The organism is Streptomyces sp. NPDC057302 (genome assembly GCF_042667685.1).
GTDB lineage: Bacteria > Actinomycetota > Actinomycetes > Streptomycetales > Streptomycetaceae > Streptomyces.
Map to the genome: position 1 here is coordinate 1 of NZ_JBHUZJ010000042.1, position 54,844 is coordinate 54,844.

Consider the following 54,844-nt stretch of genomic DNA (forward strand, 5'->3'; position numbering starts at 1 on the left):
CACCCATGAGGTGCGTCCCACCCGGCTCTCAGGAGGTGGTGATCGTCAGGCGACGATCAGATAGATCCCGTACGCCACGGCCGCCGCGCAGAGCGCGAAGCACACGTACGCGCCCGTGCGTGCCGCCACCGGGGGTCCGCCGGCGGTGGCGGAGCCTGTGGTGGCCGCGCCGGACGGTGCCGCCTCGCGCTTGGAGAGGCCGACGATGCCGAGGGTGAACAGGCCCACCAGGGCCACCGTCACGCCGAGGCTGACTCCGAAGACGGAGCCGAGAGCTGCCCAGTCGATGTTCATGCTGACTTTTCCTTACACCGTGGCGGGCCGGGCGGGATCCGCCACGGTGCCGGTCGGGGCCGGGATGGTGGCCTTGACGAGGTCGACGTCGGGGCTCGTCACGGCCGACCCGGTGGGCGGCGGGGTGACGGCGGCGATCGCGGTGGTCACGACGCCCGCCGGCTCGTCCGCGAAGGTGCTGCGGATCTCGTCGTCGGCGACGTTCGTGTGGTCGACGGCGTCGCGCCGGGACAGCACCCAGATGACGCCGGCTCCGCCGATGAGGAGCGCGGCGGTCGCCGCGACGCCCCAGGGGCCCTGCTTGGTGAGGAACTCCGCACCCGCGCCGACCAGACCCGCGGCCGGGAGCGTCAGGCCCCAGGCGACGAACATGCGGGTCGCCGTGGACCAGCGGACCACACCGCCCTTGCGGCCGAGGCCCGCGCCCATCACGGCGCCCGAGCAGACCTGGGTGGTGGAGAGCGAGAAGCCGATGTGCGAGGAGGCGAGGATCGCGGTCGCGGCGCTGGTCTGGGCGGCGAAGCCCTGCTGCGGCGCGAGGTCCGTGAGGCCCTTGCCCATGGTGCGGATGATGCGCCAGCCGCCGAGGTAGGTGCCGAGCGCGATGGCGACACCGGCCGAGACGATGACCCACATCGGGGGGTTGGCACCCGGGTTCAGGACGCCGCCGGTGATCAGGGCGAGCGTGATGATGCCCATGGTCTTCTGCGCGTCGTTCGTGCCGTGCGCCAGCGAGACGAGGCCCGCGGAGGCGATCTGACCGGTGCGGTAGCCCTTGGCGGTCGCCTTGGTGTCGGTATTGCGCCCGATGCGGTACGTCAGGCGCGTCGCCAGCGTCGCGGCGATGCCGGCCACGAGGGGCGCGGCGATCGCGGGGAGCAGGATCTTGGTGACGACGGTGCCGCCGTTGATCGACGACCAGCCCATCGACATGACCGCGGCGCCGATGAGGCCGCCGAAGAGTGCGTGGGAGGAGCTTGAGGGCAGGCCCACCAGCCAGGTCAGGAGATTCCAGAGGATCGCGCCGACGAGGGCCGCGAAGATCACCTCTGTCTTCAGTCCGTCCTCGTTGACGATGCCGCCGGAGATCGTCTTGGCGACCTCCACCGACAGAAACGCGCCGACGAGATTCAGCACGGCGGACATGGCCACCGCCGTCTTGGGCTTGAGAGCGCCGGTCGAGATGGTGGTGGCCATCGCGTTGGCTGTGTCGTGGAAACCGTTCGTGAAGTCGAACACGAGAGCGGTAACGATCACGATCCCGAGGAGAAGCGTGATGTGTTCCATTTACCCAGGCTTCTGTTGGACGTCAGTGGCAAGTGGAACGTAGGCAACCTGGGTGAACGGAAAGTGAACTGGGTCGGGCCTTGCGGTGACCCAATTCGGGGCATCGTCGCTCCGGTTCCTCCGCCGCCCCGGCGAAATCGTCCGGGGCGCCGGTGCGGGGCCCGGTATCCAGGCTTCCAAGGGTCTCCGGCTACCCGCGGGCGAACCTCTTCAACTGGTCCGGCGAGCCGTTGAAGAGATTCTGATCACCCGGCAGCCTGCCGCTGTTGGCGTACTGCCAGATCGTCTGGAACGACCACCCGGCGGGCAGCTTCCCCGGCGTCGACGACCAGCGTGCCAGCCACAGCGCGTGATCCGAACCGAAGGCGCGGCTGCCGCCCGTGCAGTCGTCCCACCACTTGGTGGTCGTGTAGATCACCGGGCGCCGCCCCGTCTGCCGTACGACCTCGTCGCTGAAGGACTTGATCCAGTCGACCATGCCGGTCCTGCCGACTCCGTAGCACTTGTGCGAGCCGTACGGATTGTTCTCGACGTCGAGCGCGGGCGGCAGCGTCCAGCCGTCCGCCCGCCACTTGCCGCCGTGGTCCATGAAGTACGCGGCCTGCTTCCTGCCGGACGACTTGCTCGGCACGGCGAAGTGGTAGGCGCCGCGGATGATGCCCGCGCGGCGGGAGCCGTTGTACTGCTGCTCGAAGTGGGGGTTGCGGTACGTGTGGGACTCGGTGGCCTTGACGTAGACGAAGCGGGCGCCCCTGCTCTTCGCCTTCTGCCAGTCGACGTTCTTCTGGTGCGACGAGACGTCGTGCCCCCGCGGCTGGCCCGCCGCCGAAACCGGAATCTCGGCGAGGGCGGTTCCCGCGAGGGCCAGAGCCGCCACCGAGGCCGCGATGACGCGAGCGTGGCGGTGGCGGAGGCGGTGGCGGTGGCGGGACGGTGTGCGGTCACGGGCCATATTTCCCCCGGATGGCGACGTGTGGGACAAATCACCGAGAGGCTACTGGAAGATCACCGCATGCCGGTCGATCACCACCCGGCCCGTGTCGCAGGGGAAATGCAAGGATCACGGCATGACGGAGCAGCGGGACGAAGACCGGCAGGGCGCGTTGGGGCGGGCGTGGGACGAGCTGGTGGCGGCGGCCCGCAGGACGGTCCTGGACGGCCTGGTGGTCGGCACGTCGGGCAACCTCTCGGTGCGCGTCGGCGGCACGATCCTGGTCACGCCGAGCGGCGTGCCGTACGACCGCCTGGGGCCGAAGGACGCGGTCGGTGTCGACGCGGACGGCAACCGGCTCTTCGGCGAACTCGCCCCGACCAGCGAACTGCCCATGCACCTGGCGGTCTACCGCACCACGGACGCCCGAGCCGTGGTCCACACCCACGCGGTGCACGCCACCGCCGTCTCCACCCTCGTCCCGGAGCTGCCGCCCATCCACTACATGGCGGCCGCGCTCGGCGGCCCTGCCCGGGTCGCCCGCTATGCGCCCTACGGCTCCGACGAGTTGGCGCAGAACATGCTCCGGGCCCTCAGGGAACGCACCGGCTGCCTGCTGCAGAATCACGGGACCATCACCTACGGAGACACTCTGGACCAGGCGTACGACCGCACGGCGCAGCTGGAGTGGATGTCCCGCCTCTGGCTGACGGCCAGCGCGGTCCCGGGGCACGCGCCGACGCTCCTGTCCGCCGGCCAACTGCGGGAGGCGGAGGACAGGCTGCGGGGCTACGGCCAGCGGTGAGCCCGCGCCTGCCCCGTACGGGGGAGGCGTCGCACTGATTCACGACATCAGCCGCGGGTACGCGGACGAGGTGACATCACCCCGCAGGTCCCGCCCACTGGCCGTGGCCACCCACCGGCCCGACACTGGGCAGGTGCGCCCAGCCAAAGCGACGGCAACGGCCGTCACCGCCGTCACCACCGCCCTCCTGGGCGGCGCAGCCGCCGTCGCCGCGGGCCGGTTCGCCAGCAACGCGGCCCTGAAGGCGCCGTCGGGACGCCCGCTGCCGACCGAGCCCCGCCTCACGGTCCACTCCACGGCCGCGGGCCAGATCACCCTGACCCGCGCCCTCGCGAGCCTGCGCCCCGGCACGTACGGCCTCAGCGGCAACGGAAGCCATGCGGTGATCGGGCCCGTCCTGGACGCGGCCCCGCACGCGGCGGACACCGTCGTACGCCGCCTCGAGCGCGTCACGCACGGCTCCCTGGACCCCGGCGACAAGGTCTGGCTCACCCCGCAGGTCCACATCGGCGACCCGCACGCGGCACTGGACATCGACCACGCGGACGTGGACATCCCCGGCGAACTCGGCGGACTGCCCGCCTGGTTCGTGCCGGGCGTCCGCGACACCTGGGTGATCACCGTGCACGGCCTCGGCACGACCCGCGAGCACCCCATGGTCGTCATGGACTTCCTGCACCGCCAGCAGTTCCCGGTGCTCGACCTCGCCTACCGGGGCGACATCGGCGCGCCCCGCTCACCGGACGGCCTCGGTCACCTCGGTGAGACCGAGTGGCGCGACCTGGACGCCGCCATCCGCTACGCCGTGCGCTACGGAGCACGGAACGTGATCCTGCACGGCTGGTCCACCGGCGCCGCCATGGCCCTGCACGCCGCCGCCTGCTCGGCCCTGCGCGACCGGATCACCGGACTCGTCCTGGACTCCCCGGTGCTCAACTGGGAGACCACCCTGCGGGCGCTCGCCGCGGCCCGGCGCACGCCGGGCCCCCTGCTGCCGCTCGCGGTGCGCGCCGCCCAGGGCCGCACGGGCCTGCGCGGCGACCGCATCCTGGAGGCCGCCGACCCCGAGGTGCTCGGCGTCCCCACGCTCCTCTTCCACGGCCCCGACGACGTCATCGCCCCCTGGGCGCTTTCCCGACAACTGGCCGAACGACGCCCGGAGCTCGTCACTCTCCACACCGTTCCGGATGCGCCCCACGGAGCCATGTGGAACGCCGACCCGGCGGGCTACGAAGAAGCGCTGCGGCGCTTCCTCACGCCCCTCATGTAGTGCGCGACAGCCCCTTGACGTAGCGCTCCGGAGCCTTGCGCAGACATTCCGTTTGGGTTTTCGGACCGTCAACAGGAAGACTGCTCCCGTGACGTCCCGTATCCCGCGCGACTCAAGGCTCCGACTCGTCCGCGCTCAGTCCCCCAGGGCCGAGAGGCGAGCGGGGGTGGAGCGCGGCACAGCGCGAGCCCTGACCACCCCCGGCGCAGTGACGCAGCAGCGTGCGCGCCGTCCCGCGCCCCGGCCCCCCGAGGGCACCCCCGCCCCCGGCGAGCTCGCCCGGATGGCGCGGGTACGGCTGGCCGACGCCGTCCGGATCGCCCGCTGGGCCGACGCCTCCCTGCGCCCGGGACGCGGCCGCGCGGGAGCGACCGACATCAAAGGCGTCAAGGCCCAGCAGGCCGACGAAGCCGAGCAGGCCGCCGAAGCCGAGCAGGCCGACCAGGCCGGTGAAGGCAGCAAAGGCACCCTCTCCACCGAGACCGCCGAACGGGCCGCCGCGGACCTCGCGCTGACCCCCGATCAGGTCCGCGCCGACTGGGACACCGCACGCCTGGCCGGCCTCATCGAGGTGCACGGCGACATCGCGCGCCCCGGCTGGCGGCTGCGGGCCTGGGACCGTGACGACGCCGCCGTGCTGCGCGGCTGGGTCGCCCTCTTCGACGCCTGGTCGCTCACGCACGCCGCGTCGCGCGAACTGGCGCCCCTCACCGTGGCCGAGACCGTCGAGGCCATGCCCCAGCTCCTCACCCTGCTGCAGCTCTCCGCGGGCCCCGTGCCCCTGCCGCAGCTCCTGGACCTCCTGGACCAGCGCGTCACGGAACTGCGCACGGAACGCTGCGAGATCCCCTACGGCCCGCAGCCCGAGCCGGTGGACCCGGCCGACACGCCCTCCCTCGCCACCCTCCTGGACTGGGCGCTGCGCGGCCTCGCCGCCGTCGGAGCGCTGACGTACGCCGACGGGCAGGCCACCCTCACGCCGCTCGGCAGCTGGGCGGTCTGGGTCAAGCTGGAGCAGATCTGCGTGGCCGCGCAGAGCCCGGCGGGCAACATCGAGCAGTCCGCCGAGGACATGCTCCGCGGCTGCGCACGCCTGCGCCCGAACGCGGCCCGCTCCGAGTACCGCGCCTGGCTGGCCGCCCGCCCCGTCGGCAGCGCCGTCACCGAGCTTCTGGACGCCGCCCGCGGCGAGGACGCCCTCCTGCGCGGCCTCGCCTTCGAGGCCCTGCGGGTGGTCGGCGCCCCGGCCGAGACCGAGGTGCGGGCCGTGGTGGACGAGGCCTCGCTGCGGCCCTACGCCCTCATCTGGCTCGCCGAGCAGGAGGGTGCCGACCCCGAGGACGTCCACCTGGTCCTGACGCGGGACGAGTCGACGTGGCTGTGGGTCGACACCGCCGCGGCGGTCGCCGACCACGGGGAGACCCATCTCCTCATCCGTCACCTGGAGTCCGCGGTGCAGCCCACGGTGCCCGCGCTCCTCGACGAGGTCCGCCGCATCGGCCACCCCCGCACCGTCCAGGTCCTCGTCGCCCTCGCCGCGGCCCACCCCGACCCGGCGCTGGCCAAGGCCGTGCGCCGGGCGGCGTTCCAGGTGCACACCGGGGGCGTCTGAGCCCTGCCGGGCGCCTCACCGGAAGGTGTTGCACTGCCCCATGTCGCCGGTGCGGTAGCCCTGGTAGAACCACTGCTGGCGCTGCTCGGCCGAGCCGTGCGTCCAGGTCTCCGGGGTGACCCGGCCCTGGAACTTCTCCTGGATGCGGTCGTCGCCGACCGCGGCCGCCGCGTCCAGGCCCTCGCGGATGTCCGCGTCGGTGAGGCTGGTGATCAGCGGCCTGCCCGTCTTCTCGTCGGGGGTGCGGGTCGCGTGCCGCGCCCAGACGCCCGCGTAGCAGTCGGCCTGCAGCTCGACCTTCACGGCGTTGCTGTTCTGCCCCGTACGCCCGTCCTGGGAGCGCTGCAGCGTCCCCATCAGGTTCTGCACGTGGTGCCCGTACTCGTGCGCCACGACGTACGCCTGCGCGAACGGGCCGCCGCTGGAGCCGAACTTGGTCCGCAGCTCGTCGAAGAAGCCCAGGTCCAGATAGACCTTCCGGTCACCGGGGCAGTAGAAGGGGCCCACCGCCGACGACGCGGCGCCGCAGGCCGTGCCCACCCGGTTGCTGTACAGGACGGTCGGCGCGGGGGAGTAGGTCCCCTTCCTGCGCTGGAACTCGGGGCGCCAGTAGTCCTGCACGCTGTTGACCACCGCCACCATCCGGCAGTCGTCCTTGGCGTTCGCGTCCTGTCCCGTACGGCAGCTCTGCTGCACCTGCGCGAGGGACGAGGAGCTCGCGGCGGGCTCCTCGTTGCCCGACGAGAGGCCGAGCTGGTCGGGGCCGACCCCGAAGAACAGCCCCAGAAGCAGCGCGATCAGCCCCGCGATGCCGCCGCCGACCGTCGCCTTGCCGCCGGGGATCCGGCTGTTCCGCACGTCCTGTACCTCGGACGTGTCCAGATCGGCGTCGTCGTCGAACTGCATGGGCGCACCACCCTCTGCCTCGCGTCCGGGGCGGCGTCGCACCGCCCTGTGCCGAGATGTCGGCGCCTTCATCCTGATATGCCCCACCTCGCGCGGCGCCGGACGGGGGTCCGAACGGGGGACCCTGCCCGAACGGCGTGCCGTGTCGTGGCCGCCGCCCGGGGCCGCGCGGTGGCCCCGCCGCTACGCTCTGCGCCTGTTCGTGGGGCAGCGGTACCGGCACAGGTACCGGCAGGGGTGTCGAAGAGGGGGCGTCGTGTCCGCAGTGCCGTTCGAGGTGACCGCGTCCAGGTCGGCGGGGCCCGTGTCCGCCCGCCGCGGCTCACGGATCGCGCTCCCGGTGGTCCTCGGCCTCCTCGCCCTGCCGCTGATCACCGCGGCCCACCACTCGCGACCGGCTCCCTACGGAGACCACGTCACCGTCCACGCGCGCGTGGCCCACTTCGCGGCGGCCCCCGCGCTGCGGACCACGGGCCGCGCGGTCCAGGCGTACGAAACGGCGACGGGCCGTCCCCGCTGGACGTACACCCGCGAGGGAGCCCGTCCGCTCACCGTGCTGCCCGCCCCCGGGCACGCCATCGCGCTCTGGAGCGACGGCCTGGTCACCGACACCGCACGCGCCGACGGCAGCGCCGTCCGCTGGCACCGCGCCATCCCCGGCAGCGCCCCCTGGCTGCGCTCTCCCGCCGCCCGCGGCGCCGCCGGGGTCCTGCAGCCGCTCGACCCCCGCGGCAGCATGCTCGCCGTCATCACCCCGCAGCGCATCGCCGCCTACCGCAGCGCCGACGGCGACCTGCGCTGGGTGCTGCCCGCCCGCCCCGGCTGCGCCTTCGAGCCCGCCCGCTCCGTGCGCCACGGGAGCGCCCTGATGCTCGCCCAGCCCTGCGCGGACGCCGCGACGCCCTGGACCTCGCAGCTGATCGCGGTGGACGGCCTCGGTCGGATCGTGCCCCGGCGAACGCCCCTGGGCAACGAGCTGCCGGGCGCCGCCCCCGACGGCGTACGCACCCGGGCCGAAAACGAGGTTGCACCGCCCCGTTAGAATTGGCCGCATGGCCATTCTCCTCGTGCATTAGACGGCGTGATCGCCTTCAGCCTTTCCGCCGTCCATCCCACCCCCTGCCCAGGAGTCTGTCCGTGATCACCGCTTCCGGCATCGAGCTGCGCGCCGGCGCCCGCATCCTCATCGAGAACGCCACCTTCCGCATCGCCAAGGGCGACCGCATCGGCCTGGTGGGCCGCAACGGAGCGGGCAAGACCACGCTCACCAAGTGCCTCGCGGGCGAGGGCATCCCGGCTGGCGGCACCATCAGCCGCTCCGGCGAGGTCGGCTACCTCCCGCAGGACCCCCGCACCGGCGACCTGGACGTGCTCGCCCGCGACCGCATCCTCTCCGCCCGCGGACTCGACACCCTGATCCGCAAGATGCGCGAGAACGAACAGCGCATCGCCAACGGCTCGGGCGCCACCCGCGACAAGGCGATGAAGCAGTACGAGCGCCAGGAGACGGAGTTCCTCACCAAGGGCGGTTACGCCGCCGAGGCCGAGGCCTCCACCATCGCCGCCGCGCTGAGCCTGCCCGACCGCGTGCTCGGCCAGCCCCTGCACACGCTCTCCGGTGGTCAGCGCCGCCGCGTCGAGCTGGCCCGCATCCTCTTCTCGGACGCCGACACCCTGCTCCTCGACGAGCCGACGAACCACCTCGACGCCGACTCCATCGTCTGGCTCAGGGACTACCTGAAGTCCTACCGCGGCGGCTTCATCGTGATCTCCCACGACGTCGAACTGGTCGAGACGGTCGTCAACAAGGTCTTCTACCTGGACGCCAACCGCGCCCAGATCGACGTCTACAACATGGGCTGGCGGCTCTACCAGCAGCAGCGCGAGTCCGACGAGAAGCGCCGCAAGCGCGAGCGTCAGAACGCCGAGAAGAAGGCCAGCCAGCTCCACTCGCAGGCCGACAAGATGCGCGCCAAGGCCACCAAGACGGTCGCCGCGCAGAACATGGCCAAGCGCGCCGACAAGCTCCTCGCGGGCCTCGACGAGGTGCGCCAGAGCGACAAGGTCGCCAAGCTGCGCTTCCCCGACCCCTCGCCCTGCGGCAAGACGCCGCTGATGGCCGAGGGACTCTCGAAGTCGTACGGCTCCCTGGAGATCTTCACCGACGTCGACCTGGCCATCGACAAGGGTTCACGCGTGGTCATCCTGGGCCTCAACGGCGCGGGCAAGACCACGCTCCTGCGGCTCCTGGGCGGCGCCGAGAAGGCCGACACCGGGCAGATCATCGAGGGCCACGGCCTCAAGCTCGGCTACTACGCGCAGGAGCACGAGACCCTCGACCCGGAGCGCACGGTCCTGGAGAACATGCGCTCGGCCGCCCCCGACCTCGATCTCGTGGCGGTGCGCAAGACGCTCGGTTCGTTCCTCTTCTCGGGCGACGACGTCGACAAGCCCGCGGGCGTCCTGTCCGGTGGCGAGAAGACCCGTCTGGCGCTTGCGACCCTGGTGGTCTCCTCCGCCAACGTGCTGCTCCTCGACGAGCCCACGAACAACCTCGACCCGGCAAGCCGCGAGGAGATCCTCGGCGCCCTGCGCACCTACAAGGGCGCGGTCGTCCTCGTCACGCACGACGAGGGCGCGGTGGACGCGCTCCAGCCGGAGCGGATCATCCTGCTGCCCGACGGCGTCGAGGACCTGTGGGGCCAGGACTACGCGGATCTGGTCGCGCTCGCCTGATCCACCGGGCCCCCGGGCGGTGCGGCACGCCGTGCCGCCGGGGCGTCCACATTGGTTGATCGAATAACTGATCCACAGCGTATGGATCATTCGGCCGATCCGTGATCCTCCATCTGTGTGAGGTCTCCTCGTACCGAAGTGTGGGATACACGGATTTCCCTTGCCGCAATGGCATCGGACCCGGCCCTCTCCCTGCACCGCGCTGACCTGGCATTTCACGCCGCAACCCATTCGGCCGTACGGAATTCGACGCGCGGAATCGTTAATTCCGCTCGTGGTGCCGCCTTCTCCTGCGGGAAACCTCGTCGTACGGACCTTGCCGAATGGGTGGCCAGGAAGCCCGGGAGGGGTGATCATGAGAAGTCCAGAGCGCACTTCCTATGAGGAGGCACGGGTGGCCGAGACTCTGAAGAAGGGCAGCCGGGTAACCGGCGCCGCGCGTGACAAGCTCGCGGCAGACCTGAAGAAGAAGTACGACAGCGGTGCGAGCATCCGGGCGTTGGCTGAGGAGACGGGCCGTTCGTACGGCTTTGTGCACCGCATGCTCAGCGAATCCGGAGTCACGCTGCGGGGACGCGGCGGGGCGACGCGAGGCAAGAAGGCCGCAGCCGGCTGACGGCTGCGGGCGGTTCACCGGCTTCGACGGTGGCCACCCGGTCGATCGTCCCCCAGAGCCCTTAAAGGGACCTGGGGGGTCTCCCTATCGGCCGGGTGGTTACTGTGCAGTCACTTACGGGCGCGTACGAGCGTCCGGACCGACCGCACACCACCATCGGAGGCCCCTATGGTTTCGCCCGGCAGTGAACTCGGCGGATCCGCACCGGTACTCGACAAGGACGGCGTACGCCTGACTGTCGACGAGGCCGTCGCCACGGTGACGCTGGCCAACCCGGCCAAGCGCAACGCCCAATCTCCCGCGCTGTGGAGGGCGTTGGCCGAGGCAGGCCGGATGTTGCCGGGCAGTGTCCGTGTCGTCGTGCTCCGCGGTGAGGGCAAGTCCTTCTCCGCGGGTCTCGACCGCCAGGCGTTCACGCCCGAGGGCTTCGACGGCGAGCCGTCATTCATCGACTTGGCGCGCGGCGACGACGGCGTCCTGGACGCCACGATCGCCGAATACCAGGAAGCGTTCACCTGGTGGCGGCGCAGCGACATCGTGTCCATCGCCGCCGTTCAGGGACATGCCATAGGTGCGGGCTTCCAGCTCGCGCTCGCCTGTGACCTGCGGATCGTCGCCGACGACGTGCAGTTCGCCATGCGCGAGACCAGCCTTGGCCTGGTGCCCGACCTCACCGGCACACACCCCCTCGTGGGGCTCGTCGGCTACGCCCGCGCGCTGGAGATCTGCGCCACCGGGCGGTTCGTCCACGCGCCCGAGGCCGAGCGTGTGGGCCTGGCCAACCTTGTCGTGCCCGCGGACCAGCTCGACGCCTCCGTGAGCGACCTGTCGGCCGCGCTCCTTGCCGCGCCGCGTGACGCGGTCGTCGAGACCAAGGCCCTCCTCCAGGGCGTGGTCGGTCGTACGTACGAAGAGCAGCGCACCGCCGAGCGCGCCGCGCAGGGGCGTCGCCTGCGGGATCTGGCGGGGCTCGGCGACTGAGCCGTCACTCCACCGCCGTGACGAGGACGGCAACCGTTGGGTGGTCCGTCAGCGCGCCGCCGACCGCCGTGCGGACCGCGAGCGCCACGTCCAGGGCGCGGTGTTCGCGGTCCGTCGCCACCTCCACGCGCGCGTGACGGCGCGGCAGGGCGCTGCCCGCCGCCGGTGAAGCGTCGAGGTGGACGGGGCGGCCGAAGCCGCCGAGCGCGCCGGTCAGCCGTCGTACGCCCGGCACACCGAGGGCGGCGCCGGCCGCGCGGGCCTCGTCGCCGTCACCGGGAGCCGCCTGCGCGCCGTCCGGTGCTGTCTTCGCCTCCGGGTGTACGTCCACGGGGGCCTGCCCCGCGTCGAGCAGCGTCGTCACGCTGAGGTCCACCTCCTGGACCACCAGGCCGAGCCGTTCCTCGGCCGCCGCGAACAGCGCCGCCCGGAGCCGGGCCGCGGCCGCGGGAAGCGGCTCGGTGGGCTCGGCGGCGAACTCCGCCGTGATCCGCAGCGGACCCGGCGCCAGCGCGCTCGGCGGTGACGGCACGGCGGACACGTACTCCTCTGAGGTGTCGGCGAGCGCGACCCGCAGACCGCCGAGCCGTACGCCGCTCACGCGCTCCGCCGCATGGCGCAGTACTCCGTCCGCGCACGCCTCGGTCAGCCAGGAGCCGTCGCCGGGGCCTCCCAGGGGCAGGACCCGCCCCAGGCCGAGCTGCCGCCGCACCGCTTCGGTCCATCCGTCACCGGTCATTGCCCCAGCCTGCCGCATCCCTGGCGCGCGAGGACGTAACCGCACTTAGTGTGGGCGAAGGAGTAGATCCCCGTTCGAAAGGGACACACGGCGATGACCGACACCGGCCAGCGGAACCGGCCTCAGGAGCCCCTCGCGAAGGAGCCTCCGGACGAGGCGGCGGGCAAGAGCAGTACGACCAGAAGGGGCGGCGGCGACCCCGCCACCCGGGGGCGCACCACCATCGCCGACGGCGTGGTCGAGAAGATCGCCGGGCTCGCCGCCCGCGACGTCGACGGCGTGCACGCGATGGGCGGCGGGCTCGCCAGGACCTTCGGGGCCGTGCGCGACCGCGTGCCCGGCGGCTCGGGTTCCAAATCGGTCTCACGCGGCGTCAAGGCCGAGGTCGGCGAGGTGCAGACGGCCCTCGACCTGGAGATCGTCGTCGAGTACGGCGTCTCGATCGCGGACGTCACGCGCGACGTGCGGGAGAACGTCATCGGGGCGGTCGAGCGCATGACCGGCCTCGAGGTCGTCGAGGTCAACATCGCGGTGAGCGATGTCAAACTCCCGGACGAGGAAGACGATGAGCCGCAAGGCCGCCTTCAGTAGCGCGGCGGCGGTTCGGGTGCCGGATGTCAGTCGCGTCTTGCCAAGGAGCGCACGATGAGCATGGCCGTGATCGGCATGGTGGCCGGAATGGCGCTCGGTTTCGCCGGGTACTTCGGTGGGTTCGGGGCGTTTTTGCTGGTGGCAGCCCTGGGCGCCATAGGGTTTGTCGCGGGCCGGTTCCTTGAGGGGGACCTGGAGCTCGGCGACTTCTTCCGTACCCGTGGCGACGACCGGCGGCGGTGAGCCGTGGCGGCACAGGTCGCGCCCGCGGAGCGCGGTGCGACCCGGATCGCCGACCGGGTCGTCGCGAAGATCGCGGCACAGGCGGCGCGCGAGGCGCTGACGGCGGTGCCGGCGGACGGTTCGCCGCCGCACGCGACCGTCACCGTGCGCCATGACGTCGCCCGGGTGCGGATCAGCGTCGAGCTGGACTACCCCTCGGACATCGGCGGGCAGTGCGGCGCGGTGCGTCGCCAAGTCGCGCAGCGGGTAAAGGCGTTGGCGGGGATGGAAGTGCCCGAGGTCGCGGTCCAGGTGGAGCGGCTGCACTCGGCACACGTGCACGCCGCTGCGCAGGGGAGGACGCGATGAGCGAGGCTCAGGGGTCTCATGTGGCGGGTGGCGGGGGCGGCACGCAACCGGTGCCCGTCGTCGAACGTGCACAGGGCGAACGCGCCGCGGGCGAACGGGCCGAGGGCGAACTCGACCAGTCGGCGTCCGCCGCGTCCTACGACGCGCCGCCCACGCTGGCCGACGAGAGCAGGGCGAGCCGCTTCTGGTCACCGCGACGCGTGCCCGCCACCGTCGTCGCGCTGCTGCTCCTGGGCGCCGCCGGGCTTGTGCTGTACGACATCGCGGCGGTGCGGGCCGGGCACTCGGCCATGGGATGGCGGCGCGACCTCGCCCGCGAACTCGGCGAGCGCCCGCTGGACGACACGGCGGTCCTCATCGGCGCCGGGGTGGCCGCGGCCGTCGGCATCTGGCTGATCGTGCTCGCCCTGACGCCGGGGCTGCGGGCGGTCCTCGCGATGCGGCGCGGCGACGAGGACGTACGGGCGGGGCTGCACCGCGGCGCCGCCGCGATGGTGCTGCGGGACCGGGCGATGGACGTGTCCGGCGTGCAGTCGGTGCGGGTCCGCATGACGCGCACCAAGGTGGACGTCCACGCGGTCTCGCACTTCCGCGAACTGGACGACGTACGCGGCGACTTGGACGCCACGCTGGCCGACGGCATCAGGGACCTGGGCCTCGGCCGCAGCCCCGGGCTCTCGGTCCGGGTGGCACGGCCGGGCAGGAAGGGCTGAGCTCGCGATGCTGAAGACGGTCAACCGTGTGGTCCTCGGCCTGATCGGCCTGGTGCTCGTGCTGGGCGGCGGTTCGGTCCTCGCCGTCGGGCTCGGGGCGTCACCGCCGTCGTGGTGGGTCCACGACGGGAAGCGTGACGTCCTGCTGAGCGACGCGGACCGGGCGCGGTGGCGGGACGAGGGCTGGTTCTGGCCCACCGTGATCGCCGTACTCGCGGTCTGCCTGCTGCTCGCCCTGTGGTGGCTGGTGGCGCAGTTGCGGCGGCGCAGGCTGGCCGAGGTCCTGGTGGAGACCGGCGACGGGGAGGGCGCGCTGCTGCGGGGGCGGGCCCTGGAGAGCGTGCTGGTGGGGGAGGCGGAGTCGCTGGAGGGCGTGCAGCGGGCCGCGGTCTCCCTGACCGGCCGCCGCAACGCCCCGGAGGCACGGGTGGCCCTGCTCCTGGAGCCCCACGCGACGCCCGGCGAAGCGCTCCAGCGGCTCTGTGCGGAGGCGTTGGCGCACGCGAGGGATTCGGCGGGGCTCGCCAGGCTGCCCGCGGTGGTGCAGCTGCGGGGCGCGAAGCATCGGGCCGAGCGGGTCAGTTGAGGGACGGGCTGGACGTTCCAGCCCGTCCGGCGCGTGCGGGTGTTCTGTACGGGATCAGAACCCGTGCCGCGCCCCGCCGTCCACCGGCAGCATGACCCCCGTCAGATACGAAGCGGCGGGCGAGAGGAAGAAGGCGGCCGTGCGCCCGAACTCGTCCGGAGTGCCGTAGCGACGCAGCGGAATCCGCGACTCGTGCCCCGCCCGGGCGGCCTCGGGATCGGCGGAGAGAGCGTCCAGCTCCCGCACCCGGTCCGTGTCGATGCGGGACGGAAGCAGCCCCACGACCCGGATGCCCCGGGGGCCGAGCTCGTCGGAGAGCGACTTCGCGAAGCCCGCGAGGCCCGGCCGCAGCCCGTTCGAGATGGTCAGCCCCGGAATCGGCTCGTGCACGGAGGCGGAGAGCACGAAGCCGATGACACCGCCCTCACCGAGCTCGGCCGCGGCGCCGCGTGCGAGCCGCACCGCGCCGAGGAAGACGGACTCGAAGGCCGACTCCCACTGCTCGTCCGTGTTGTCGGCGACGAAACCCGGCGCCGGGCCGCCGACGCTGATCAGCACACCGTCGAAGCGCCCGAAGTGCTCACGCGCGGCGGAGATCAGACGGCCGGCGACGGCCGGGTCGGCGTTGTCCGCCGCGAGGCCCCGGGCGTTGCCGCCGAGCTCGGCGGCCGCCTCGGCGACCGTCTTCTCGTCCCGGCCGGTGATCAGTACCTTCGCGCCGTCCGCGACCAGCGCACGCGCGGCGGCGTTGCCCAGGCCCCGGGTGGCGCCGGTGACGACGTAGACGCGGTCCTTCAGTCCAAGATCCATGGCCCTATCCTGCCGCCTCGTGACGGCGGAACGCGAGGGAGGTGCCCCTGGAGGGAGCGGTTCGGCTAGACCGAAGCGGGTGTGGCCTCCGGCGCCGGAGCCTGGGCGGCGGCCGCGCGGCGGTCCTTCACTTCCCTGCGCACCAGGATCACCCAGCCGATGGGGACGCCCGAGCAGAACAGCCACCACTGGACGGCGTACGCCATGTGCGGGCCGATGTCGCCGTGCTCGGGCTCGCCGATCAGCTGGGGGGAGTTGTCGGGGGGCTCCGGCGAGGTCAGCTCCACGTAGCCGCCGAGCACCTCCTTGCCGAGGCTGTGCGCCTGCTGGCCGCTGCTGATCAGCATGATCTGACGGTCCGGCAGCCCCTGGAGGTCCTTGATGCCGCTCTGCGCGGACGTCTCGTCGGCCATCAGGCGGCCGGTGACGGTGAGCTCGCCCTCGGGCGCCGCCGGGACCTTCGGGAACACGGTCTGCGGCCCGTTCGCCGGGATCCAGCCCCGGTTGACGAGCAGGACCTTGCCGTCGTCGAGGACGAACGGGGTCAGGACGTGGAAGCCGATCTCCTCGTCGGAGTTCGTGCGCCGCCGCACGACGACCTCGTCCTTCGTGTCGTACGTCCCCTTGGCGCTCACCCGGCGGTAGCGCTCGGAGTCCGCCACGGAGTGACCTGGTGAGGTCAGCCGCTCGGCCGGGACCGGCTTCGCGTCCAGCGCCTTGGAGATCTCCGCGTTCTGCGCGACGCGGTGCTCATGGCGGTGCAATTGCCAGAAGCCCAGCTCGATCATCGTGGGGATGAGGACGAGGCCGATGAGGGTGAGGATCACCCACTGCCGGGACAACAGGAAGCGGTACACCCCACGACGGTACAACTCGGTCGTGGGGTGCCTGGTGGTGGGGTACTCCGGAACGGGGTGGCGGGCACCCGTGGGGGAGCGGCCGGGTCACACCCTGTCGACGATGCCCACCTGCCCCTCCGCCCGCGAGCAGTGCGCACCGCAGTACCACTGTCCGTCGGCCTCCACGCCCTGGCCGATGATCCGGCAGCGGCAGTGCTCACAGATGGGCGCCATGCGGTGAATGGCGCAGGAGAAGCAGTCGAAGACGTGCACCGCGCCTTGCGCGTGCACCTCGAAGGACATGCCGTAGTCGTTTCCGCAGACCTCGCAACGTGCCATGCGCCACAGGGTGGGACGCGCGGCGCCCGCATGCGAGCAAGCAGGCGGGAACCGGCCCGATAATCACCCGTCTGACGTCGGCGGGCGGCTCAGGCCCCCGTCGCGGGAGCCGCGGGGGCGACGTCCTGGAGGAGCTGGCCGAACGCGGCCTCGTCGATGACGGGGGTGCCGAAGGACCGCGCTTTCACGGTCTTGGAGGTGCCCGAGTCCGGATCGTTCGTGACGAGCAGGCTGGTCAGGCGCGACACGCTCGTCGCGATGTGCAGACCGGCCTCGACCGCGCGGTCCTCCAGGAGATCGCGCTCGACGGAGGTGTCGCCGGAGAACGCGACGCGCATGCCCTGTTGGAGCGCTTTGCCCGTTTCGTAACGACCCGGGTTGGGGTACGGGCAGGCGGGCCGCTTGCGCGAGGGGCGCCAACTCCCCGGGCCGTACGACGAGTACGAGGACGCGGCGGAGCCCGGCCCCGCCGACTGGCGGACGATCCGGGCCGCGCCGTCGGACCACTCGGTGAGCGGACGGCACTCCAGGAGCGGCAGCCGCACCCCGCCGCCGGCCGCGGCCTTGAGGCTGGGGCGGAAGGCCTCGGCGAGCACGCGCGCGTCGTCCAGGGCGTTGTGCGCGTGGCGCTGCTCGACCCCGAAGTGCGCGGCGAGCGACTCCAGCTTGTGGTTGGGCAGCGGTAGGCGCAGCTCCTTGGAGAGGGCGATGGTGCACAGGCGCTGGCGCACGGGGGCGGTGAGCTCCGCGCGTGCGTACTCCCTGGCGATCATCGACCAGTCGAACACGGCGTTGTGCGCGACCAGGACGCGGTCGGCGAGGCGCTCGGCGAACTCGGCGGCGATGTCCTTGAAGAGCGGCGCGTCCGCGAGGAGCTCGCTGGTGAGGCCGTGGATCCACACGGGCCCGGGGTCACGCTGGGGGTTGACCAGGGTGTACCAGTGGTCCTCCACCTCGCCCTGGGCGTCCACGCGGTAGACGGCAGCCGACACTATGCGGTCGTCGCGGGCGAGACCCGTGGTCTCGACGTCGACGACCGCGTACCCCGTTGGGTACGCGGCCGGCCAGGTGGCTGCGGACGCTGCGGTCGTCTGGTCTTCGAGCATGGTCCATGAGGATACGGGCCGCGACTGACAGTCAGGTCCCCGGTCCGGTGCGCGGGTCGGCCGTGTGGCCGATTCCGTCGCCGTGCGGCGTCGTTCCGTCGGTTCCCGCGCCCAGAAGTCCGGACACCAGTGCCCTCACCGACAGGGTGAACAGCGCCTCGGGGTCGACGGGCCTGGCGAGCGCGCGGGCGAGCGCCGGGTCGTGCCCGGCCGTCCGCGCGCCCCACAGTTCCTCCTCGCCCGGCCGCTGCACGGGCGCGCGTTCGCGGTTGCGCTCGACCAGGACGTGCCCGACGACGTGGACCTGGACCGCGCGTACGGCGTCGGCGGCGCGGGCGCCGCGCAGGCCCGCCGCGTGGACTTCGTGGACCAGGACCTGCTGGGCGGGCAGGAACATCCGCTCGGTGAGGCCGCGTTCGTGCACCATCGCGACGAGGTGCGGGTGGTCGCGCAGCTGCCTGCGCAGGGCGCGCGCCACGGAGACGATGCGCCGGTCGGGGGTCCGGCCTGCGGGATGGATCGCGCCGAGGTCGGCGAGGGTGCGCTCGACGAGGGCGTCCAGGAGCGACTCGCGGTTGCCGACGTGCCAGTAGATCGAGGTGACGGCGGTGCCGAGCTCGGCGGCGAGCTTGCGCATCGTCAGCGCCCCCGGGCCGTGCTGCTTCACCAGGGCGGTGGCGGCGGCGAGCACCTGTTCCCGGTCGAGATGACCGCGTTCCCGGTCCGGATGCGTACGCGTCTCTTCACTCTTCACGCCTCCTGTTGTAACTGTGTTACAGAACCGCCCGCAAGACCTCATGCAGTCCTGACGAAGGGTGGTACGACATGGCACGCGTACGTTATGGAGCGCGCACCGAGGCGGAGATCGCAGCGGCGCGCACCGCGAGTTCGAAGCTGCCCGACATCTGGTCCACCGGCGTGGTGGCCGTCTGGGAGAGCGATCCGGACGCGGTGGCGGCCGTCCTGCCGCCCCCGCTCAAGCCCACGGCCCGCCCCCTGGTGCGGGCCAACATCAGCAAGGTCGACCTGCCCGGCTATCCGCTCGGCGCGGGCTCGGTGGCCGTCGCCGCCGAGCACGACGGGGTGCGGGGGTGGTATCCGCTGGTCATGCCGATGACCCATGAGCGGGCTCTGATCGGCGGGCGTGAGGTCTTCGGGGAGCCCAAGAAGCTGGGCGAGGTCGAGGTGGAGCGCGACGGCCTCGTCGTCCGCGCCTGGCTGGCCCGGCACGGCATCGCGTTCGTGGAGGTGCGCGGCGCGGTCGGCGGGGCCCTGCCGCTCCCCGAGCCGGTCCAGAAGACCGACTTCTACTTCAAGTTCCTGCCCGCGGTGGACGGTTCGGGCTTCGACGCGGATCCGGTGCTGGTGCACTGCGTGCGCAACGAGAAGGTCCGCAAGCTGGAGGGCATCACCGGGGACGTCGTACTGCGCGAGTCGATGTACGACCCGGTCGCGGACCTGCCCGTACGCGCGGTCGTCGAGATCACCATCGGCGAGAAGACCACCGACCAGAAGGGCCGGGTGGCCGAGCGGGTCAGCGCGCAGGCGCTGCTTCCCTACATCCACCAGCGCTACGACGACCCGCAGCAGATCCTCGACGGCCCGCCCGAGGGGAGCCTCTGAGATGGAGTTGCGGGAAGGGCAGGTCGCCGTCGTCACGGGCGCGGCGAGCGGCATCGGCCTCGCCATGGCGCGGCGGTTCGCGGCGGGGGGCCTGAAGGTGGTCCTCGCGGACGTCGAGGAGGGCGCCCTGGAGAAGGCCGCGGCCGGGCTGCGCGAGGACGGGGCGAGCGTGCACGCGCGCGTGGTCGACGTCGGCTCGCGCGAGCAGGTCTTCGCGCTCGCCGAAGCGGCGTACGAGACGTTCGGCGCCGTCCATGTGCTGTGCAACAACGCGGGAGTCGGCTCGGGCGCCGAGGGACGCATGTGGGAGCACGAGCCGAACGACTGGAAGTGGGCCTTCGAGGTCAACGTGTGGGGCGTCTTCCACGGCATCCAGGCCTTCGTGCCCCGGATGATCGCGGGCGGCGAACCCGGTCATGTCGTCAACACGTCCTCCGGCGACGGCGGCATCGCGCCGCTGCCGACGGCGTCCGTGTACGCGGTCACCAAGGCGGCCGTCGTGACGATGACGGAGTCCCTGTACGCGCATCTGAAGGCGGAGCACGCGCGCGTGGGCGCTTCGGTGCTCTTCCCGGGGCCGCACATGCTGCGCACCGGACTGTGGGAGTCGCACCGCAACCGGCCCGACCGGTACGCCAAGTCCCGCCCCCGCAAGACCCCTTACCGCAGCCTCGACCAGTGGGAGTCCGCGATGAAGGACGCGGGCCAGGAGGTGGAGTTCACCCCGGTCGAGCAGGTCGCGGACTTCGTGGCGGAGGGGATCGCGGCCGACCGCTTCTGGCTGCTCCCGGAGAGCGAGCACAGCGACCGGCAGATCAACGCCAGATCGCGATCGATGCTGGACCGCGCCAACCCGGCGTACCTGGAGAGCTTCATTCTGGACTGAAGGGCACGTGATGACCGACCAGGATCCCTACCTGATCATCTCCTCCGACTGCCACGCCGGGCTCCCCACCGAGGAGTACCGGCCCTATCTCGACAGCCGGTTCCACCGGGACTTCGACCAGTTCCTCGGGGAGCGCGACGCCCGCCGTGCGGAGGCGACCCGTCTCGGCATCCGCAACGACGCGTTCGCCGTCAAGTGGTTCCAGGACAACGAGGAGGGCCTGCGCGGCGGCTGGGAGACCGCGCAGCGCCTGAAAGAGCTCGACGGCGACGGGGTGGCCGCCGAGGTCGTCTTCCCCGACGCGGACGCCGTGGACAGCCAGACGGCCGCGCCCTTCGGGGTGGGCCTCGGCCTCTCGGGGGACCAGGACCCGGAGCTCGGCATGGCGGGCGCCCAGGCGCACAACCGCTGGCTCGCCGACTTCGTGTCCGAGCACCCCGAACGGCACTGCGGGGTCGCCCTGTTGCCCATCACCGGGGAGGCCGACCGTGTCGTCGCCGAGGTGCACCGGGCCAAGGAGTCCGGGCTCGGCGCGCTGATGATCCCCTCCATGTGGGTCGACAAGGCGCCCTACCACGACCGCCGTTACGACCCCGTGTGGGCGGCGGCGGCCGAGTGCGCGATGCCGGTGGTGACCCACTCCGGGGCGGCGCCCCGCCACGAGTACGGCGACCACCTGGGGATCTACGTCTCCGAAGTGACCTGGTGGCCCGCGCGGCCACTGTGGTTCATGCTCTGGTCGGGCGTCTTCGAACGCCATCCGGGGCTGAAGTTCGGCGTCGCGGAGTCCGGCTGCTGGTGGCTGCCGAACCTGCTGTGGTTCATGGACCGCCTCTACCTGGGCGCGCACGGCGGCAAGAAGCTCTCCCCGTTCGCGGAGCTCAAGCGGCCCCCGCACGAGTACCTGGACCGGCAGCTCTTCATCTGCGCCACCAACACCAAGCGCCGCGAGCTCGCCCAGCGCTACGAGATCGGCGTGGACAACATCCTCTGGGGCAGCGACTTCCCGCACCCCGAAGGGACCTGGCCCGACACGCGCACGTGGCTGAAGAAGACGTTCCACGACATCCCGGTGGGGGAGACCCGCCGGATGCTGGGCCTGGCGGCCGCCGAGGTCTTCGGCTTCGACACCGAGAAGCTGGCGCCGCTCGCCCACCGGATCGGCCCGACACCCGCCGACCTCGGCCAGCCCACCGACGAAGCCGCCCGGTCGGCCGTCGAGGCGTCCTGGGCGCGCTCGCGCGACGTGGGGCGGCACTGGCTGACGGACCACGACTTCCCGGTACTGGGGGCCCAGTCATGACCCGAGACACATCCCACGACATGCACGACATGCACGACACGAACGACACGAACGACACGAACGAAGAGCGCTACACCGTCATCTCCGCCGACTGCCACGCGGGCGCCGATCTCCTGGACTACAAGCCCTACTTGGAGTCCCGCCACCACGACGCGTTCGACGCGTGGGCGGCCACCTATGTCAATCCGTACGAGGACCTGCTCGCCGACACCGCCGACCGCAACTGGAACTCCGACCGCCGGCTGGCCGAGCTCGCACAGGACGGCATCGTCGCCGAGGTGGTCTTCCCGAACACCATCCCGCCCTTCTTCCCGACCGCCTCCCTGATGGCGCCCGCGCCCACACGGGAGGAGTTCGAACAGCGCTGGGCCGGCCTGCGCGCCCACAACCGCTGGCTCGCCGACTTCTGCGCCGCGGCCGACGGGCGCAGGGCGGGCGTCTTCCAGATCCTCCTGAACGACGTGGCCGAGGCCGTCAAGGAGATCCACTGGGCGGCCGACGCGGGCCTCAAGGGCGGTCTCCTGCTGCCCGGCACACCGCCGGGCAGCGGACTTCCCGAGCTCTACTCGGCGACGTACGACCCGATCTGGGCGGCCTGCGCCGAGCGCGGGGTGCCGGTCAACCACCATGCGGGGTCGGCCTCGCCGCCCCTGGGCGAGGAACCGGCCGCGCGGGCCGTGTTCATGGTGGAGACGACGTGGTTCTCGCACCGGGCGCTGTGGCACCTGGTGTTCGGCGGGGCCTTCCGCCGCCACCCGGAGCTGCGGCTCGTGCTCACCGAGCAGGGCTCGGGCTGGATCCCGGGCGTGCTCGACATGCTGGACTACTACCACGGGCGGCTGGTCGCCGCGGCCTCGAAGGCGAGCGCCGGCGGGACGGCGGAGGCCAAGTTCGGTGCGGGCCTGGCCGAATCGATGGGCAAGGGACCGTCCGAGGTCTGGCGCGAGAACTGCTTCGTCGGCGCGAGCTTCATGCGCCCGCACGAGGCGCGGATGCGGGACCGGATCGGCCTCGACAAGATCATGTGGGGGAGCGACTACCCGCACGACGAAGGCACGCACCCCTTCTCGCGCGAAGGGCTGCGCATCGCCTACGCGGGCATCCCGAAGGAGGAGGTGGCGGCCATGGTCGGCGGCAACGCGGCCGGGGTCTACGACTTCGACCTGGAGCGCCTGGACGCGATCGCCGCGAAGGTCGGGCCGACCGTGCGGGAACTGGACGAACCCCTCAAGGAGACGCCCGTCGGCGCGACGAGCCCGGTGTTCGCCGCGGGAGGGTCGGCACGCGTCTGGTGACGGCGTGCCCCTGCCCGCCCCGCTCACCCGGGGGTGAGACCCTCCCCGGGTGAGCGATCAGGCAGCTGGACACGACGAAGCACACGGCGGCGCTCTCGCCTCCCGCCTCAACTGGCTGCGTGCGGCCGTGCTGGGGGCCAACGACGGCATCGTCTCCACGGCGGGCCTCGTCGTGGGCGTCGCGGGCGCCACGGGGGACCGCAGCACGCTCCTGACGGCCGGTCTCGCCGGGCTGCTCGCCGGTTCGATGTCGATGGCCGCGGGCGAGTACGTCTCCGTGTCCACCCAGCGTGACTCCGAGAAGGCCGCACTCGCCATGGAGAAGCGCGAGCTGCGCGAGCAGCCGGAGGCCGAACTGGCCGAGCTGACGGACCTCCTGGAGGACCGCGGGCTGAGCCGGGACGTGGCCCGGGAGGCGGCGGAGCAGCTCACCGAGCGGGACGCGCTGCGGGCGCACGCGCGCGTGGAGCTCGGTATCGACCCCGACCAGCTCACCAACCCCTGGCACGCGGCCTGGGCCAGCTTCGTGGCCTTCACCGCGGGCGCCCTGCTGCCGCTCCTGGCGATGGTCCTGCCGCCCGCCGACTGGCGCCTGGCGGTCACCGTCGTCTCGGTCCTGGGCGCGCTCGCCCTCACGGGCTGGAGCAGCGCACGGCTCGGATCGGCGGACGTGGGGCCCGCCGTGGCGCGCAACATGGCCGGAGGGGCGCTCGCGATGGCGGTGACGTACGGGGCGGGGGCGCTGCTCGGGGCCGTGGGTGTCTGAGAGGCCGCAGGTGTCTGACAGGCCGCAGGTGGCTAAGCGTCCGCTTTTGGCGGGGATCACCAACATCCGGCTTCTTACCGCTGGTAATACTTGTCGGTAACTACGTCTAGCGGCAGCCGTCCAGGGGCCTTTACGGTGCACGCATGCCGCCGAACCTGCCCGATGTCGTGCTGTGGTCCATACCTGCCTTCGTGCTGCTCACCGTCGTGGAGATCGTCAGCCACCGGATCCATCCCGACGAGGACGAAGCCGGGTACGAGACGAAGGACGCCGCCACCTCCATCACCATGGGGCTCGGCAGCCTGGTCTTCGACTTCTTGTGGAAGATCCCCATCGTCGCGATCTACACGGCGGTCTACGCGCTGACGCCGCTGCACATCCCCGTCCTGTGGTGGACGATCCCGCTGATGCTGCTCGGGCAGGACTTCTTCTACTACTGGTCGCACCGCGGGCACCACGTCATCCGCATCCTGTGGGCCTGCCACGTCGTGCACCACTCCAGCCGCAAGTTCAACCTCACGACGGCGCTGCGCCAGCCCTGGACCAGCCTGACGGTCTGGCCGTTCTACGTCCCGCTGATCGCGCTCGGCGTGCACCCGGCGGCGCTCGCGTTCTGCTCGTCGGCGAACCTCGTCTACCAGTTCTGGATCCACACCGAGCGCATCGGGAAGCTCCCGCGCCCCTTCGAGTTCGTCTTCAACACCCCCTCCCACCACCGCGTCCACCACGCGTCGCAGGGCGGCTACCTGGACCGCAACTTCGGCGGCATCCTGATCATCTGGGACCGCGTGTTCGGCTCCTGGGTCGCGGAGACGGACCGCCCGGTCTACGGCCTCACGAAGAACATCGCCACGCACAATCCGCTGCGGGTGGCCACGCACGAGTACGCGGCGATAGCCAAGGACCTCAGGTCGGCGACCAGTTGGCGCGAGCGGGGCGGACGGGTGTTCCGGGGGCCTGGCTGGCAGCCACAGGCACCGGTGGCGCCACAGACGGCGCCGACGCCGACGACGGAGCCGGTGACGGAGAGCGCGGCGTGAGTGGCGAGGACGGCGTCTCCGACCCGCCCGTCCCTGCTGTGCCCACGACGCCGGGTGGCGAACCAGCGGCGTCCATCAAGGCCAAGCTGCTCCTGGCCGCTTTCGCCCTGGCTGCCGCAGGCGACCTGGCAGCACTGCTGGCGGGCTCCGACACAGGGCACACGATCTTCAAGCCCCTCCTGATGCCGCTCCTGGCGGCGTACGTACTCACGGTCAAGGGCCCGCGCCTGCTGACCGCGGCGCTCCTCTTCGGCTGGGGAGGCGACGCCCTCCTCCTCTTCGACGCCGACCTCGCGTTCCTGGCGGGAATGGGCTCCTTCGCCGCAGGCCACGTCTGCTACCTGGTCCTCTTCAAGCGCCACGGCACACCGCTCGGACGCGGCGCCTGGGCGGCGACCGCGTACGCCACCGCCCTGATCGTCACGGTCGTACTCCTCTGGCCCGACCTCCCCGCTGACATGCGCGGCCCGGTGGCGGGCTACAGTCTCCTGCTCACCGCGATGGCGTACGCCGCCACGAGGCTGGGCCCCGTCGCCGCGGCGGGCGGCGCGCTCTTCCTCCTGTCGGACACCCTCATCGCGACCGGCGTCGCCGAGTGGCCGCAGGCCCCGCGCCCCGACTTCTGGATCATGCTGACCTACATCGCCGCACAGTTCCTGCTGGTCAGCGGCGTACTGGCAGCGTGCCCCCACGAGTCCCGGCAGCCCCCGCGCCTCACCAGCGAATCGGCAGCGGCAACGCGGTCAGCAGCGCCGACACCGCCACCACGACCCCGAGCACGATGACCTCACCACGCGCGGGGGAGTACGCCGAGACCGGATCGGCGGCCCTGCGCAGCCGCCGGCGCGCGAGCACCGCGAGGACGGCGACGACCGCCACAAGGAGCACCTTGGCGAGCAGCGCCCGCCCGTACGCCGTGCCCGTCAACTGGTCGAGGACCGTGCTCGCCGGCATCCTGCGCAGGGTGCTGCACACCCCCGTCACCGTGATCGCGGCGAACAGCACGGCCGCCACGCGCGCGTAGAGCCCCAGTACCGCCGCGCCCGCCTCGGGAGCCGACGTCCGCCACAGGCGCAGCATGCGCATCACCTGCAGCAGGCCGCCCGCCCACAGCACCCCGCAGGTCAGATGCACCAGCGTCAGCCCGGTGCCGATCAGCGGGGTGTCCTCCACCGGCGGGTGCGCCCGCAGGGCCTCCGCCACGATCACCGCGGCCAGCGGCAGCGCGGCACTGGACGGGCGGCGCGAGCGCGCGCACAGCAGCGCCACGATGAAGGCGTTGACCTCCAGGAGCGCCAGCCTGCCGTCCCTCGACGCGTAGAGACCGCCGACGTCCATGTCGGAGAGCTGATGCGGCACCAGATTGCCGGTGGCCACCACCGAAGCCAGGCCCAGCGCGGCGAGGAGGCCCGCGCCCGCCGCGTAGGCCGCCCAGCTCCGCGGCGCACGGTCGAGCGGCGCCCCCGGCACCCGGCGGGCCAGCCGTGTCGCGTACACCTCGCCCAGCTGTACGCAGAGCGCGGCGAACATGACCGTCCGCAGGAACGTGATCCCGGCCGTCCCGGGCGCCTCGGCCTCGCCGGTGCCGTTCAGCGCCGCCGAAGGGCCGAGCAGCGGGACGAGGGCGGCGACGGTCACCAGGACGAGCACGGCGACGGCACGGCCCGTCGAGGGGCGGCGGCGCGGCGCGCGACGAGAGGCGTGGGGCGTGGCGGCGACCGCGTCCCCCGTGGCCTCGCCGCCGGGTTCGGCGGACGGTTGTATGGAACTCACCACATGATCTTCACCAGGTGTTCCCTTGACGGGCAAGTCCTGGCGAACAACTGGCGCAGCCCTGTTCCGCCCGGCGGGCCCTCCTCACCGCCATTCGGGTGTATCCACGCCCCAACGGCCCGACGGGCGCTCCCAGTTCACCGGCCCGCCCGCGAAGGTCACCGGCGACAGCGCGTACCGCAGCCTGCCGAGCGGACCGTCCGTCTCGGCCAGCCACGCGCCGGGCTCGTACGACGGGGCTCCCTCGCCCGGGTCGCCCGCACCGTCCCCCGCCAGCAGCCACCGGGCCGTCAGCGCGAGAGCGAGCCGCACGCACCGGGCCCCGCCCCCGCCCGCCGCCTGCTCGGTGAGCGAGCGCAGGATGGCCGCCGCCAGCAGATATCCCGTGCCGTGGTCCAGGGCCTGCGCCGGCAGCGCGCCCGGCGCATCCGCCGTCCCCTCGACGGCCGCGATCCCCGTGGCGACCTGCACCAGACTGTCGAAGCCGCGCCGCCCCGCCCACGGCCCCTCGTCGCCCCACGCCGACAGCTGCGCCACCACGACCCCGGGCACGCGCTCGGCCAGCGCCTCCGGGGTGAGCCCGAACCGGTCGAGGGCGCCGGGCCGGTAGCCGGTGACGACCACGTCGGCCCGCGCGAGCAGCGCGTCGAACGTGCGCCGGTCGGCGTGGCGTGCCAGGTCGAGGGCCGTGGACCGCTTCCCGAAGCCCGTGTCGGCGTGCTGGTCCGGGAGTTCGGGCAGCCGGGGCGAGTCGACGCGCAGTACGTCCGCGCCGAGCAGTGCGAGCGTGCGCGTCGCCACGGGTCCCGCGAGGACCCGCGTGAGGTCGAGGACGCGGAGTCCCGCGGCGGGCAGCGCGGGGGAGCCGGTGAGCGCGGGAAGGGCCCGCGGGGGCCCGTCAGCGATCCTCTCGCGGCTCAGCAGCGGCTGCCGGGTCACCGCGACGCCCTGCGGGTGCGCGGCCCACTCCTGGGGCGTACGCAGCGCCACGGCGAGGCCCCCGGCGGCGTACACGGCGTCTTCCACGTCCAGGGCGGACCGCTTCGCGAGCCGCGCGGCCACCGACTCCACGGAGGCGGCGTCCGGGAGTTCCAGCGCGGCCAGCAGCGCCTGCCGGTGGTGGGGGTAGTTGGCGTGGGTCCGCACCCAGCCGTCCGCGGTGTGCCAGAAGCGGGACAGGGGCGCGAAGGCGACCGGTGCGCGCCCGTCCACGAGAAGGTGCCGCTCACTGGTGAACGCCGTGGCCACCGCCGCGTCGTCGACCCGCACCTTTGGCACGGACCGCCCGGTTCGGGCCGCCGTCAACTCCGCGGCGGCCAGCGCGCAGGCTCCGACGCAGCCGCGGGCGAGCTCGCGCACGGGGAGCTTCGCGGGCAGTGCGCCCTCCCATGCGACGGACGTGACCTCGGAGAGCAGGGCGGGGTCGCCGCCCAGCGCGGCCCAGGCGGTGCGCGTACCGGCCATCGGTGTGTGCGTCATGCCAGCACCATAGGGGCGTCCGTTACACGGTCGTGCCGGTGCCCGCGTCGGTCTGCGTGGCCGCCGACCACCACAGCCTGACCGACTCCCGCGGCTCCGACGGCCGCAGCTCCCACCCCTGGGCGGTCGCGGTCTCGACCACGTAATGACCGCCCACGCCACGGTAGTTGCGCCACGGGATCTCGCACTCGACGCGCGGGAGCGGCTTCTTCGGCCGGCGGGGAGCGGCTGCCTGGGCCGTCCAGCGGCCGATGACCTTGTCGACCCGCGCGCGGTAGTACGCGGTGTCTCCTTCGTGGCGCAGCTCCGGCCAGGTCACGCACCAGCCCGGCATCCGCAGGCGCTCCAGCATGCGGTCGGAGAGGCCGTCCAGCTTCCTCTCGGCCGAGCTGCTCAGCACGTCGACGACCGACGCCAGGAACAGGACGACGATCACCCCGGCTATCACCACGGCCGCGAGGACGCACCACAGCGGCACGTAGGCGATCATGCCGACGAAGCCGAGCACCAGTTGCCACCGGGGGCGGACGGGCGCCGCCACCCAGTGCTCCGTACCGGTGTGGACGAACCGGGAGTCCTTGTACTCATACATGGGACGAGATCCTCTCGCGAAGGGCCGGGCGGTACACAACCGCCCGGCCCGGCTCGCTGCGCGAACCCGCTGGATCCGCTACTTCCGCTACTTCCGCACGGCGTCGAGCGCGTCGATCATGCCCACGCCGTAGAAGCCGTTCTTGTTCTTGCCGCCCGCGCAGATGGCGTCGACCTTGCCGTCACCGTCGATGTCGTACGGATCGGTGCACTTCATGGCGTCGGCCTCGCCGTAGAGCAGCGCCTTGACCCTCGCCGACGACGCGTGCGGGTGGGCCGACTTGATGAGCGCGGCGACCCCCGCGGCGTGCGGCGACGCCATCGACGTACCCGCCTTGTAGCCGAACTTGTTGCCGGGAAGCGTCGACAGGATGCGGCCGTCCGTGGCCGGCGCGTCCGGCGTCTGGAACTTCGTGGAGTCGCCGCCCGGCGCCGCGATGTCGACGACACCCTTGCCGTAGTTCGAGTACGAGGACTTGATGCCCTTGGCACCCGTGGCCGAGACGGTCACGACCCCCGGAAGCTGCGACGGGAGGTCGAAGCAGTCCGCGGTCTTGATCGTCCGCGGCACCGGCGTCGTGTCGTCCGGGCTGGAGTCGTCGACGATCTCGTCCTGCGCGAGGTCCGTCTCGGCGTTACCGGCCGCCGCGACGTTCACCGCGCCCTTGCGCTCCGCGTACCGGGTGGCCCGCCCGACGGCGTCGACCAGGGCCTTCTGGTCGTCGTCCGTCTTGCAGTTGAAGAGCCACGGGTCGGTGTAGTAGCTGGAGTTGGTGACGTCGACGCCGTGGTCGGCGGCCCACATGAAGCCGCAGACCACGGCCTCCGTGTAGTACATGCCGGTCGCGGGCTCGGCCACCTTCAGGCTCGCCACCTTCACGCCCGGAGCGACACCGGTGACACCCGTGCCGTTCTTCGCGGCGGCGATCGTGCCCGCCACGTGCATGCCGTGGTCGCTCTCGCCGGACACCGGACGCCACGCGTCGCCCTTCTGTACGGGCACGCCGCCCAGGCAGCTCGCGGACGCCTTCGCGTCGAAGTTCGGCGCGATGTCCGGGTGGGTGTCGTCCACGCCGGAGTCCAGGACGCCGACGGTGACCTTCGAGCTGCCGAGCGACTCCTTGTGGGCCTTGTCCGCCTTGATGGCGGGCAGGTCCCACTGGAGCGGCTCCAGCTCGTCCTGGCCCGCGCCCGCCTGTCCGGCCGCCTTCTTCGCCTCGGCGGCGGTCAGCGGACGGTCGGCCTCCAGCGCGTCGTCGGACTGGGCGGACAGCGGCGCCGTGCGGGTGGCCCCCGCCGACGCGACGCCCTTCGCCCCGCGGATCTTCTTGGCGAAGTCCGCGTCCGACGAGTGGACGACGATCACGCCGATCCTGTCGTACGCGATGACGACCTTGCCGCCCGCCTTGGCGATGGCCTTCTTCACGTACGCCGACGTCTTGCCGGACGGTGAACCGCCATGTCCGGAGCGGACGTTGACGACGTAGCTCATCGACGTGCCGTCCGCGAGCGAGGCGCCGAGCGCGGACACGGTGGACGACACGGGGCCGCCGGGGCGGGACGCGGCATCGGGCTGGGCCGACGCCGTGCCCGGCAGGAAGGCGACGGCCGAGGCCACCGCCATGCCGAGCGGGAGTGCGAGCACGCGTCGGGAACGCGTGAAGGGTGCGGTCATGGTGTGGGTCCCCATCACTTCTTCACGGCGTCGAGCGCGTCGACGATCCCGCTGCCGTAGAAGCCGTTCTTGTTCTTGCCGCCCTCGCAGACGGCGTCGACCTTGCCGTCACCGTCCGGGTCGTACGGCGTGGTCGGGCAGCCCGGGTTGTCGGCCTGCTTCTTGAGAAGGCGCTGGATCTCGGCGGGGCTCGCCTTGGGGTGCGTCGACTTCAGGAGCGCGGCCACACCCGCGGCGTGCGGCGACGCCATCGAGGTGCCCTGCAGCCAGCCGTACTGGTTGCCCGGCATCGTGGAGAGGATGCGGCCGTTCTTCGACGGGGTGTCGGCCGGGATCTGGCGGGCGTCGCCGCCCGGGGCCGCGACGTCGATGACGCCCTTGCCGTACGTGGAGTAGTACGACTTGAGGTTCTGCACGCCCGTCGCGCTGACCGTGACGACGCCGGGGAGCTGCGTCGGGATGTCGAAGCACTCGGAGGGGTCGATGGTGCGCGGCACCGGAGTCGAGTCGTCGGGGCTCGAGTCGTCCAGGATCTCGTCGGAGGCGAGGTCGTGGTTGGAGTTGCCCGCCGAGGCGAGGTTCAGGGTGCCCTTCTTCTGGGCGTACAGCTGGGCCCGGTTGACCGCGTCGACGATGGCCCGCTGGTCCGGGTCGTCCATGCAGTTGTAGAGCCACGGGTCCACGTAGTAGCTGTTGTTCGTGACCTCGATGCCCTTGTCGGCGGCGAACACGAAGGCGCAGACGACGCTCTCCGGGTAGAACAGCTCGCTGACGGGGTCGGCCACCTTGATGCCCGCGACCTTCACGCCGGGCGCGACGCCCGCGACGCCCACGCCGTTGCGCGCGGCGGCTATCTCGCCCGCCACGTGCGTGCCGTGGTAGTGGTCCGGCTTCTCCGGGCGCCAGGCGCCGGGAGAGGTGTCCGCCTTGCCGCCGACACAGCTGGCCGACTGCGAGGCCGAGAAGCTGGGCGCGAGGTCCGGGTGGGTGTCGTCGACTCCGGTGTCGATGACCCCGACGGTGACCTTCTTGCTGCCCGGGTTGATCTTGGCTGCCTTGTCGGCGCCTATCGCGCGCAGATCCCACTGGTCGGCTTCGAGCGGCTCGGCGCCCGCATCGGCCTTCGCCTTGAGCGACTTGGCCTCGGCCTTCGACAGGAGCGTCGGAGCGCCCTCCTCCGTCGTGCCCGCGGCCGTCAGGGGCGAGGTGCGGGTCGCGCCCGCGGACTGGACGCCCTTGACCTTGCGCAGCTGCTTGCCGAAGTCGGGGTTGGCCGAGTGCGCGACGATGACGCCGATCTTCGGGTACGCGACGACTACGGAGCCGTCCGCCCGGGCGATCGCCTTCTTGACGTACGCGATGGTCTTGGAGTCCGTGCGGGTGTTGACGACGTACGCGAGCTTGGGGGACTCGGCCTTCGCCGACGCGGTGGCGGGTGCGTCGGGGGCCGCGGTCGCGATGCCCGGGGCGAAGCCGACCGACGCGGCCAGCGCTATGCCGAGGGGCACGGTGAGCGCGATTCGGCGTCTGGAACGCAGATGAGCCATGGGGTCTCCACATCATCCGGATACGTGAACTGCCCGAACACATCTAGTGATCGGGCAGGTACATGACGGGGCGTGCAGGGTGAAGCTATCCCCAGAACTCCCAGGCCAGCAATGGATTCCGGAAGAAAGCGGTGCATCATGCCGCGCCGGGCGCGCCGCCATGACGTTGAACAGGTAACGGAAGCAACATCGACCCCTGTCGGATCACGTCCTGTGGCCTTAGCATCGCCATCCGTGGCTCACGTGATCCGCGTCACTGCCGGATCGGAACGAGTCCATGGATCAGCTGTCCGTCCCCACCGCACCCGCACCACGAGGAGAAGACTCCGTGGCCCCCGAAGCATCCCCACCGTCCAAGGACGGAGAAGCCCCCGCTCCGTACGCGCCGACCACGGCAGAATTCCTCGAGGAGCAAGCCGGCCCCGAGTTCGGTGAACTCCGCAAGGCGCACCGCTCGTTCGCCTTCCCGCTGACCGTCGCCTTCATCGTCTGGTACCTGGCGTACGTGCTGCTCTCGAACTACGCGGGCGACTTCATGGGCACCAAGCTGTTCGGCAACATCAACGTCGCCCTCGTCCTTGGCCTCGCGCAGTTCCTGACCACGTTCCTCATCGCCTGGTTCTACTCGCGCCACGCCGCGACGAAGCTCGACCCCAAGGCCGAGGCCATCAAGTCCCGTATGGAGGGCGGCGCATGAGCCCCGCGCTGAACACCACTGTCCTGGCTGCGACATCCGACGCCTCCGAGCACCGGGTGCTGATCATCAGCCTCTTCGCGGCCTTCGTCGTCGCGACCCTCTTCATCACCGTCTGGGCGGGGCGCCAGACCAAGAGCGCCGCCGACTTCTACGCGGGCGGGCGCCAGTTCACCGGCTTCCAGAACGGCCTGGCGATCTCCGGCGACTACATGTCCGCCGCGTCCTTCCTCGGCATCGCGGGCGCCATCGCGCTCTTCGGGTACGACGGCTTCCTGTACTCCATCGGCTTCCTGGTCGCCTGGTTGGTGGCGCTCCTCCTGGTCGCCGAGCCGCTGCGCAACTCCGGCCGCTACACGATGGGCGACGTCCTGGCCTATCGCATGCGCCAGCGCCCGGTGCGCACCGCCGCGGGCACCTCCACGATCGTCGTCTCGATCTTCTACCTGCTCGCGCAGATGGCGGGCGCGGGCGTCCTGGTCTCGCTGCTGCTCGGCATCACCAGCGACGCGGGCAAGATCCTTATCGTCGCCCTCGTCGGCGTCCTGATGATCGTCTACGTCACCATCGGCGGCATGAAGGGCACCACCTGGGTGCAGATGGTCAAGGCCGTGCTGCTCATCGCGGGCACGATCCTGATCACCTTCCTGATCCTGCTGAAGTTCAACTTCAACGTCTCCGACCTGCTCGGCACCGCCGCCTCCAACAGCGGCAAGGGCTCGGCATTCCTGGAGCCCGGTCTCAAGTACGGCGCGAGCGGCACATCGAAGCTGGACTTCCTCTCGCTCGGCATCGCCCTGGTGCTCGGCACGGCGGGACTGCCGCACATCCTGATCCGCTTCTACACGGTGCCGACCGCCAAGGCCGCGCGTAAGTCCGTGAACTGGGCGATCGGCATCATCGGCGCCTTCTACCTGATGACGATCGTCCTCGGCTTCGGCGCCGCCGCCCTGCTCAAGCCCGGCGACATCATCGCCTCGAACAAGGCGGGCAACACCGCGGCGCCCCTCGCCGCCCTGGAGATCGGCGGCGGTGGCGACTCCACCGGCGGCGCGCTCCTGCTCGCCGTGATCTCGGCGGTCGCCTTCGCCACGATCCTCGCGGTCGTCGCGGGCCTCACCCTGGCCTCGTCGTCCTCGTTCGCGCACGACATCTACGCGAACGTCATCAAGAAGGGCAAGGCCACCGAGAAGGAGGAGATGAAGGCCGCCCGCTGGTCGACCGTCTTCATCGGCATCGTCTCCATCGCGCTGGGCGCCCTGGCCCGCGACCTGAACGTGGCGGGCCTGGTCGCTCTCGCCTTCGCCGTCGCGGCCTCCGCGAACCTGCCGACGATCCTCTACAGCCTGTTCTGGAAGCGGTTCACCACGCAGGGCGCGCTCTGGTCCATCTACGGCGGACTGGTGGCCGCGGTCGGTCTCGTGCTGTTCTCGCCCGTCGTCTCGGGCAAGCCCACCTCGATGTTCCCCGACGCGAACTTCGACTTCTTCCCGCTGGAGAACCCGGGCCTGATCTCCATCCCGCTGGGCTTCCTGCTCGGCTGGCTCGGCACGCTCCTGTCGAAGGAGGAGCCGGACAAGGGCAAGTACGCGGAGCTCGAGGTCCGGTCCCTCACGGGCACCGGCGCTCACTGAGCAGCTGAAAGCGCACGTCAGCGGCCGCGTCGTAGATCATTGGTAGAGATCTACGACGCGGCCGCGCTGCTCCTCGTGGGATCGGGCCCCCGTCGATGTCGGTCCCGTCACGTAGGCTCGTGGTATCTGGACCGGACTGGCTGAATCAGGATCAGGGAGGGGGCCCACGTGCTCATCGACACCTACGGCCGAGTGGCCACCGATCTGCGGGTTTCGCTGACGGACAAGTGCAATCTGCGGTGCACCTACTGCATGCCCGAAGAAGGCCTGCAGTGGCTTTCCAAGTCCGAGCTGCTCAGCGACGACGAGATCGTCCGTCTCGTCCGGATCGCCGTGACGCAGCTCGGCATCACCGAGGTCCGCTTCACCGGTGGCGAGCCGCTGCTGCGCCCCGGCCTCGTCGGCATCGTCGAGCGCTGCGCCCAGCTGGAGCCGCGCCCCAGGATGTCCCTGACGACGAACGGCATCGGCCTCAAGCGCACCGCCAAGGCCCTCAAGGCCGCGGGCCTGGACCGGGTCAACGTATCGCTGGACACGCTGCGCCCGGACGTCTTCAAGACCCTGACCCGCCGTGACCGCCACCAGGACGTCCTGGAGGGCCTCGAAGCGGCCCGGGACGCGGGCCTGACCCCGGTCAAGGTGAACACGGTCCTGATGCCGGGCCTGAACGACGACGAGGCCCCCGACCTGCTCGCCTGGGCCGTCGAGAACGACTACGAACTGCGTTTCATCGAGCAGATGCCGCTGGACGCCCAGCACGGCTGGAAGCGCGACGGGATGATCACAGCCGGTGACATCCTGCAGTCCCTGCGTACGCGCTTCGAGCTCACCGAAGAGGGCTCCGGCGAGCGCGGCTCCGCGCCGGCCGAGCGCTGGGTCGTGGACGGCGGACCGCATCGCGTCGGCGTCATCGCCTCCGTCACCCGCCCGTTCTGCTCGGCCTGCGACCGCACCCGGCTCACGGCCGACGGCCAGGTGCGCACCTGCCTCTTCGCGACCGAGGAGACGGACCTGCGGGCGGCCCTGCGGGCCGACGGGGAGGACACCGAGGCCGGTTCCGACGAGGCGATCGCGCGCATCTGGAAGCTCGCGATGTGGGGCAAGAAGGCAGGCTCGGGCCTCGACGACCCGGCGTTCCTGCAGCCCGACCGCCCGATGTCGGCGATCGGCGGCTAGCTCTGCGGAGCTTCCCAGTCGGCCAGCGGCACGGTGTCCTTCAACATGCCGCGCACGCCGAGGAATTGGGAGAGGTGCTCGCGGTGTTCCTCACATGCGAGCCACGTCTTGCGGCGCTCCGGAGTGTGGATCTTCGGGTTGTTCCACGCGAGCACCCACACCGCGGCGGCGCGGCAGCCCTTGGCGGAACAGATCGGTGTTTCGTCGCTCACAAGTAACGTCCAAGTGCGTTCAAAACAAGGCGACGCCGAGCAGCCACGGGGGGAGCTGCCCGGCGTCGGTCTGTCGCTCCGACGGGGGATGCGGAGCGCGTACGAAGTATGTCATGGGGGACCCGCTGCCTGGCACCGGAACTACATGATTGATCTGAGCTTTTCTTGAGCTTGGCGCATCGTCGACGGTCAGTTCTGATGGCCCGACGGAGCGTTGGGCTCGCCCTGCGTGGGACCCGCGCCGGCTTCCGGGAAGGGTTCCGCGGACCCCTCGCGCGCGACGGGCGGCGCCAGCATCGGCCGGGACGGCGCCGGTACGAAGGTCGACGGCAGCGAAGGGGTGTTCTCCCGGCCCGCGTTGGCGATCACCACGGAGACGTACGGGAGGAGGATGCCGAGCACCAGAGCGACGAAGGCGACGTGCCGCTCGACGTTCCACAGCACCGCCGCGGCAATGACCGAAAGCGTACGGACCGACATCGAGATCACGTACCGGCGCTGCCGGCCGCGCACGTCGTCCTCGAGTCCCTGCCTGGCCCCTGTGATCCGGAAGACCTGGGCGCCGCTCTGCTTCCGCATCACATTCCACCGCCTGCTCACAAGAAGCCGGACATTCCCCGGCCCGGACCGCTCCAGGTTACGCCGGGGCTGCGCAGCCTTCGAGACCGGGGCAGACCCCATCGCGGTGTCCTGACTGCGTCATGCCACGTATGGGGGCGCCCGACATGCGCCGTATGGAGGATCGGCCGACACTGACCGTAATGCTCATGTGGAGCCGAATGAGGAGGCAGCTATGAGCTGGTTGTGGGCCATCGTCGTCGGATTCGTGCTGGGGCTGATCGCCAAGGCGATCCTGCCCGGCAAGCAGCACAGTCCGCTCTGGCTGACCACGATCTTCGGCATCATCGGCGCGATCATCGGCAACTCGCTTGCCTCTGGGTTCGGCATCGATGACACGAAGGGCATCGACTGGGGTCGACATGCCCTCCAGCTCGTGGCGGCGCTCGTCGTCGTGGGCGTCGGAGACATGGCGTACAAGATGATCAAGGGAAACAAACAGCAGCGGGCCTGACCTGCAGGCGCGCGGCACGCGAGAGGGGCCGGTCCGTCATGGACCGGCCCCTCTCGTGGGTCTCGCAGGCGCGTACGGAGAGCCCGGTCAGCCCGCGGTGACCTCGACGGCCGCCAGGTTCTTCTTGCCCCGGCGCAGCACCAGCCAGCGCCCGTGCAGGAGCTCGTCGCGGGAGGGCACGGCGTCCTCGGAGGCCACCTTCGCGTTGTTCACGTAGGCACCGCCCTCCTTGACCGTGCGCCGGGCCGCGGACTTGCTCGCCACCAGGCCGACCTCCGCGAGGAGGTCCACCACCGGGCCGAGCTCGGCGACCTGGACGCGCGGCAGCTCGGAGAGGGCCGCGCTCAGCGTCGCCTCGTCGAGGTCGCCGAGCTCACCCTGGCCGAACAGCGCCTTGGACGCGGCGATGACCGCGGCGCACTGACCGGCGCCGTGCACCAGCGTCGTCAGCTCCTCGGCGAGCGCGCGCTGGGCCGCGCGGGCCTGCGGGCGCTCCTCGGTGAGCTTCTCCAGCTCTTCGAGCTCCTCGCGGGACTTGAAGCTGAGGATGCGCGAGTACGTCGACACGTCGCGGTCGTCCACGTTCAGCCAGAACTGGTAGAACGCGTACGGCGTGGTCATCTCCGGGTCGAGCCAGACGGCGCCGCTCTCGGACTTGCCGAACTTGGTGCCGTCCGCCTTGACCATCAGCGGCGTACCGACGGCGTGCACCGTGGCGTCCGCCTCCAGGCGGTGGATCAGGTCGATGCCCGCCGTGAGGTTGCCCCACTGGTCGCTGCCGCCGGTCTGCAGCGTGCAGCCGTAGCGCCGGTAGAGCTCCAGGAAGTCCATGCCCTGGAGCAGCTGGTAGCTGAACTCCGTGTACGAGATGCCCTCCTGGGACTCCAGGCGGCGGGCCACGGAGTCCTTGGTCAGCATCTTGTTCACGCGGAAGTGCTTGCCGATGTCCCGCAGGAACTCGATCGCGGAGAGCCCCGCGGTCCAGTCCAGGTTGTTGACCATCAGCGCGGCGTTCTCGCCCTCGAAGGACAGGAACGGCTCGATCTGCGAGCGAAGGCGGGCCACCCAGTTCGCGACCGTCTCCGGGTCGTTCAGGGTGCGCTCGGCGGTCGGCCGCGGGTCACCGATCTGGCCCGTGGCGCCGCCGACGAGGGCAAGCGGCCGGTGCCCGGCCTGCTGGAGCCGGCGGACCGTGAGGACCTGGACCAGGTGCCCCACGTGCAGGCTGGCCGCGGTCGGGTCGAAGCCGCAATAGAACGTGACGGGGCCGTCCGCGAGCGCCTTGCGCAGTGCATCTTCGTCCGTGGACAGGGCGAAAAGGCCCCGCCACTTCAGCTCGTCGACGATGTCCGTCACGGTCTTGTGTCTCCTTGGAAGGTTCGTGAAAGGTCTGTGGCCGGTACCGGTCGGCACCGGCCAGTCTATGGGCGTCACACGCCTTGGCTGACCGAGCTCATGTTGAAGTCGGGGATGCGCAGGGCGGGCATCGCGGCCCTGGTGAACCAGTCGCCCCACTCCCGGGGCAGCGTCTTTTCCGTGCGCCCGGCCTCCGAGGCCCGCGAGAGCAGACCGACCGGCGACTCGTTGAAGCGGAAGTTGTTCACCTCGCCCACGACCTCGCCGTTCTCGACGAGATAGACGCCGTCCCGGGTGAGCCCGGTGAGCAGCAGCGTGGCCGGGTCGACCTCGCGGATGTACCAGAGGCAGGTCAGGAGCAGCCCGCGCTCCGTGCCCGCGACCATCTCCTCCAGGGAGCGGTCGCTGCCGCCGTCCAGGATGAGGTTGTCGACGGCCGGGGCCACCGGCAGGCCGGTCAGGGCCGCGCTGTGCCGGGTGCTGGTCAGGTGCGCGAGCTCGCCCCCGCGCACCCACTCGGTGGCGGTCAGCGGCAGCCCGTTGTCGAAGACGGACGAGTCGCCGCCCGACGCGTGCGCCAGGACGAACGGGGCGGACTCCAGGCCCGGCTCGTGCGGGTCGCTGCGCAGGGTCAGGGGCAGCTCGGCGAGCCGGTCGCCGACGCGGGTGCCGCCGCCGGGCTTGGAGAACACCGTCCGGCCCTCGGCAGCGTCCCGCGCGGAGGCCGACCACAGCTGGTAGATCAGCAGGTCGGCGACGGCGGTCGGCGGCAGGATCGTCTCGTACCGCCCGGCCGGCAGATCGACGCGCCGCCCCGCCCACCCCAGGCGCTTGGCGAGCTCCGCGTCGAGCGCCCCCGGGTCGACGTCCTTGAAGTCCCGGGTCGCCCGCCCCGCCCACGCCGACTTCGTACGGTCGGGGGACTTGGCGTTGAGTTCCAGGGTGCCGTTGGGCTGGTCGTGCCGCAGGCGAAGCCCCGTCGACGTACCGAGATAGCTGGAGACGAGTTCGTGGTTCGCGAAGCCGTACAGCTCACGCCCGCCCGCGCGGGCCGTGGCGAACGCCTCGCCGAGCGCGGGCGCGAAGTCCGCGAAGACCGCGGACGACGTCTCGGCGGGCGCGTCCCTGAAGTCCGCGGACTCCTCGGCCCCGGCCACCAGCGGCTGCGCGTCCTCGGCGGGACCCGCCCCACGCGCGGCGTGCTCGGCGGCGCGGACCAGGGGTTCGAGATCGGCGGTGGTCACCGCCGAGCGCGAGACGACGCCGGACGCGGTGCCTTCCTTGCCGTCGACGGTGGCGACGACGGTGAGGGTGCGGCCGCGGGTGACGCCGTTCGTGGTCAGGGAGTTGCCCGCCCAGCGCAGGTTCGCCGTCGAGTGCTCGTCGGCGATGACGACGCAGCCGTCGGCGGTGGACAGTTCGAGGGCGCGCTCGACGATCTCGTGCGGCTTGTTCCTGCCGTTCGTACGGGAGCTCATCGCCCTGCCTCCTGCGTCGTGTTGAGGATGTTGACGCCTCGGAACAGGGCCGACGGGCACCCGTGGGAGACCGCCGCGACCTGGCCCGGCTGGGCCTTGCCGCAGTTGAAGGCGCCGCCGAGCACATACGTCTGCGGGCCGCCGACCGCCGTCATCGACCCCCAGAAGTCGGTGGTCGTCGCCTGGTACGCGACATCGCGCAGCTGGCCGGTGATGCGGCCGTTCTCGATGCGGTAGAAGCGCTGTCCGGTGAACTGGAAGTTCACCGAACGAGCGGAGGGCATACCCCTCTGATCAGCGTTTGTGCAGGTCAGGCGGTGTTTCACGGTCTACCCTCAATCCCTGTTCATACCGGTTGAAACCGGACCGTACGGGGTCTGGTGATGACTTGGTGTCGACCTCAGGGCCACAGGCTCGGGGCCTTACGGCTCGGGTCCTAGAGGCAGAGCTCTGGAAGTGGTGCAGAGACTACCCACCGGGAGCCCGAGCGATCAGGGTGCGCTCCCTCCCGGGCAGGAAGCCAGGCTCTGTGGCCCGCGCGGCGGGATTCTGTCTGGAACCTCAGGGGGCCTGCCAAAAGGGCCCCTAGGGCCCGTGGCCGGCCACCGCCCCTTGCGTTCGTGATCAAGGGTCACAGCGGTCGATGGCGGGCTGATTACCGCGACGGGTAGGTCCCGACACGCGAAGAGGGCCTCACCTTACGGGTGGGGCCCTCTTTCGTTCTGCGCCTGCTTGAATGACGCGCTGAGCGGGATGCGGGTCAGGACTTGGCCCAGTCGACGAAGACGTTCCAAGCCGTGTCCGACAGGACCAAGGCGGGTCCGTCCGGGGCCTTGCTGTCGCGGACGGGTACACCGCTGGCCATTCCGTCGGCGACCTCGATGCAAGCGCCGCCGTTGTCGCTGCTGTACGAACTCTTGCGCCATGCCATCTCCGGCAGGCTGTTTGCGCGGATCACGTTCCTACTTCCTTCATGACATCGGCGATGAGGTCTATCGACTTGCGAACGTCGAGAGCAGCACCTAGAAGCAGATCATAGGCACGGTCTGCTGCCCTGACTTCCGATGGGTCAGCTAGGAGCTGGCCCCTCAGGAAGCCGTCAACGTGCACAACCGGGTTGCCCTCTGCGAAGGCTAGCGAGTGGAACGGACCGCCGATACCTGCATGGGCACCTGCCGACAACGGAACGATCTGGATAACAGTGGATGGGCGCTCTGTCCGGTCGAGGAGATGCTGTAGCTGGTCTCGCATCACGGCTCCATCGCCGACCCTGCGCCTCACTGCGTTCTCGTCCATGATCACCCACAGCTCCGGCGGGGTATCCCGCTCAAGGATGGCTTGCCGTTCCATCCGTGCATCCAGGAGTCCGTCTACGTCGTTGCTGCGTCCGGCGGCGAGGATGGCGTGAGCGTAGGGACGGGTCTGCAACAGACCAGGGATGACCATGGTCTCGAACGACCGGATGATGGCTGCTGCCTTCTCCAGCTCAACGTACGGCCGGAACCAACTCGGATACGCGTACTTGATGACCAGAGGCCAAAGTCGTGCGAAGTGCCCTCCGGTCTTGAAGAACTCATCTGCATGCAGAGCGAAATTCTTGGATGGCACTCGCTTGGCGTTCTCGATCTTGTTGACCAGGGTCCGGTTGCAGAAACATGCGGTAGCGAGTGCCTGTTGCGAGTGCCCCTGTTCTGCTCGGAGACGTTGCAGTTCATCTCCGAAGAACTTCAGCATGCTGTCGGTCTCGTCTTGTTCTTCGAGCACAGCCACCGACCCGAACCTCTCCTGTGACATGGGGTGTTGTCACACGTGACAGCCGCGTCTGTCAACACCTAATGCCTGTTGAGGGTAGCGGCGCAGGGCAACGCTGTAACTGCGAAGAGCGGATCCCAACCCCCTACGAGGTAGCCATGGCGGCAGAGGACAGTGAGGGCACTCCGGTGCACAGCATTGGTGACATTGTGCGGGACCACAGTCGCGGCACGATTGCGGAAGTCAGGGAGATCGACGAGGCGGAAGAGACGCTGACTCTTTCCCGTCCTGCTGGCTATTCGTGGCGGGCCGATGTTCGCCAGTGCACCCCTGCGGACAGTGGGGGGATGCACGACTGGGACGTTGCTGTGAGGGCTGTCGCCAGGATGACGTCAGACGACGCGGTGAAGCCGGTCGCAGGCTGCGTTACGTGTGGTGAGCTCAACCTGGAGCGTGCGCGGATCATCGCTCGGCGACAGTCCACGGTTGCGGTGTATGAGGTGATGGCGAGGCACCGCAGAGAGGCTCATGCCCACCTGATGGCTGGGAGGCATGGCGCGTGAGGCACAGGGACTTGCGGGGCTGGAGGGTCAGCACAGATGGGGCCTTCTGGAGCGGCATCCTCACCGCGCTAAGCGTCGCATCCCTGCTCGTCGTGATTGGTCTAGCTGTGTCTGACCATCTTTGAAGCTCCGCGCCCGCTGTCGTTGGTTCCACAGCAGGCGCGGATGAGGCCCGCTTCGGTCGCTCCTTCCACGCTCCGAGGGCGACGGCTGGAGCGGGCCGCCCAACCACTGATGCAGGAGACGCCAATGCAGCGTCACGAGCTGACTTTTGGCCTGGTCGTGCACGACTTAGACGCGGACCTTGTCGGGCGCGTGCGCTTGGTCGCTGGGGAACAGGTCATTCTCCAGCGGCCTTCGGGACGCCAGTGGGGAGCGAGGCCGGAAGCGCTGAAGCTCGCCACCGAGGAACAGAAGCGAGCACTAGGCGGGTAAAGCCTGCCGGAAGGCAGGAGCCGAGTACGCGAATGCACCGTGCAGCTCCCCGGACCCCGGAGTTGCACGGCTTTCGCATGCCTGGGCAGGTGCCATCGTGGGTGACTGCTGTTGAGCCGTGATCGCGCACCTGTGGCTATCCGTCGATCAGTTGCAGGGCTTCGATGCGGTCCCACCCGCGTGCGATGAGTCTGTCTCGCAGGGCCAGTTCCGGGGCTGCGTGAACGACTAGGCGCTTGGGCGGTTGGAGGTTGTTGGCGAGGGCGACGAGGATCTCCAGGGCGCTGTTGGCGAAGTAGTGGACGCTGGTCAGGTCGATGGTGATCTCGTGAGTGGTGCTGCACTGATCGGTCACTGCCATGACCAGTGCGCCCTTATGCGTGCCGAGTACTTCCCCGATCAGGCGTACGCCCTGGGAGGGGTGTGACGGCACGATGAGGAGAGAGTCGTCGGCGAAGAAGTCGCGCATGGAAGATCCCGGATGCTGTGCACCGTCGGGAGTAGGCGTAGCTGCAAGGAGGGGGCCTCGGAATGGAGCTGCTGCCGTTGCTCGCGGTGCCATGTGGCGGGTACATGTCCCGCTGTTGCAGCCGCTGGCGGAGGGGCCCACCCCGGGCCCATAAGGTCGCCGGTACGCCATTGCCGCGCTGACGGCATCAGTCATCCCACGGACTATGCCAAAGCGTACGGCCGTGAGGGGTTCGGCCGGTAGGGCCACAAAGGCGCCTGGACCTCACTCTGTTGATCGTCGGCGGCCGTGGCTGGAGAGCGGCTTACTGCGCCGCAGAGCAACTCATTCGGATAAGTGGTTGACCTTACGCCTGGGGCTGCCTCATTCTGGTCACTCATTCGGATGAGTGGTCAACCGGTGCACGTCGATGGTGGCCGCTCATCATCTTGCGAACTGAGAGGCAGTCAGATGATGGGAACCAAGGGTCTGCGTGCGCTGGTCGTTGCTGGTGCGGCGGTGCTGGCGTTGGGAACGGTCGGCGTGGCGGGGGCGTCCGCGATGCCCCTTCCGGGGCCGAACGGCTCCAGTGGTGCCGCTGTGGCCCCGCCTAAGGTCGACAACGGCCTTGCCGACGGGCGGCTGACGCGGGGTGAGCACGTGCGGGCCACGGTCAACGGGCTGCGGGTGCGCACGGGGCCGGGTACCGGCTACGGGGTCCTGGGGCAGCTCTATACGGGCGACCGGATGAAGCTGATAGGCAAGAAGCAGGACAGCGGAGGTCAGTCCTGGTACCGGGTGGTCCTGAGCAACGGCTCGGCGGGTGGTCTGCCGGGCGGTTATGTCGGCTGGGTCGTCGGGTCGTACCTGTACTGACGGTCAGCGGCTGTGACCTCGTAGGAATGTGGCCCCCTCTCTGTGTCGGCAGGGAGGGGGTCGCTCGTATGCCTGGCTCAATGTGGGCTCTCGGTGATCTGTCGCAGGCGCGAACATGGACTTTTCAACTTGCCTTGACCTGGCGGGTGTTGCTGCGACCAGACCTGGTGGGGTGGATGGTGGGCGTGGGGCGTGCGGCCTGGGGGCAAGTTGTCGCATGTGGGGTCGGAATATTTGTGTGATTGGCATTCAGAAACATCACGGTCTGTAGCAGACTAAGGATTTCCGGGGGTCCGTAGGCCTGAGCGGACCGAACTCAGGCCACCTGCAACGTAGTTAGTTGCAGTTGCGACGGCGGCATATGCCGTAGTGAGGAGCGAGGGCACGCGATGGTGAGTCAACGGGGAGCGAACTACGGCGGGGAGCCGGATGACGCGGTGTGGGTGGCTGACGTGGACTACGTCGCTGCCTGGTGTGCTGCGGAAGAGGCTGCGACCGAAGTGAACGAAGCTGCCGCAGCGCTGGGTATCGACAGCCACCTTGTGGGGGCGATCCCGCACACGGGCATCAATGGTGAGTCGGTGGTCTGGATACGCCCTGAGGGGGCCAGGAAGATGGCTCAGGTGCTGGGCGCGTTAGCGGAGGAGCGCCGGGCGAGCTGAGCGCCTGGGGCCGGTCAACGGACCGAAGGGGATGACGACATGGCACGCGAGTGGCGAAACCGGAAGGACAAGCGGGTGACGGTGCAGGGGAACTACATCCGTTGTGAGGGGTGCCGACGGCCGATCCGGATCACGGGTGCGGGGCCTGCCATGTTCGCCGCACGGGAGCATGCGCGGGACTGCAACAGGGGCTAGTAGTCAGGCTCCTGGCGAGAGTCCGCGCTCATGCGGTGGTTTGAGGCCGTGTCCGGGGATGAGCTTGGTATCTGTTCCCGGACCCTGCCAGACTCTTCGGCAGATTCTCACAACGCGTTGGTAGGTGTGGTGGTGATCAAAGGGGAGCGTTCACAGCTTGTGGCTGAGGTGTGCGCCGATCTCAGCACGGTCTCTCTGGTGGAGGAGTCTGAAGGGATACTCAAGCTTGCTGAAGCGTGCTTGATACTCCTGCCTGTCAGCAGAGTTCGTGTCACCCTGCACGGGCCAGCGGGCGCGGGCCAGATGGCTTTTGTGGATGCGACTGGTGAGGGGGCGTGCGTAGACGACACCCTCAGCAGCTCGGAGGTAGCGCTGGAGCTGCGTCACCAAGGCGCGGTCCTTGGGGTGGTGCGATTGCTGCCACTGCAAGAGAGGCCTTTGATTGCGAGGGACCTCAGCCTTGGCCGGGCCCTTGTTGATCTCGCGGCCGTCGGCTTCGCGAACCGGCACTTCCTGGAAGACGTCCACGATCAGGTACGCGGTTTGCAGCACGAACTTGGTCAGAAGATTGTGGTTGAGCAGGCAAAAGGAATGCTCTCTCAGTTCACGGGCGGTACTCCTGAACAGGCCCTTGAGATGATGTATGCGCAGTCGATCTCCAGTCGGCAGTCTCTGCCGGTTCTCGCCCGAGAGATTATCGACGGTTCCCGTGCGTCTTCAGCCCAGGCAGTGCGTGTGTGGCCGTCCTGGGTGCTGCGGCAGCAAGAGAAGGGATCTGACGGGTGAGGCGTCGTGTCATGCGGGCGCCCAAGCGGTGCTGAGTCCAGCGTCAGGACGGGCCCATGCGATCGCGATCTATGCGTGCCTTCGCGTGAACGGACCCTGAGGCTGATCGTGGTGCGGCGGGGCAGATGAATGTGGACCGGACGGAGCAGGATCTCTTGCGGCAAACGGCCGAGTGGATGTGCCAGGAAGCGCAAGCGGCCGTCGACCGAGCGTCGGACATGCGCGCCACTGCGGCAGAGTCATGCCGGAAGGCGCGCCAGATGAGGAGCGACATCCAGCGCACGCTCGCGGTCGGCCGAGCCAGAGAGCAGAAGGCCAAGGGCGTTCGCTAACCGCGCCCGTTCGCAGCAGGTCCAGCGGAAGACACGCGGGCAAGGTCTGGCAGGTGCCGGGCACGGCCGAGGTGGAGCCGCCCGCAGTCTCACGGATCACCCCTTGATCTGGTTTCGGGGCGTGGGCCCGCACCACCGAAAGTCAGCCCCCTGCGGCGCGACGCAGACGTCTGACCGGACCTGGCTCGCTGCACCACGTCCCGGCCTCAACCACGCTGCCCATGCTTGTGGGTTGAGCGAAGGGGGCCTGCCAAAAGGGCCCCCGGGCCCGTGGCCGGCCACCGCACCCACCCATCTTGATCAAGGAACTCAGTACGTCCCGGAGCGATCTGCGCGGTTGGAACGGCCGCTCACTCGATGGCAGTTGATCCGCGATGGTGGGGCGGCGAAGGCTTGGCGGTGACCGGTGGTCTCCCGGTGATGGTCAGGGCAGACGAAAGGGCCCCCATGGTGGTTCCGCGGGGGCTTTGCTACTGCTCGGGGTGTGGTGCCGGGCGGTCCGGCCGTCCGGACGGGACCGGCCGAAGGCCGCATGCCCGGTCGGTGCGGGCGGTGCTGCCCGGCGCGCCGTAGGCGCGCCCTTGAGCAAGTAAAGCGAAGTTACTCCGATGCGGGGCGGCTGCGCGGGGCCCGCTTGGCGGCTGCCTTCGTCGGCGTCACGGGGAACGAGAAACGGCATGTCGCGGCGGGGGCGCGCAGTTCCTCACACAGGAGCGGACGGCCGCTGTCGGCGTCGCTGGTGATGCGGTAGGTGATCAGTAGCGGGCTCGCGTCCGGGACGAGTTGCAGGGTGCTCCGCTCGTCAGGGAAGGGAGTGCGTGCGGTGACCTCCTCGGTGAAGGAAAGGGCGTGCCCGGTGTCGGAGAGCTGGCGGTAGAGATCACTGACGGGGGCGGTGGGCACCTTGGCCAGTGAGGGGGTGTCGGCGGCGGTCGCCATTGGGATGATCATCCGGTGGGCCATCCGGGCTCCGCTCTCGGGGTCGTGCAAGAGGCGGTCCACGCTGATGGCGTCCTGGTCGGCCTGCTCAAGAAGCGCTGCGGGCATGCCGTCCAGGGTGATCCGGGATACGGCGGGCGGCTCCACCTCGGCCATGTCCGGCATCTGCCAGCCCTTGCCCGCGCGCTGGATGGATCGGTCGATGCGCAGGCTCCTGGCGGCGCTGTCCCGCTCGCGGACGATCACGCCTTTTCCCTGGCGGGAGTAGACCAGGCCCATGCCGCGCAGCTCGGCTACGGCCTGGCGGACTGTGGCCTTGCCAACCCCGAACATCTCCACCAGTTCGTTCTCCGACGGCAGGAGCTGTCCTGCCTCGTAGCGACCTTCCTTGATCTCGTTGGCCAGGTCGCGAGCGACGGCCATGTACATCGGTTCCGGTCGCTGGACGTGCCTTCGGGCTGTCATGAGCTCGCTCCTACGGGTCAGGTGGACGGCCGGACGGTTCGGGCTGGGCTCGCTGTCAGTGCCGTGTGCTAGTGGGCTACTTCTCCACTCATGAGCATAAGTGGTTGACGCATGACTGCACAGGGAATGACGATGGTTCATCCACTCATCCGGATGAGTGGTGAACCGAGTGAATCAGTGGAGAGGCAGTGACGACATGCAGACCATGCCGATAGATACGGCACGACTGGGACCGATGCGGTGCTCCATCGCACCTGAACCTCGCCTCAACCCGGAGGGCGAGCAGCGCCGGGACCGCGAGGGCAACCTCCAGTGGGTCACCAGCGTTTCGGTGGTGCCTGCACAGGGGCGCAAGGTGGAGGCCATCGACGTGGTGGTCTCCGGTATCCAGCCACAGGGCATCACGGCCGGTGCGGAAGTCACGATCACGAACTTAGTGGCGAACGCGTGGTCGGTGGACGGCCGGAGCGGCACCTCGTACCGGGCGGACGCGATCACGGCGGTGACGGGTCCGGCTGCTCCTGGTGGCGCTCCTGCTCCGTCGTCGGCGGCGCGGGGCAAGTCGTCGGGGGGTGAGTCCTGATGATGGATTTCTGGCACCTGTCGGCGGCGCAGGCGGACGGCGCGGCCTGTGTGGTGTGCGGCGCGGACTTCCTGCGCGCGCCCGTGGATCACGTGGCGGTTGGCACCGCCCCCGATGCGGAAGAGGCGAAGGTCTACGCCTGCACCACTCCATGCGCCGGGGTGATCGCTGAAGAGGCGGAGCGGATGGCCCGTGAGATGCGCGAGCTGGCCGGACCTTGCGGCGACACGCAGGCATCCGACGGCAACGGACCGGAGAGCGATCAAGTGGTGCTCGTGCGGCTGCTGCGCGATCTCAAGGTGCTCTCCGGTGCTGAGACGCTGATCGGCGTCGCCGATGACACAGCGACGACCAAGTACCTGTTGAGCATGGTGGCCGTGCACGCCGAGGCGGCCATGATGCGGGGGCGTTGGCTGCTGGCCTGGATGGAGGGCAGGAGCTGATGCCGGGCTCTTTGATCGTCTGGATTCTCTCCGCCCTGCTGATCACCGGCGTGCTCACCCAACGGTGGTGGGAACCCCGGCTGCTGGCCCGTGGAGTCGACGTCAACGCCTGGCCGCTGCGCTGGTGGCTGACCGGGTATCCCCGCGTCGTGTTGCGCATGTGGTGGACGTGGCGGCGGCTGTGCCTGCTGAACAACATGTCCGTGAGCAACCGCTCGAACCAACGGGTCCTTGGGCGCGACACCGTGGTGCAGGGCCAAGCGCTGCGGCCCAAGCCCCCGCGTCTGGGCTGGCCCACGCCGACACGCAACGGGCTCCTGGTCCGGGTGGCGATGCATCCCGGGCAGACTCCGGCGCCCTACCTGGAGGCGGCACGGGCCATGGAACACGCCTGGCGGGTGCACGGGGTGCGGGTCACCTCGCCCCGCCGGGGTCAGGTCCTGGTCCGCGTGACCGCGCTGGATCCGCTGACCGGGGACCGCCCTGCCGGGCACGGGGTCGCTGCGGCACTGCTGTCGGCGGACGTCGGCCGCGTGGAGGACGGCGAAGCCTGGCTGATCGACCTGCGCCGGGTGCCTCACTGGCTGATCACCGGCGCCACCCAGAGCGGTAAGTCCTCGCTCCTGGCGGCGCTGATCAAAGGCCTGTCGCCGCAACGGGTCGCCCTGGTCGGCATCGACTGCAAGGGCGGCATGGAACTGGGCCCGTTCGGCGGGCGCTTCGAGGCGCTGGCCATCGACCGGGCACAAGCCATCGCCCTGTTGGAACGGATGGTCGTAGAGATCCAAGATCGGATGCGGCTGTGCCGGGCAGAGGGGGTGCGCTCCATCTGGCCCCTGCCCGCAGCCATCCGGCCGGTGCCGGTCGTCGTGATCGTCGATGAGCTGGCAGAGCTGTACCTTAACGACGGCTCCCGTGGGGGTCGTGAGGAGTCCGAGCAGTGCGGCACGCTGCTGCTGCGCCTGGCCCAACTCGGTGCCGCGCTCGGCGTGCACCTGGTGCTTGCCGGGCAACGCGTCGGCTCCGATCTGGGGCCTCGGGTCACCTCGCTGCGCGCCCAGCTCGGCGGCCGGATCGCGCACCGCGCGCATGACGAAGCCTCGGCAGAGATGACGCTGGGGGACCTCAACGCCGATGCCGTGATCGTCGCGCAGACGATCTCCGAAGACGAGCAAGGCGTCGCCGTGGTCGCCACCGGGGGCCGCTGGACGCGCGCCCGCTCGCATCAGGTCACCCCACAAGAGGTGGAAGAGGTTGCCCGCACGCGCGGTCCGGCGCATCCGTTCCTGTCGCGGCCGGATGCACTCCAGAAAGGAGGGGGAGCGGTATGACGCAGTCCACCATCTACGTCATCGATGCATTCCTGTTCCTGTTTACGGTCATGGTCGCGCGCTCCCGTGAGGTCCGCTGGTATCAGGCTTTCCTGATGGTCATGGCGGGGTTTCTCCTCGCTATGACCCCCATGGGATATCCCGTCTGGTGGACGTTCCGATTTATCGGGGATTCCTTCTTCGGCTGACTCGGATAGTGCGGCAGACATCCGCGAAGGATAGGCGCGACCGAGATTCTGCACTCATAAATCACACATACTTTCAGAGTCGAGAATAGCCGTAGTTGAGATCAGTCAAGACGAGAAAAGATGAGTTGAATTCAGGAGTTGCCATGACCGCTACACCCTTCCCGCGCGAAAGGGGGCCTCCCTGTGTATCCGGTAACCGTAAAGGCGCGGCGCTCGGTCTTGAATGAGGCTGAGCGTCTGCGCCTTCTTTCGTTCACAGAGCAAGACTTCATCCGGCTCGTGCAAGAGCCGGGATTCGCCCGATGGCTCGACCAGATTGAATCCATCGGCGGCTGCGCACACCCCATTTATCTGTCCGGCCGTATGACCGTGGTGGATGGCGCAACTGGCGTCCTGCTACGCCATTACGACACGTCCGATGAGCCTGGCGGTCGGATCCCGGTGCGCTGCCGCAACCGCCGTGAATCCCGCTGCCAGCCGTGTTCCTACCTGCATGCGGGCGACACGTTCCACTTGGTCCGCTCCGGCCTCCTCGGCGGCAAGGGAACCCCTGCACGGGTCCGACTACACCCCCGGCTCTTCGTCACCCTGACCGCTCCCTCCTTCGGCGCCGTGCACCGCGTGAGCGGCCTCTCGGGCACGTACTGCCATCCTCGGCGCGGTGGCGGCGCCTGCGAGCACGGGCGGCCGATGGGCTGCGGACAGCAACACGCAGACACCGATGTGATGGTTGGTCAGCCGCTGTGCCGGGACTGCTACGACTACGTTGGGCATTCACTCTGGCACGCATCCGCCGGCATCCTATGGAACCGCTTTTGCCACATGGTCAGACGGCATTTGGCCAGTGCGGCGGGCGTTACACAGACAGCCTTCAAAGAACACCTGACAATGTCGTTCGCGAAGGTCGCCGAATACCAGAAACGCGGGGCCGTTCACTTCCATGCGGTCATCCGCCTGGACGGACCGGGCGGACCCGATTCTTCACCCCCGGACTGGGTAACGGCGCAACTCCTAGAGCAAGCGGTGAAGTCGGCTGCGGCCTTGGTGGAAGTCCACACGCCCTACTCGCCAGCCACGGGGGAGCGGGTCATCGGTTGGGGGAGGCAGCTCGACGTGCATCCGATCCGGAGCGACGCGTTCACGGAATCCGCGGTGACAGATAGCGCCGTTGCGGCCTACGTCGCCAAGTATGTTTCCAAGTCGGTCGGCGACTCGGGCGGCATCGACTACCGCATAACCGATCCCGAGAGCATCCGGCTCGCGCCGGTCAACGCTCACTTACGCGCCCTCATGGGCGTCTGCTGGCGCCTGGGCGACCTGCCCGAACTGAAGAGCCTCAACCTGCGCTCCTGGACGCACACGCTTGGCTACAGGGGGCACGTCCTCACCAAATCCCGCCGCTACTCCACCACTTACGGAGCGCTACGCACGGAGCGGGCGGAGCACCAAAGCGGGGGTGTAGGCGTACCCGACGGCGCAGTCACGGACTCGGCTTGGCGCTACGTCGGCTCTGGTCACTCTCTGGCTGAGGCTGAGGTGGCGGCGGGCATCGCTGAAGACGTCGCACAGGCCAGGCGGCTCCACTCAGAGGCTCGGGAAGACGGGGAGGAGTGGCAGTGAGGGGCGGTAGCAACTTGCTCATGACCCCGGAAGAGGTGGCCTCCGAACTGGGGGTCACCAAGCGAGTCCTGATGGATTCGTACCGACGTTGGGGCATCCCGTACCTGAAGGTCGGCAAGCATGTCCGATTCCGAACTCGCGACCTACACAACTGGGTTGACGCCCGTATGCAGGGTGGCTAGGTTCGCGATGCATCACTAACCCATCAACATGAAGAGGGTGAACATGCGTGGCAACCATCAAGAAAGTTGACTGCTCGTGCCCCCGGCGCAAGAAACCGACGTGCCCGCACAAGCCGTACCGAGTGACCTACCGAGAGCCGGGAGGCAGGTCGGGCAAGCCGCGTCAGGTCAGCTTCAAGAAGCTGGAGGACGCGGAAGCGTTCGCGGTAAAGGTTGAACGGGACAAGGACTTAGGGACGTACATCAATCCCAAGGCTGGTCAGAGGACGTTCACGAGCGTTTGGGAAGAGTGGGTCAGTGCCGGGACTCTGGAAGAGTCCTCAAAGGCCAACTACGCGAGCGTGTACAAGAACCACTACCACGGACCATTCGGAAGTCGGGCCGTCGCCAGCATCAATCCAGAAATGATCAACGAGTGGGAGGTGGACCAGAAGGAGCGGGGCTACGCGGCGAACGGGATTTCCGTTCGGAGCAACATCCTCTCCTCTGTCTTCAACTATGCGGTGAATGCCGAGATCATCGGTCGGAATCCGTGCAAGAAGGCGAACCCTCGAAAGAAACGAGGGAACACGATGGCCACCCCCGTCACGGACGATGACATCCCATCCATGTCCGAGGTGATGGGGATCATTGCAGAGGCTCCAAAGCTGGTTAGGGCAGGGCTCTGGGCCATGGCAGGTACGGGAACCCGGGCTGGCGAGAGTCTGGCAATCGCCGACGAGTCGATGGACTGGGAGGCGGGGGTTCTCGCAGTCGACCACCAGGTGTCAGCGTTCGGATGTCAGGAGATCTCTGGCTACCGGCGAGGGGTCAAGCGAGGCACCAAACACCGGACCTTCGACGAAGCACGTAAGACTCCCGTGCCCGAATCCATCGTGCAGGTCTTCAACGATCACGTCGATGCATTTGGAACGTGGGGAGATCGCGGCTGGTTCTTCGAGTCACCGCGTCGGAACGATCGGCACCCGTCCTATGACTGGTTCCTGGCTCAGTTCAAGGCGGCAGCCAAGTCGGCAGGTACTCCGCAGTACACGCCCAAGAGCTTCCGTCACTTCTTCGTCTCGGAAGCCATCCACGCTGACATCCCGATGTTCGAGATCGCTGCATGGGTGGGACACCGCAGCACAAGAACGACTGAGTTGGTGTACGGGCACCTCGTTCGCAGGGCTATGGAGCGAGGCGCCCGGACCATGCATAACCGGCTGGGGCTGAAGCTGTCTCCCTTTAAGGGGCTGATCGTCCCGCCTCAGCTGACACCCACAGAGAGCGACATCGATGATTGGGCCGACGTTGGTTAGTCGGTTCGCTGTGATCGGGTGTCGACCTGGTGGAGACTTCTGGCCTGCCTGGGCTGTTCGATCAAGGGCGCCCAGACTCGGCCGAAGCGTTCAGGATGTTCACACCTCGAAACAGTGCGGACGGGCATCCGTGAGACACAGCGGCAACCTGTCCAGGTTGGGCCTTTCCGCAGTTGAAAGCCCCTCCTAGTACGTACGTCTGGGGTCCTCCGACCTTGTCCATGGAGCCCCAGAACTCAGGGGTGATTCCCTGATAGGCAACATCCCGGAGCTGCCCTGCAAGGCGGCCGTTCCGGATGAGGTATGCCCTCTGCTGTGTGAACTGGAAGTTGTACCTCTGCATGTCGATCGACCAGGAACGGTCACCGACCACGTAGATACCGCGGTCGACGCCCCCGATCAGGTCCTCCGTGGAGAGCCCGCCCGGATCGGGCTGTAGAGACACGTTCGCCATGCGCTGCACCGGGACGTGCCCGGGGGAGTCCGCGTACGCGCAGCCGTTGGACCGCTCGAAGCCGGTGAGCTTCGCGATCCGCCGGTCCAGCTGGTAGCCGACCAGGGTGCCGTCCTTCACCAGGTCCCAGGACTGCGCGGCCACGCCCTCGTCGTCGTACCCGATGGTCGACAGGCCGTGCTCGGCGGTCCTGTCGCCTGTCACGTTCATGATCGACGAGCCGTACGCGAGCTTGCCGAGCTGGTCGAAGGTGGCGAACGACGTCCCCGCGTACGCCGCTTCGTATCCGAGCGCGCGGTCCAGCTCGGTGGCGTGGCCGATGGACTCGTGGATCGTCAGCCAGAGGTTGGAGGGATCGACGACCAGGTCGTACGTGCCCGCCTCCACGCTCGGCGCCCGCATCTTCTCGGCGAGGTGCTCGGGGATGCGGGCCAGCTCGGCGTCCCAGTCCCAGCCGGTGCCCGTGAGGTACTCCCAGCCGCGCCCGACCGGCGGCGCGATGGTCCGCATCGAGTCGAACTCGCCGCTCGTCGCGTCGACCGCGACCGCGGTGAGCTGCGGGTGGAGGCGGACCCGCTGCTGCGTGGTCACCGTCCCCGCCGTGTCCGCGTAGAACTTGTTCTCGTGCACGGTGAGCAGCGAGGCGTCGACGTGCGAGACGCCGTCGGCGGCCAGGAGTCGGGAGCTCCACTCGGCAAGGAGACCGCTCTTCTCCTCGTCCGGCACGGAGAAGGGATCGATCTCGTACGAGGAGACCCAGGTCCGGTCCGCGTGCACGGGCTCGTCGGCGAGCTCGACCCGCTCCTTGGACCCCGCCGCCTTGATGACTTTGGCCGAAAGCTTCGCCATCGCCACGGCCTGGGACGCGACCTTGGCCGCCGCGTCCATCGTCAGATCGACGCCCGAGGCGAATCCCCACGTGCCGCCGTGCACGACACGGACCGCGTAGCCGAGGTCCGTGGTGTCCGAGGTGCCGGACGGCTTGGCGTCCCGCAGCCGCCAGGACGCGCTGCGCACCCGCTCCACGCGGAAGTCCGCGTGGTCCGCGCCCAGGGCCCGCGCGCGGGCGAGGGCGGCGTCGGCGAGGGCCCTGAGCGGCAGCGCCGTGAACGCTTCATCGATGGAATGAGGCACGGATGTCTCCCTGCTTTCTGTAGGGACCCGACAGTGAGTCCGGTGAGCCACTGTCGGTCGTCGATTCTCCGTATGGAGCACCGTACCGATAGGTTTTCGAGGTACCAGACCGCTATCGAAAGGGTGATCCGTTGAGCCGCTCGGTTCTCGTCACCGGAGGAAACCGGGGCATCGGCCTCGCCATCGCCCGCGTCTTCGCCGACACCGGCGACAAGGTCGCGATCACCTACCGCTCGGGTGAACCGCCCCAGGACCTCACTGAGCTCGGAGTTCTCGCCGTCAAGTGCGACATCACCGACACCGAGCAGGTGGAGCAGGCCTACAAGGAGATCGAGGAGAAGCACGGTCCGGTGGAGATCCTGGTGGCCAACGCCGGGATCACCAAGGACCAGCTCCTCATGCGGATGTCCGAGGAGGACTTCACGTCCGTCCTCGACACCAACCTCACCGGCACCTTCCGTGTCGTGAAGCGCGCCAACCGCGGCATGCTCCGCGCCAAGAAGGGCCGCGTCGTACTGATCTCCTCCGTCGTCGGCCTGATGGGCGGCCCGGGGCAGGCGAACTACGCCGCCTCCAAGGCCGGCCTGGTCGGCTTCGCGCGCTCGCTCGCCCGTGAGCTCGGGTCGCGCAACCTCACTTTCAACGTCGTCGCGCCCGGTTTCGTCGACACCGACATGACCAAGGCGCTGACCGACGACCAGCGGTCGAACATCATGGCGCAGGTGCCGCTCGGCCGTTACGCGCAGCCCGAGGAGATCGCCGCCGCGGTGAAGTTCCTCGCCTCGGACGACGCCTCGTACATCACT

Annotated in this window: 59 protein-coding genes (1 of these 59 cut by a window edge); 34 read left to right on the forward strand and 25 right to left on the reverse strand. The window is 69.8% G+C overall.

The features are described 5' to 3' along the window. Positions 1–45 precede the first annotated feature (45 nt). From ACFUPX_RS26210 to ACFUPX_RS26220, 3 genes are all read right to left on the reverse strand, one after another. Positions 46–294, reverse strand: a complete 249-nt coding sequence (locus ACFUPX_RS26210) for a hypothetical protein (protein ID WP_383327394.1) — start codon at positions 292–294, stop codon at positions 46–48. Between the two features lie 12 nt (positions 295–306). Next, entirely contained in the window at positions 307–1,581 is a 1,275-nt protein-coding gene (locus ACFUPX_RS26215) for an anion permease (protein WP_383327397.1), read from the reverse strand. Positions 1,582–1,771: 190 nt separating this feature from the next. Further along, on the reverse strand, positions 1,772–2,533 hold the full coding sequence (locus tag ACFUPX_RS26220; protein ID WP_383327400.1) for a lysozyme: 762 nt from the start codon (positions 2,531–2,533) through the stop codon (positions 1,772–1,774). Between the two features lie 115 nt (positions 2,534–2,648). Here ACFUPX_RS26220 and ACFUPX_RS26225 point away from each other — a divergent pair, with 115 nt between their 5' ends. The 3 genes from ACFUPX_RS26225 (at position 2,649) to ACFUPX_RS26235 (ending at position 6,199) form a co-directional block, all read left to right on the forward strand. Continuing rightward, positions 2,649–3,317 carry a class II aldolase/adducin family protein gene (locus ACFUPX_RS26225; RefSeq protein WP_383327403.1) on the forward strand — a complete coding sequence of 223 codons (669 nt, stop codon included), beginning with the start codon at positions 2,649–2,651 and terminating at the stop codon, positions 3,315–3,317. A 133-nt stretch (positions 3,318–3,450) separates the two neighbouring features. Beyond that, the gene (locus ACFUPX_RS26230) at positions 3,451–4,587 is read left to right on the forward strand and encodes an alpha/beta hydrolase (protein WP_383327406.1); all 1,137 of its coding nucleotides are present in this window, start codon (positions 3,451–3,453) and stop codon (positions 4,585–4,587) included. Between the two features lie 88 nt (positions 4,588–4,675). Beyond that, positions 4,676–6,199 carry a hypothetical protein gene (locus ACFUPX_RS26235; RefSeq protein WP_383327409.1) on the forward strand — a complete coding sequence of 508 codons (1,524 nt, stop codon included), beginning with the start codon at positions 4,676–4,678 and terminating at the stop codon, positions 6,197–6,199. A gap of 15 nt (positions 6,200–6,214) precedes the next feature. Here the strand turns inward: ACFUPX_RS26235 and ACFUPX_RS26240 are convergent, their stop codons facing one another. Further along, a complete protein-coding gene (locus ACFUPX_RS26240; protein ID WP_383327412.1) occupies positions 6,215–7,105 on the reverse strand; it encodes a neutral zinc metallopeptidase in 891 nt (296 codons plus the stop codon). 256 nt (positions 7,106–7,361) lie between these two features. Here ACFUPX_RS26240 and ACFUPX_RS26245 point away from each other — a divergent pair, with 256 nt between their 5' ends. From ACFUPX_RS26245 to ACFUPX_RS26260, 4 genes are all read left to right on the forward strand, one after another. Continuing rightward, the gene (locus tag ACFUPX_RS26245) at positions 7,362–8,147 is read left to right on the forward strand and encodes a hypothetical protein (RefSeq protein WP_383327415.1); all 786 of its coding nucleotides are present in this window, start codon (positions 7,362–7,364) and stop codon (positions 8,145–8,147) included. A gap of 95 nt (positions 8,148–8,242) precedes the next feature. Beyond that, the gene (gene abc-f, locus ACFUPX_RS26250; RefSeq protein ID WP_383327418.1) at positions 8,243–9,841 is read left to right on the forward strand and encodes a ribosomal protection-like ABC-F family protein; all 1,599 of its coding nucleotides are present in this window, start codon (positions 8,243–8,245) and stop codon (positions 9,839–9,841) included. 394 nt (positions 9,842–10,235) lie between these two features. Further along, positions 10,236–10,457, forward strand: a complete 222-nt coding sequence (locus ACFUPX_RS26255; protein WP_249590717.1) for a helix-turn-helix domain-containing protein — start codon at positions 10,236–10,238, stop codon at positions 10,455–10,457. 168 nt (positions 10,458–10,625) lie between these two features. Further along, entirely contained in the window at positions 10,626–11,438 is an 813-nt protein-coding gene (locus ACFUPX_RS26260; protein WP_383327422.1) for an enoyl-CoA hydratase/isomerase family protein, read from the forward strand. 4 nt (positions 11,439–11,442) lie between these two features. On the opposite strand, the gene ACFUPX_RS26265 is transcribed toward ACFUPX_RS26260, so the two are convergent. After that, positions 11,443–12,177 carry a nucleopolyhedrovirus P10 family protein gene (locus ACFUPX_RS26265; protein WP_383327425.1) on the reverse strand — a complete coding sequence of 245 codons (735 nt, stop codon included), beginning with the start codon at positions 12,175–12,177 and terminating at the stop codon, positions 11,443–11,445. 93 nt (positions 12,178–12,270) lie between these two features. Here ACFUPX_RS26265 and ACFUPX_RS26270 point away from each other — a divergent pair, with 93 nt between their 5' ends. The 5 genes from ACFUPX_RS26270 to amaP are packed head-to-tail and all read left to right on the forward strand — an operon-like array spanning position 12,271 to position 14,658. Further along, positions 12,271–12,768, forward strand: a complete 498-nt coding sequence (locus ACFUPX_RS26270; protein WP_383327428.1) for an Asp23/Gls24 family envelope stress response protein — start codon at positions 12,271–12,273, stop codon at positions 12,766–12,768. A 54-nt stretch (positions 12,769–12,822) separates the two neighbouring features. Further along, positions 12,823–13,011, forward strand: coding sequence for a hypothetical protein (locus ACFUPX_RS26275; protein WP_249590721.1), 189 nt, complete (start codon positions 12,823–12,825; stop codon positions 13,009–13,011). A gap of 3 nt (positions 13,012–13,014) precedes the next feature. Further along, the gene (locus ACFUPX_RS26280) at positions 13,015–13,359 is read left to right on the forward strand and encodes a hypothetical protein (protein ID WP_383327432.1); all 345 of its coding nucleotides are present in this window, start codon (positions 13,015–13,017) and stop codon (positions 13,357–13,359) included. Next, a complete protein-coding gene (locus ACFUPX_RS26285; protein ID WP_383327435.1) occupies positions 13,356–14,072 on the forward strand; it encodes a DUF6286 domain-containing protein in 717 nt (238 codons plus the stop codon). The genes ACFUPX_RS26280 and ACFUPX_RS26285 overlap by 4 nt, the downstream gene beginning before the upstream one ends. 7 nt (positions 14,073–14,079) lie before the next feature. Beyond that, on the forward strand, positions 14,080–14,658 hold the full coding sequence (gene amaP / locus ACFUPX_RS26290; RefSeq protein WP_383327438.1) for an alkaline shock response membrane anchor protein AmaP: 579 nt from the start codon (positions 14,080–14,082) through the stop codon (positions 14,656–14,658). 54 nt (positions 14,659–14,712) lie between these two features. Here the strand turns inward: amaP and ACFUPX_RS26295 are convergent, their stop codons facing one another. From ACFUPX_RS26295 to ACFUPX_RS26315, 5 genes are all read right to left on the reverse strand, one after another. Next, positions 14,713–15,468: an SDR family oxidoreductase gene (locus ACFUPX_RS26295; RefSeq protein WP_383327441.1), complete on the reverse strand. Its 756-nt coding sequence runs from the start codon at positions 15,466–15,468 to the stop codon at positions 14,713–14,715. 65 nt (positions 15,469–15,533) lie between these two features. Further along, positions 15,534–16,325 (reverse strand): SURF1 family protein, encoded by a 792-nt coding sequence (locus ACFUPX_RS26300; RefSeq protein WP_383327444.1) that lies wholly within the window; start codon positions 16,323–16,325, stop codon positions 15,534–15,536. Between the two features lie 87 nt (positions 16,326–16,412). Then, positions 16,413–16,646, reverse strand: coding sequence for a hypothetical protein (locus ACFUPX_RS26305; RefSeq protein ID WP_135331724.1), 234 nt, complete (start codon positions 16,644–16,646; stop codon positions 16,413–16,415). 89 nt (positions 16,647–16,735) lie between these two features. After that, on the reverse strand, positions 16,736–17,752 hold the full coding sequence (locus ACFUPX_RS26310; RefSeq protein WP_383327448.1) for a DEDDh family exonuclease: 1,017 nt from the start codon (positions 17,750–17,752) through the stop codon (positions 16,736–16,738). A 31-nt stretch (positions 17,753–17,783) separates the two neighbouring features. Then, positions 17,784–18,506: a TetR/AcrR family transcriptional regulator gene (locus ACFUPX_RS26315; protein ID WP_383327451.1), complete on the reverse strand. Its 723-nt coding sequence runs from the start codon at positions 18,504–18,506 to the stop codon at positions 17,784–17,786. A 71-nt stretch (positions 18,507–18,577) separates the two neighbouring features. On the opposite strand from ACFUPX_RS26315, the gene ACFUPX_RS26320 reads away from it, so the two are divergent. From ACFUPX_RS26320 to ACFUPX_RS26350, 7 genes are all read left to right on the forward strand, one after another. Then, the gene (locus tag ACFUPX_RS26320; RefSeq protein ID WP_383327453.1) at positions 18,578–19,375 is read left to right on the forward strand and encodes an acetoacetate decarboxylase family protein; all 798 of its coding nucleotides are present in this window, start codon (positions 18,578–18,580) and stop codon (positions 19,373–19,375) included. 1 nt (position 19,376) lies between these two features. Beyond that, on the forward strand, positions 19,377–20,261 hold the full coding sequence (locus tag ACFUPX_RS26325) for an SDR family NAD(P)-dependent oxidoreductase (RefSeq protein WP_383327456.1): 885 nt from the start codon (positions 19,377–19,379) through the stop codon (positions 20,259–20,261). A gap of 10 nt (positions 20,262–20,271) precedes the next feature. Next, positions 20,272–21,564: an amidohydrolase family protein gene (locus ACFUPX_RS26330; RefSeq protein WP_383327459.1), complete on the forward strand. Its 1,293-nt coding sequence runs from the start codon at positions 20,272–20,274 to the stop codon at positions 21,562–21,564. A 29-nt stretch (positions 21,565–21,593) separates the two neighbouring features. Then, positions 21,594–22,859: an amidohydrolase family protein gene (locus tag ACFUPX_RS26335; RefSeq protein WP_383327622.1), complete on the forward strand. Its 1,266-nt coding sequence runs from the start codon at positions 21,594–21,596 to the stop codon at positions 22,857–22,859. 49 nt (positions 22,860–22,908) lie between these two features. Continuing rightward, complete coding sequence (locus tag ACFUPX_RS26340; protein WP_383327462.1) at positions 22,909–23,625, forward strand: VIT family protein; 717 nt, start codon at positions 22,909–22,911, stop codon at positions 23,623–23,625. Positions 23,626–23,768: 143 nt separating this feature from the next. Beyond that, a complete protein-coding gene (locus tag ACFUPX_RS26345) occupies positions 23,769–24,665 on the forward strand; it encodes a sterol desaturase family protein (protein ID WP_383327465.1) in 897 nt (298 codons plus the stop codon). Positions 24,666–24,739: 74 nt separating this feature from the next. Then, positions 24,740–25,450: a lysoplasmalogenase gene (locus ACFUPX_RS26350; RefSeq protein ID WP_383327625.1), complete on the forward strand. Its 711-nt coding sequence runs from the start codon at positions 24,740–24,742 to the stop codon at positions 25,448–25,450. On the opposite strand, the gene ACFUPX_RS26355 is transcribed toward ACFUPX_RS26350, so the two are convergent. From ACFUPX_RS26355 to ACFUPX_RS26375, 5 genes are all read right to left on the reverse strand, one after another. Beyond that, the gene (locus ACFUPX_RS26355; protein ID WP_383327467.1) at positions 25,380–26,441 is read right to left on the reverse strand and encodes a CopD family protein; all 1,062 of its coding nucleotides are present in this window, start codon (positions 26,439–26,441) and stop codon (positions 25,380–25,382) included. The genes ACFUPX_RS26350 and ACFUPX_RS26355 overlap by 71 nt on opposite strands. 81 nt (positions 26,442–26,522) lie before the next feature. Beyond that, positions 26,523–27,917, reverse strand: coding sequence for a CoA transferase (locus ACFUPX_RS26360; RefSeq protein WP_383327470.1), 1,395 nt, complete (start codon positions 27,915–27,917; stop codon positions 26,523–26,525). 22 nt (positions 27,918–27,939) lie between these two features. Then, positions 27,940–28,509 carry a hypothetical protein gene (locus tag ACFUPX_RS26365; RefSeq protein WP_383327473.1) on the reverse strand — a complete coding sequence of 190 codons (570 nt, stop codon included), beginning with the start codon at positions 28,507–28,509 and terminating at the stop codon, positions 27,940–27,942. An 87-nt stretch (positions 28,510–28,596) separates the two neighbouring features. Beyond that, positions 28,597–30,183, reverse strand: a complete 1,587-nt coding sequence (locus tag ACFUPX_RS26370; RefSeq protein WP_383327476.1) for a S8 family serine peptidase — start codon at positions 30,181–30,183, stop codon at positions 28,597–28,599. Positions 30,184–30,197: 14 nt separating this feature from the next. Next, positions 30,198–31,730, reverse strand: a complete 1,533-nt coding sequence (locus tag ACFUPX_RS26375) for a S8 family serine peptidase (RefSeq protein ID WP_383327478.1) — start codon at positions 31,728–31,730, stop codon at positions 30,198–30,200. Between the two features lie 328 nt (positions 31,731–32,058). Between ACFUPX_RS26375 and ACFUPX_RS26380 the strand changes: the two genes are divergently transcribed. The 3 genes from ACFUPX_RS26380 to moaA all read left to right on the forward strand — a co-directional run bounded on the left by ACFUPX_RS26380 (position 32,059) and on the right by moaA (position 35,234). Then, entirely contained in the window at positions 32,059–32,427 is a 369-nt protein-coding gene (locus ACFUPX_RS26380) for a DUF485 domain-containing protein (RefSeq protein WP_383327481.1), read from the forward strand. Then, entirely contained in the window at positions 32,424–34,058 is a 1,635-nt protein-coding gene (locus tag ACFUPX_RS26385; protein ID WP_383327483.1) for a cation acetate symporter, read from the forward strand. The genes ACFUPX_RS26380 and ACFUPX_RS26385 overlap by 4 nt, the downstream gene beginning before the upstream one ends. Positions 34,059–34,226: 168 nt before the next feature. Further along, positions 34,227–35,234 carry a GTP 3',8-cyclase MoaA gene (gene moaA, locus ACFUPX_RS26390; protein ID WP_383327486.1) on the forward strand — a complete coding sequence of 336 codons (1,008 nt, stop codon included), beginning with the start codon at positions 34,227–34,229 and terminating at the stop codon, positions 35,232–35,234. Here the strand turns inward: moaA and ACFUPX_RS26395 are convergent. Next, complete coding sequence (locus ACFUPX_RS26395; RefSeq protein ID WP_383327489.1) at positions 35,231–35,446, reverse strand: hypothetical protein; 216 nt, start codon at positions 35,444–35,446, stop codon at positions 35,231–35,233. The genes moaA and ACFUPX_RS26395 overlap by 4 nt on opposite strands. Before the next feature lie 189 nt (positions 35,447–35,635). Further along, positions 35,636–36,025, reverse strand: a complete 390-nt coding sequence (locus tag ACFUPX_RS26400; protein ID WP_383327492.1) for a DUF3099 domain-containing protein — start codon at positions 36,023–36,025, stop codon at positions 35,636–35,638. Positions 36,026–36,239: 214 nt separating this feature from the next. Between ACFUPX_RS26400 and ACFUPX_RS26405 the strand changes: the two genes are divergently transcribed. Next, positions 36,240–36,518 carry a GlsB/YeaQ/YmgE family stress response membrane protein gene (locus ACFUPX_RS26405; RefSeq protein ID WP_383327495.1) on the forward strand — a complete coding sequence of 93 codons (279 nt, stop codon included), beginning with the start codon at positions 36,240–36,242 and terminating at the stop codon, positions 36,516–36,518. Positions 36,519–36,605: 87 nt separating this feature from the next. On the opposite strand, the gene tyrS is transcribed toward ACFUPX_RS26405, so the two are convergent. From tyrS to ACFUPX_RS26435, 6 genes are all read right to left on the reverse strand, one after another. Beyond that, on the reverse strand, positions 36,606–37,874 hold the full coding sequence (gene tyrS / locus ACFUPX_RS26410) for a tyrosine--tRNA ligase (protein WP_383327498.1): 1,269 nt from the start codon (positions 37,872–37,874) through the stop codon (positions 36,606–36,608). Positions 37,875–37,948: 74 nt separating this feature from the next. Next, positions 37,949–39,352, reverse strand: coding sequence for a metallopeptidase TldD-related protein (locus ACFUPX_RS26415; protein ID WP_383327501.1), 1,404 nt, complete (start codon positions 39,350–39,352; stop codon positions 37,949–37,951). Further along, on the reverse strand, positions 39,349–39,678 hold the full coding sequence (locus tag ACFUPX_RS26420) for a metallopeptidase TldD-related protein (protein ID WP_383327503.1): 330 nt from the start codon (positions 39,676–39,678) through the stop codon (positions 39,349–39,351). Before ACFUPX_RS26420 ends, ACFUPX_RS26415 begins: the two co-directional genes overlap by 4 nt. Positions 39,679–40,112: 434 nt before the next feature. After that, positions 40,113–40,310: a DUF397 domain-containing protein gene (locus ACFUPX_RS26425; protein ID WP_383327506.1), complete on the reverse strand. Its 198-nt coding sequence runs from the start codon at positions 40,308–40,310 to the stop codon at positions 40,113–40,115. Then, complete coding sequence (locus ACFUPX_RS26430; RefSeq protein WP_383327509.1) at positions 40,307–41,122, reverse strand: Scr1 family TA system antitoxin-like transcriptional regulator; 816 nt, start codon at positions 41,120–41,122, stop codon at positions 40,307–40,309. The genes ACFUPX_RS26425 and ACFUPX_RS26430 overlap by 4 nt, the downstream gene beginning before the upstream one ends. Before the next feature lie 1,116 nt (positions 41,123–42,238). Next, entirely contained in the window at positions 42,239–42,571 is a 333-nt protein-coding gene (locus ACFUPX_RS26435; RefSeq protein ID WP_383327512.1) for a hypothetical protein, read from the reverse strand. Between the two features lie 450 nt (positions 42,572–43,021). Between ACFUPX_RS26435 and ACFUPX_RS26440 the strand changes: the two genes are divergently transcribed. The 3 genes from ACFUPX_RS26440 (at position 43,022) to ACFUPX_RS26450 (ending at position 45,069) form a co-directional block, all read left to right on the forward strand. Then, positions 43,022–43,426, forward strand: coding sequence for an SH3 domain-containing protein (locus ACFUPX_RS26440; protein WP_383327515.1), 405 nt, complete (start codon positions 43,022–43,024; stop codon positions 43,424–43,426). A 452-nt stretch (positions 43,427–43,878) separates the two neighbouring features. Then, positions 43,879–44,088 carry a hypothetical protein gene (locus ACFUPX_RS26445; protein WP_383327517.1) on the forward strand — a complete coding sequence of 70 codons (210 nt, stop codon included), beginning with the start codon at positions 43,879–43,881 and terminating at the stop codon, positions 44,086–44,088. 327 nt (positions 44,089–44,415) lie between these two features. Next, a complete protein-coding gene (locus ACFUPX_RS26450) occupies positions 44,416–45,069 on the forward strand; it encodes an ANTAR domain-containing protein (protein ID WP_383327520.1) in 654 nt (217 codons plus the stop codon). Positions 45,070–46,001: 932 nt separating this feature from the next. Here ACFUPX_RS26450 and ACFUPX_RS26455 read toward each other — a convergent pair. Next, positions 46,002–46,805, reverse strand: coding sequence for a GntR family transcriptional regulator (locus ACFUPX_RS26455; RefSeq protein WP_383327523.1), 804 nt, complete (start codon positions 46,803–46,805; stop codon positions 46,002–46,004). A 196-nt stretch (positions 46,806–47,001) separates the two neighbouring features. Here ACFUPX_RS26455 and ACFUPX_RS26460 point away from each other — a divergent pair, with 196 nt between their 5' ends. From ACFUPX_RS26460 to ACFUPX_RS26490, 7 genes are all read left to right on the forward strand, one after another. Then, positions 47,002–47,388, forward strand: a complete 387-nt coding sequence (locus ACFUPX_RS26460) for a hypothetical protein (RefSeq protein ID WP_383327526.1) — start codon at positions 47,002–47,004, stop codon at positions 47,386–47,388. Continuing rightward, complete coding sequence (locus ACFUPX_RS26465) at positions 47,388–47,831, forward strand: hypothetical protein (protein WP_383327529.1); 444 nt, start codon at positions 47,388–47,390, stop codon at positions 47,829–47,831. Before ACFUPX_RS26460 ends, ACFUPX_RS26465 begins: the two co-directional genes overlap by 1 nt. Then, positions 47,831–49,162 (forward strand): FtsK/SpoIIIE domain-containing protein, encoded by a 1,332-nt coding sequence (locus tag ACFUPX_RS26470; protein ID WP_383327628.1) that lies wholly within the window; start codon positions 47,831–47,833, stop codon positions 49,160–49,162. The genes ACFUPX_RS26465 and ACFUPX_RS26470 overlap by 1 nt, the downstream gene beginning before the upstream one ends. Next, positions 49,159–49,350: a hypothetical protein gene (locus tag ACFUPX_RS26475; protein ID WP_383327532.1), complete on the forward strand. Its 192-nt coding sequence runs from the start codon at positions 49,159–49,161 to the stop codon at positions 49,348–49,350. Before ACFUPX_RS26470 ends, ACFUPX_RS26475 begins: the two co-directional genes overlap by 4 nt. 183 nt (positions 49,351–49,533) lie before the next feature. Then, positions 49,534–50,970, forward strand: a complete 1,437-nt coding sequence (locus tag ACFUPX_RS26480) for a replication initiator (RefSeq protein WP_383327535.1) — start codon at positions 49,534–49,536, stop codon at positions 50,968–50,970. 20 nt (positions 50,971–50,990) lie between these two features. After that, entirely contained in the window at positions 50,991–51,152 is a 162-nt protein-coding gene (locus ACFUPX_RS26485) for a helix-turn-helix domain-containing protein (RefSeq protein ID WP_383327538.1), read from the forward strand. 47 nt (positions 51,153–51,199) lie between these two features. After that, a complete protein-coding gene (locus ACFUPX_RS26490; protein ID WP_383327541.1) occupies positions 51,200–52,450 on the forward strand; it encodes a tyrosine-type recombinase/integrase in 1,251 nt (416 codons plus the stop codon). Positions 52,451–52,511: 61 nt separating this feature from the next. On the opposite strand, the gene ACFUPX_RS26495 is transcribed toward ACFUPX_RS26490, so the two are convergent. Beyond that, positions 52,512–54,038, reverse strand: a complete 1,527-nt coding sequence (locus ACFUPX_RS26495) for a TldD/PmbA family protein (protein ID WP_383327545.1) — start codon at positions 54,036–54,038, stop codon at positions 52,512–52,514. 131 nt (positions 54,039–54,169) lie between these two features. Here ACFUPX_RS26495 and fabG point away from each other — a divergent pair, with 131 nt between their 5' ends. Then, a protein-coding gene (gene fabG, locus ACFUPX_RS26500; RefSeq protein WP_383327548.1) for a 3-oxoacyl-[acyl-carrier-protein] reductase crosses the window boundary here: on the forward strand, positions 54,170–54,844 show its 5' portion. The gene runs 45 nt beyond the window's last position; only the first 675 of its 720 coding nucleotides appear in the window; it begins with the start codon at positions 54,170–54,172; its stop codon lies off the right edge, out of view.

Coding starts and splice junctions, on each gene's coding strand:
- ACFUPX_RS26270 (WP_383327428.1), top strand. CDS start 12,271: ATGACCGACACCGGCCAGCGGAACCGGCCTCAGGAGCCCCTCGCGAAG.
- ACFUPX_RS26225 (WP_383327403.1), top strand. CDS start 2,649: ATGACGGAGCAGCGGGACGAAGACCGGCAGGGCGCGTTGGGGCGGGCG.
- ACFUPX_RS26485 (WP_383327538.1), top strand. CDS start 50,991: ATGACCCCGGAAGAGGTGGCCTCCGAACTGGGGGTCACCAAGCGAGTC.
- ACFUPX_RS26345 (WP_383327465.1), top strand. CDS start 23,769: ATGCCGCCGAACCTGCCCGATGTCGTGCTGTGGTCCATACCTGCCTTC.
- ACFUPX_RS26305 (WP_135331724.1), bottom strand. CDS start 16,646: ATGGCACGTTGCGAGGTCTGCGGAAACGACTACGGCATGTCCTTCGAG.
- ACFUPX_RS26320 (WP_383327453.1), top strand. CDS start 18,578: ATGGCACGCGTACGTTATGGAGCGCGCACCGAGGCGGAGATCGCAGCG.
- ACFUPX_RS26285 (WP_383327435.1), top strand. CDS start 13,356: ATGAGCGAGGCTCAGGGGTCTCATGTGGCGGGTGGCGGGGGCGGCACG.
- ACFUPX_RS26475 (WP_383327532.1), top strand. CDS start 49,159: ATGACGCAGTCCACCATCTACGTCATCGATGCATTCCTGTTCCTGTTT.
- ACFUPX_RS26335 (WP_383327622.1), top strand. CDS start 21,594: ATGCACGACACGAACGACACGAACGACACGAACGAAGAGCGCTACACC.
- ACFUPX_RS26295 (WP_383327441.1), bottom strand. CDS start 15,468: ATGGATCTTGGACTGAAGGACCGCGTCTACGTCGTCACCGGCGCCACC.
- ACFUPX_RS26330 (WP_383327459.1), top strand. CDS start 20,272: ATGACCGACCAGGATCCCTACCTGATCATCTCCTCCGACTGCCACGCC.
- ACFUPX_RS26370 (WP_383327476.1), bottom strand. CDS start 30,183: ATGACCGCACCCTTCACGCGTTCCCGACGCGTGCTCGCACTCCCGCTC.
- ACFUPX_RS26360 (WP_383327470.1), bottom strand. CDS start 27,917: ATGACGCACACACCGATGGCCGGTACGCGCACCGCCTGGGCCGCGCTG.
- ACFUPX_RS26470 (WP_383327628.1), top strand. CDS start 47,831: ATGCCGGGCTCTTTGATCGTCTGGATTCTCTCCGCCCTGCTGATCACC.
- ACFUPX_RS26310 (WP_383327448.1), bottom strand. CDS start 17,752: ATGCTCGAAGACCAGACGACCGCAGCGTCCGCAGCCACCTGGCCGGCC.
- amaP (WP_383327438.1), top strand. CDS start 14,080: ATGCTGAAGACGGTCAACCGTGTGGTCCTCGGCCTGATCGGCCTGGTG.
- ACFUPX_RS26400 (WP_383327492.1), bottom strand. CDS start 36,025: ATGCGGAAGCAGAGCGGCGCCCAGGTCTTCCGGATCACAGGGGCCAGG.
- ACFUPX_RS26220 (WP_383327400.1), bottom strand. CDS start 2,533: ATGGCCCGTGACCGCACACCGTCCCGCCACCGCCACCGCCTCCGCCAC.
- ACFUPX_RS26385 (WP_383327483.1), top strand. CDS start 32,424: ATGAGCCCCGCGCTGAACACCACTGTCCTGGCTGCGACATCCGACGCC.
- ACFUPX_RS26365 (WP_383327473.1), bottom strand. CDS start 28,509: ATGTATGAGTACAAGGACTCCCGGTTCGTCCACACCGGTACGGAGCAC.
- ACFUPX_RS26435 (WP_383327512.1), bottom strand. CDS start 42,571: ATGCGCGACTTCTTCGCCGACGACTCTCTCCTCATCGTGCCGTCACAC.
- ACFUPX_RS26240 (WP_383327412.1), bottom strand. CDS start 7,105: ATGCAGTTCGACGACGACGCCGATCTGGACACGTCCGAGGTACAGGAC.
- ACFUPX_RS26210 (WP_383327394.1), bottom strand. CDS start 294: ATGAACATCGACTGGGCAGCTCTCGGCTCCGTCTTCGGAGTCAGCCTC.
- ACFUPX_RS26375 (WP_383327478.1), bottom strand. CDS start 31,730: ATGGCTCATCTGCGTTCCAGACGCCGAATCGCGCTCACCGTGCCCCTC.
- ACFUPX_RS26455 (WP_383327523.1), bottom strand. CDS start 46,805: ATGACAGCCCGAAGGCACGTCCAGCGACCGGAACCGATGTACATGGCC.
- ACFUPX_RS26215 (WP_383327397.1), bottom strand. CDS start 1,581: ATGGAACACATCACGCTTCTCCTCGGGATCGTGATCGTTACCGCTCTC.
- ACFUPX_RS26265 (WP_383327425.1), bottom strand. CDS start 12,177: ATGACCGGTGACGGATGGACCGAAGCGGTGCGGCGGCAGCTCGGCCTG.
- ACFUPX_RS26460 (WP_383327526.1), top strand. CDS start 47,002: ATGCAGACCATGCCGATAGATACGGCACGACTGGGACCGATGCGGTGC.
- ACFUPX_RS26405 (WP_383327495.1), top strand. CDS start 36,240: ATGAGCTGGTTGTGGGCCATCGTCGTCGGATTCGTGCTGGGGCTGATC.
- ACFUPX_RS26325 (WP_383327456.1), top strand. CDS start 19,377: ATGGAGTTGCGGGAAGGGCAGGTCGCCGTCGTCACGGGCGCGGCGAGC.
- ACFUPX_RS26440 (WP_383327515.1), top strand. CDS start 43,022: ATGATGGGAACCAAGGGTCTGCGTGCGCTGGTCGTTGCTGGTGCGGCG.
- ACFUPX_RS26275 (WP_249590721.1), top strand. CDS start 12,823: ATGAGCATGGCCGTGATCGGCATGGTGGCCGGAATGGCGCTCGGTTTC.
- ACFUPX_RS26465 (WP_383327529.1), top strand. CDS start 47,388: ATGATGGATTTCTGGCACCTGTCGGCGGCGCAGGCGGACGGCGCGGCC.
- ACFUPX_RS26260 (WP_383327422.1), top strand. CDS start 10,626: ATGGTTTCGCCCGGCAGTGAACTCGGCGGATCCGCACCGGTACTCGAC.
- ACFUPX_RS26415 (WP_383327501.1), bottom strand. CDS start 39,352: ATGAGCTCCCGTACGAACGGCAGGAACAAGCCGCACGAGATCGTCGAG.